The 54,558-nt window shown below is 61.3% G+C and carries 67 protein-coding genes and 2 tRNA genes (2 of these 69 running past the window's edge); 51 read left to right on the top strand and 18 right to left on the bottom strand.

Annotated features, from left to right (window positions below; genetic code table 11):
- The 26 genes from BLO97_RS22160 to nudC form a co-directional block, all read left to right on the top strand.
- Window positions 1-29: the final stretch of a methyltransferase gene (locus BLO97_RS22160; RefSeq protein ID WP_092224633.1), read on the top strand. Its footprint begins 1,012 nt before the window's first position; only the last 29 of its 1,041 coding nucleotides appear in the window; the start codon falls outside the window, past its left edge; it ends in the stop codon at window positions 27-29.
- Window positions 26-1,318 carry an MFS transporter gene (locus BLO97_RS22155; protein WP_092348173.1) on the top strand — a complete coding sequence of 431 codons (1,293 nt, stop codon included), beginning with the start codon at window positions 26-28 and terminating at the stop codon, window positions 1,316-1,318. Before BLO97_RS22160 ends, BLO97_RS22155 begins: the two co-directional genes overlap by 4 nt.
- 219 nt (window positions 1,319-1,537) lie before the next feature.
- Entirely contained in the window at window positions 1,538-1,663 is a 126-nt protein-coding gene (locus tag BLO97_RS32035) for a hypothetical protein (protein ID WP_256572213.1), read from the top strand.
- A 794-nt stretch (window positions 1,664-2,457) separates the two neighbouring features.
- Window positions 2,458-3,867, top strand: coding sequence for a circularly permuted type 2 ATP-grasp protein (locus tag BLO97_RS22145; protein WP_003201697.1), 1,410 nt, complete (start codon window positions 2,458-2,460; stop codon window positions 3,865-3,867).
- Between the two features lie 3 nt (window positions 3,868-3,870).
- A complete protein-coding gene (locus BLO97_RS22140; protein WP_003201699.1) occupies window positions 3,871-4,821 on the top strand; it encodes an alpha-E domain-containing protein in 951 nt (316 codons plus the stop codon).
- Window positions 4,818-5,615, top strand: a complete 798-nt coding sequence (locus tag BLO97_RS22135; protein ID WP_092143684.1) for a transglutaminase family protein — start codon at window positions 4,818-4,820, stop codon at window positions 5,613-5,615. Before BLO97_RS22140 ends, BLO97_RS22135 begins: the two co-directional genes overlap by 4 nt.
- A 462-nt stretch (window positions 5,616-6,077) precedes the next feature.
- Complete coding sequence (locus BLO97_RS32395) at window positions 6,078-6,680, top strand: transposase (protein WP_072347174.1); 603 nt, start codon at window positions 6,078-6,080, stop codon at window positions 6,678-6,680.
- A 68-nt stretch (window positions 6,681-6,748) separates the two neighbouring features.
- On the top strand, window positions 6,749-8,311 hold the full coding sequence (locus BLO97_RS22125) for a ShlB/FhaC/HecB family hemolysin secretion/activation protein (protein ID WP_371914656.1): 1,563 nt from the start codon (window positions 6,749-6,751) through the stop codon (window positions 8,309-8,311).
- Window positions 8,312-8,328: 17 nt separating this feature from the next.
- Window positions 8,329-10,128, top strand: a complete 1,800-nt coding sequence (locus tag BLO97_RS22120; protein WP_092348167.1) for a DUF2341 domain-containing protein — start codon at window positions 8,329-8,331, stop codon at window positions 10,126-10,128.
- A gap of 10 nt (window positions 10,129-10,138) precedes the next feature.
- The gene (locus BLO97_RS22115; protein ID WP_092348164.1) at window positions 10,139-10,564 is read left to right on the top strand and encodes an ExbD/TolR family protein; all 426 of its coding nucleotides are present in this window, start codon (window positions 10,139-10,141) and stop codon (window positions 10,562-10,564) included.
- Window positions 10,565-10,566: 2 nt separating this feature from the next.
- Window positions 10,567-11,271: an energy transducer TonB family protein gene (locus BLO97_RS22110; RefSeq protein ID WP_092348162.1), complete on the top strand. Its 705-nt coding sequence runs from the start codon at window positions 10,567-10,569 to the stop codon at window positions 11,269-11,271.
- A gap of 39 nt (window positions 11,272-11,310) precedes the next feature.
- Window positions 11,311-13,002, top strand: a complete 1,692-nt coding sequence (locus tag BLO97_RS22105; RefSeq protein ID WP_092348159.1) for a putative porin — start codon at window positions 11,311-11,313, stop codon at window positions 13,000-13,002.
- Between the two features lie 15 nt (window positions 13,003-13,017).
- Entirely contained in the window at window positions 13,018-13,665 is a 648-nt protein-coding gene (locus BLO97_RS22100; RefSeq protein ID WP_092143672.1) for a DNA repair protein, read from the top strand.
- Window positions 13,666-13,687: 22 nt separating this feature from the next.
- Window positions 13,688-14,167 carry a YbjN domain-containing protein gene (locus tag BLO97_RS22095; RefSeq protein ID WP_063321354.1) on the top strand — a complete coding sequence of 160 codons (480 nt, stop codon included), beginning with the start codon at window positions 13,688-13,690 and terminating at the stop codon, window positions 14,165-14,167.
- Complete coding sequence (locus BLO97_RS22090; RefSeq protein ID WP_092348157.1) at window positions 14,164-15,108, top strand: peptidylprolyl isomerase; 945 nt, start codon at window positions 14,164-14,166, stop codon at window positions 15,106-15,108. The genes BLO97_RS22095 and BLO97_RS22090 overlap by 4 nt, the downstream gene beginning before the upstream one ends.
- Before the next feature lie 200 nt (window positions 15,109-15,308).
- A complete protein-coding gene (locus BLO97_RS22085; RefSeq protein ID WP_092143666.1) occupies window positions 15,309-16,289 on the top strand; it encodes a LysR family transcriptional regulator in 981 nt (326 codons plus the stop codon).
- A gap of 143 nt (window positions 16,290-16,432) precedes the next feature.
- On the top strand, window positions 16,433-16,930 hold the full coding sequence (locus BLO97_RS22080) for a GNAT family N-acetyltransferase (RefSeq protein WP_063321351.1): 498 nt from the start codon (window positions 16,433-16,435) through the stop codon (window positions 16,928-16,930).
- Between the two features lie 99 nt (window positions 16,931-17,029).
- Window positions 17,030-17,524, top strand: coding sequence for a hypothetical protein (locus tag BLO97_RS22075; protein ID WP_063321350.1), 495 nt, complete (start codon window positions 17,030-17,032; stop codon window positions 17,522-17,524).
- A 92-nt stretch (window positions 17,525-17,616) separates the two neighbouring features.
- Entirely contained in the window at window positions 17,617-18,288 is a 672-nt protein-coding gene (locus BLO97_RS22070; protein ID WP_092348156.1) for a DUF3313 domain-containing protein, read from the top strand.
- A 127-nt stretch (window positions 18,289-18,415) separates the two neighbouring features.
- Entirely contained in the window at window positions 18,416-18,916 is a 501-nt protein-coding gene (gene tpx, locus BLO97_RS22065; protein WP_013693326.1) for a thiol peroxidase, read from the top strand.
- Window positions 18,917-19,093: 177 nt separating this feature from the next.
- Complete coding sequence (locus BLO97_RS22060; protein ID WP_092224609.1) at window positions 19,094-20,410, top strand: MdtA/MuxA family multidrug efflux RND transporter periplasmic adaptor subunit; 1,317 nt, start codon at window positions 19,094-19,096, stop codon at window positions 20,408-20,410.
- Window positions 20,407-23,502, top strand: coding sequence for an MdtB/MuxB family multidrug efflux RND transporter permease subunit (locus tag BLO97_RS22055; RefSeq protein WP_092348154.1), 3,096 nt, complete (start codon window positions 20,407-20,409; stop codon window positions 23,500-23,502). Before BLO97_RS22060 ends, BLO97_RS22055 begins: the two co-directional genes overlap by 4 nt.
- Before the next feature lie 175 nt (window positions 23,503-23,677).
- Window positions 23,678-26,782, top strand: a complete 3,105-nt coding sequence (locus BLO97_RS22045; protein WP_092348150.1) for an efflux RND transporter permease subunit — start codon at window positions 23,678-23,680, stop codon at window positions 26,780-26,782.
- Window positions 26,779-28,254, top strand: a complete 1,476-nt coding sequence (locus tag BLO97_RS22040) for an efflux transporter outer membrane subunit (protein ID WP_092143651.1) — start codon at window positions 26,779-26,781, stop codon at window positions 28,252-28,254. Before BLO97_RS22045 ends, BLO97_RS22040 begins: the two co-directional genes overlap by 4 nt.
- A 294-nt stretch (window positions 28,255-28,548) precedes the next feature.
- Complete coding sequence (locus BLO97_RS22035) at window positions 28,549-29,361, top strand: crotonase/enoyl-CoA hydratase family protein (RefSeq protein ID WP_092348149.1); 813 nt, start codon at window positions 28,549-28,551, stop codon at window positions 29,359-29,361.
- Between the two features lie 6 nt (window positions 29,362-29,367).
- Entirely contained in the window at window positions 29,368-30,198 is an 831-nt protein-coding gene (nudC, locus tag BLO97_RS22030; RefSeq protein WP_063321342.1) for an NAD(+) diphosphatase, read from the top strand.
- Here nudC and BLO97_RS22025 read toward each other — a convergent pair.
- Window positions 30,166-30,945 (bottom strand): TSUP family transporter, encoded by a 780-nt coding sequence (locus BLO97_RS22025; protein WP_092143641.1) that lies wholly within the window; start codon window positions 30,943-30,945, stop codon window positions 30,166-30,168. The genes nudC and BLO97_RS22025 overlap by 33 nt on opposite strands.
- A gap of 391 nt (window positions 30,946-31,336) precedes the next feature.
- Here BLO97_RS22025 and BLO97_RS22020 point away from each other — a divergent pair.
- The 3 genes from BLO97_RS22020 to BLO97_RS22010 all read left to right on the top strand — a co-directional run bounded on the left by BLO97_RS22020 (window position 31,337) and on the right by BLO97_RS22010 (window position 33,084).
- A tRNA-Cys gene (locus BLO97_RS22020) sits at window positions 31,337-31,410 on the top strand.
- Between the two features lie 193 nt (window positions 31,411-31,603).
- Window positions 31,604-31,690, top strand: a tRNA-Leu gene (locus BLO97_RS22015).
- 164 nt (window positions 31,691-31,854) lie between these two features.
- Window positions 31,855-33,084 carry a tyrosine-type recombinase/integrase gene (locus BLO97_RS22010; protein WP_092348148.1) on the top strand — a complete coding sequence of 410 codons (1,230 nt, stop codon included), beginning with the start codon at window positions 31,855-31,857 and terminating at the stop codon, window positions 33,082-33,084.
- Here the strand turns inward: BLO97_RS22010 and BLO97_RS22005 are convergent.
- The 17 genes from BLO97_RS22005 to BLO97_RS21930 all read right to left on the bottom strand — a co-directional run bounded on the left by BLO97_RS22005 (window position 33,054) and on the right by BLO97_RS21930 (window position 43,837).
- The gene (locus tag BLO97_RS22005) at window positions 33,054-33,299 is read right to left on the bottom strand and encodes a helix-turn-helix transcriptional regulator (RefSeq protein ID WP_256572211.1); all 246 of its coding nucleotides are present in this window, start codon (window positions 33,297-33,299) and stop codon (window positions 33,054-33,056) included. The genes BLO97_RS22010 and BLO97_RS22005 overlap by 31 nt on opposite strands.
- Window positions 33,300-33,302: 3 nt before the next feature.
- Window positions 33,303-34,271 (bottom strand): hypothetical protein, encoded by a 969-nt coding sequence (locus BLO97_RS22000; protein ID WP_092348131.1) that lies wholly within the window; start codon window positions 34,269-34,271, stop codon window positions 33,303-33,305.
- Complete coding sequence (locus BLO97_RS32025) at window positions 34,261-34,941, bottom strand: hypothetical protein (RefSeq protein ID WP_256572210.1); 681 nt, start codon at window positions 34,939-34,941, stop codon at window positions 34,261-34,263. Before BLO97_RS32025 ends, BLO97_RS22000 begins: the two co-directional genes overlap by 11 nt.
- Window positions 34,942-35,026: 85 nt before the next feature.
- Window positions 35,027-35,188 (bottom strand): hypothetical protein, encoded by a 162-nt coding sequence (locus tag BLO97_RS31705; protein ID WP_175489860.1) that lies wholly within the window; start codon window positions 35,186-35,188, stop codon window positions 35,027-35,029.
- A 184-nt stretch (window positions 35,189-35,372) separates the two neighbouring features.
- The gene (locus BLO97_RS21990) at window positions 35,373-35,966 is read right to left on the bottom strand and encodes a hypothetical protein (RefSeq protein WP_092348126.1); all 594 of its coding nucleotides are present in this window, start codon (window positions 35,964-35,966) and stop codon (window positions 35,373-35,375) included.
- A complete protein-coding gene (locus BLO97_RS21985) occupies window positions 35,963-36,181 on the bottom strand; it encodes an Arc family DNA-binding protein (RefSeq protein WP_092348123.1) in 219 nt (72 codons plus the stop codon). The genes BLO97_RS21990 and BLO97_RS21985 overlap by 4 nt, the downstream gene beginning before the upstream one ends.
- Entirely contained in the window at window positions 36,178-36,384 is a 207-nt protein-coding gene (locus BLO97_RS21980) for a hypothetical protein (RefSeq protein ID WP_092348104.1), read from the bottom strand. Before BLO97_RS21980 ends, BLO97_RS21985 begins: the two co-directional genes overlap by 4 nt.
- A 2-nt stretch (window positions 36,385-36,386) precedes the next feature.
- Complete coding sequence (locus BLO97_RS21975) at window positions 36,387-36,998, bottom strand: 3'-5' exonuclease (RefSeq protein ID WP_092348101.1); 612 nt, start codon at window positions 36,996-36,998, stop codon at window positions 36,387-36,389.
- 65 nt (window positions 36,999-37,063) lie between these two features.
- Entirely contained in the window at window positions 37,064-38,818 is a 1,755-nt protein-coding gene (locus BLO97_RS21970; protein WP_092348098.1) for an ATP-binding cassette domain-containing protein, read from the bottom strand.
- A 3-nt stretch (window positions 38,819-38,821) separates the two neighbouring features.
- Window positions 38,822-39,667, bottom strand: a complete 846-nt coding sequence (locus tag BLO97_RS21965) for a hypothetical protein (protein WP_092348095.1) — start codon at window positions 39,665-39,667, stop codon at window positions 38,822-38,824.
- Window positions 39,668-39,679: 12 nt separating this feature from the next.
- A complete protein-coding gene (locus BLO97_RS21960; protein WP_092348092.1) occupies window positions 39,680-39,880 on the bottom strand; it encodes a hypothetical protein in 201 nt (66 codons plus the stop codon).
- Window positions 39,881-39,885: 5 nt separating this feature from the next.
- Window positions 39,886-40,824: a recombinase family protein gene (locus BLO97_RS21955; RefSeq protein WP_092348089.1), complete on the bottom strand. Its 939-nt coding sequence runs from the start codon at window positions 40,822-40,824 to the stop codon at window positions 39,886-39,888.
- Between the two features lie 6 nt (window positions 40,825-40,830).
- Window positions 40,831-41,634 (bottom strand): PD-(D/E)XK nuclease family protein, encoded by an 804-nt coding sequence (locus BLO97_RS21950; RefSeq protein WP_092348086.1) that lies wholly within the window; start codon window positions 41,632-41,634, stop codon window positions 40,831-40,833.
- A complete protein-coding gene (locus BLO97_RS21945; protein WP_092348083.1) occupies window positions 41,631-41,861 on the bottom strand; it encodes a hypothetical protein in 231 nt (76 codons plus the stop codon). Before BLO97_RS21945 ends, BLO97_RS21950 begins: the two co-directional genes overlap by 4 nt.
- 608 nt (window positions 41,862-42,469) lie before the next feature.
- Window positions 42,470-42,712 carry a hypothetical protein gene (locus BLO97_RS21935; protein ID WP_092348081.1) on the bottom strand — a complete coding sequence of 81 codons (243 nt, stop codon included), beginning with the start codon at window positions 42,710-42,712 and terminating at the stop codon, window positions 42,470-42,472.
- A gap of 21 nt (window positions 42,713-42,733) precedes the next feature.
- The gene (locus BLO97_RS32020; RefSeq protein WP_256572207.1) at window positions 42,734-42,862 is read right to left on the bottom strand and encodes a hypothetical protein; all 129 of its coding nucleotides are present in this window, start codon (window positions 42,860-42,862) and stop codon (window positions 42,734-42,736) included.
- Window positions 42,863-43,183: 321 nt separating this feature from the next.
- Window positions 43,184-43,837, bottom strand: a complete 654-nt coding sequence (locus tag BLO97_RS21930; protein WP_092348080.1) for a LexA family protein — start codon at window positions 43,835-43,837, stop codon at window positions 43,184-43,186.
- 113 nt (window positions 43,838-43,950) lie between these two features.
- Here BLO97_RS21930 and BLO97_RS21925 point away from each other — a divergent pair, with 113 nt between their 5' ends.
- The 22 genes from BLO97_RS21925 to BLO97_RS21820 form a co-directional block, all read left to right on the top strand.
- On the top strand, window positions 43,951-44,190 hold the full coding sequence (locus BLO97_RS21925) for a helix-turn-helix domain-containing protein (protein ID WP_092348079.1): 240 nt from the start codon (window positions 43,951-43,953) through the stop codon (window positions 44,188-44,190).
- Window positions 44,191-44,192: 2 nt separating this feature from the next.
- The gene (locus BLO97_RS21920; protein ID WP_217505528.1) at window positions 44,193-44,498 is read left to right on the top strand and encodes a CII family transcriptional regulator; all 306 of its coding nucleotides are present in this window, start codon (window positions 44,193-44,195) and stop codon (window positions 44,496-44,498) included.
- 3 nt (window positions 44,499-44,501) lie between these two features.
- Window positions 44,502-45,299: a YdaU family protein gene (locus BLO97_RS21915; protein WP_092348077.1), complete on the top strand. Its 798-nt coding sequence runs from the start codon at window positions 44,502-44,504 to the stop codon at window positions 45,297-45,299.
- Window positions 45,296-46,015: a replication protein P gene (locus BLO97_RS21910; RefSeq protein ID WP_256572206.1), complete on the top strand. Its 720-nt coding sequence runs from the start codon at window positions 45,296-45,298 to the stop codon at window positions 46,013-46,015. Before BLO97_RS21915 ends, BLO97_RS21910 begins: the two co-directional genes overlap by 4 nt.
- Complete coding sequence (locus BLO97_RS21905; RefSeq protein WP_092348071.1) at window positions 46,008-46,223, top strand: hypothetical protein; 216 nt, start codon at window positions 46,008-46,010, stop codon at window positions 46,221-46,223. Before BLO97_RS21910 ends, BLO97_RS21905 begins: the two co-directional genes overlap by 8 nt.
- Window positions 46,220-46,663 (top strand): RusA family crossover junction endodeoxyribonuclease, encoded by a 444-nt coding sequence (locus tag BLO97_RS21900; protein WP_092348068.1) that lies wholly within the window; start codon window positions 46,220-46,222, stop codon window positions 46,661-46,663. The genes BLO97_RS21905 and BLO97_RS21900 overlap by 4 nt, the downstream gene beginning before the upstream one ends.
- Complete coding sequence (locus BLO97_RS21895) at window positions 46,660-46,953, top strand: hypothetical protein (protein WP_092348065.1); 294 nt, start codon at window positions 46,660-46,662, stop codon at window positions 46,951-46,953. The genes BLO97_RS21900 and BLO97_RS21895 overlap by 4 nt, the downstream gene beginning before the upstream one ends.
- A complete protein-coding gene (locus BLO97_RS21890) occupies window positions 46,938-47,174 on the top strand; it encodes a hypothetical protein (protein WP_139197717.1) in 237 nt (78 codons plus the stop codon). Before BLO97_RS21895 ends, BLO97_RS21890 begins: the two co-directional genes overlap by 16 nt.
- A gap of 2 nt (window positions 47,175-47,176) precedes the next feature.
- Complete coding sequence (locus BLO97_RS21885; protein WP_092348059.1) at window positions 47,177-47,437, top strand: hypothetical protein; 261 nt, start codon at window positions 47,177-47,179, stop codon at window positions 47,435-47,437.
- A 10-nt stretch (window positions 47,438-47,447) separates the two neighbouring features.
- Window positions 47,448-47,738, top strand: coding sequence for a hypothetical protein (locus BLO97_RS21880; protein WP_092348056.1), 291 nt, complete (start codon window positions 47,448-47,450; stop codon window positions 47,736-47,738).
- A gap of 118 nt (window positions 47,739-47,856) precedes the next feature.
- Window positions 47,857-48,108, top strand: coding sequence for a holin (locus BLO97_RS21875; RefSeq protein WP_092348185.1), 252 nt, complete (start codon window positions 47,857-47,859; stop codon window positions 48,106-48,108).
- Entirely contained in the window at window positions 48,105-48,614 is a 510-nt protein-coding gene (locus BLO97_RS21870; protein WP_092348053.1) for a glycoside hydrolase family protein, read from the top strand. The genes BLO97_RS21875 and BLO97_RS21870 overlap by 4 nt, the downstream gene beginning before the upstream one ends.
- A gap of 3 nt (window positions 48,615-48,617) precedes the next feature.
- Window positions 48,618-48,848, top strand: coding sequence for a hypothetical protein (locus BLO97_RS32015; RefSeq protein WP_092348051.1), 231 nt, complete (start codon window positions 48,618-48,620; stop codon window positions 48,846-48,848).
- A 25-nt stretch (window positions 48,849-48,873) separates the two neighbouring features.
- Window positions 48,874-49,188 (top strand): Gp49 family protein, encoded by a 315-nt coding sequence (locus tag BLO97_RS21860; protein WP_092348048.1) that lies wholly within the window; start codon window positions 48,874-48,876, stop codon window positions 49,186-49,188.
- A gap of 2 nt (window positions 49,189-49,190) precedes the next feature.
- On the top strand, window positions 49,191-49,643 hold the full coding sequence (locus tag BLO97_RS21855) for a lysis system i-spanin subunit Rz (RefSeq protein WP_092348046.1): 453 nt from the start codon (window positions 49,191-49,193) through the stop codon (window positions 49,641-49,643).
- Between the two features lie 69 nt (window positions 49,644-49,712).
- Window positions 49,713-50,126 (top strand): hypothetical protein, encoded by a 414-nt coding sequence (locus tag BLO97_RS21850; protein ID WP_092348043.1) that lies wholly within the window; start codon window positions 49,713-49,715, stop codon window positions 50,124-50,126.
- Between the two features lie 4 nt (window positions 50,127-50,130).
- Window positions 50,131-50,334 (top strand): hypothetical protein, encoded by a 204-nt coding sequence (locus BLO97_RS21845; protein ID WP_092348040.1) that lies wholly within the window; start codon window positions 50,131-50,133, stop codon window positions 50,332-50,334.
- Window positions 50,331-51,926, top strand: a complete 1,596-nt coding sequence (locus BLO97_RS21840; protein WP_092348037.1) for a portal protein — start codon at window positions 50,331-50,333, stop codon at window positions 51,924-51,926. The genes BLO97_RS21845 and BLO97_RS21840 overlap by 4 nt, the downstream gene beginning before the upstream one ends.
- On the top strand, window positions 51,923-52,177 hold the full coding sequence (locus BLO97_RS21835) for a Bbp19 family protein (RefSeq protein ID WP_092348034.1): 255 nt from the start codon (window positions 51,923-51,925) through the stop codon (window positions 52,175-52,177). The genes BLO97_RS21840 and BLO97_RS21835 overlap by 4 nt, the downstream gene beginning before the upstream one ends.
- Before the next feature lie 2 nt (window positions 52,178-52,179).
- Window positions 52,180-53,034, top strand: coding sequence for a hypothetical protein (locus BLO97_RS21830; RefSeq protein ID WP_092348031.1), 855 nt, complete (start codon window positions 52,180-52,182; stop codon window positions 53,032-53,034).
- Window positions 53,035-53,233: 199 nt separating this feature from the next.
- Window positions 53,234-54,097 (top strand): phage capsid protein, encoded by an 864-nt coding sequence (locus tag BLO97_RS21825; protein ID WP_175489859.1) that lies wholly within the window; start codon window positions 53,234-53,236, stop codon window positions 54,095-54,097.
- Window positions 54,098-54,142: 45 nt separating this feature from the next.
- Window positions 54,143-54,558, top strand: partial view of a hypothetical protein gene (locus BLO97_RS21820; protein ID WP_092348025.1) — the 5' portion only. The gene runs 109 nt beyond the window's last position; the window shows 416 of its 525 coding nt (coding positions 1-416); the start codon lies at window positions 54,143-54,145; its stop codon lies off the right edge, out of view.

Below are 54,558 nucleotides of genomic sequence, written 5' to 3'. Positions count from 1 at the left end.
TACAAGTGGCGCGTCGGAGCGGTTCATGAACGGCGCAAACAACGCCCGTATGTGGCGACTCCAATGGCTGTTCGGCTGGCTCCACTTCGTCCTCGCGGTTCCCGGCATCTACCTGCTGCTGGGGCTTCCGCTGGTCATGCGCGAGCACGGCTGGTCGGGTACCGACATCGGGTTGTTCCAGCTGACGGGGCTGCCAGCGGTGTTCAAGTTCCTGTTGGCATTGCCCGTACAGCGTTATCGGTCAGTCCAAGGACACTATCGACTTTGGGCATTGGTGCTGTGCCTGTTGTTGGCGCTGCTGCTGGTGCTGGTTAGCCAGCAGGCGATTACCGCCAATCGCCTGTTTCTCTTCGGCCTGGCTTTCGTCGCCGGCGTGCTGGCGACTTGGGCCGATATCCCGGTCAATGCCCTGGCCATCAAGTTATTGCCACAGACGCAACGGTCGCGCGCTGGGGGGATCCGTTCGGCCGCGCTGTTTCTCGCCGCCATCGTGGGCGCCGGCGTCATGTTGCTGGTGCAGGCGCGCTGGGGCTGGCAGGCGCCGTTTCTGTTGATGGCCGCCGGGCTGTTGGTGGCGCTGGTCTTCCTCGTGTTATTGCATGAGGGAGAGGTCAAGGACGATGGTCTTCAAGCACCCCGGCGGTCGTCGGTCGATTGGTCGGGTTTTTTCCGGCAGCCCGGCGCACATCTCTGGATCGGGTTGTTGCTCAGCGGTTTTCCGTTCCTGGGCGCCGCGTGGCTTTACCTCAAGCCGCTGTTGCTGGACCAGGGAATGCCCGTGCAAGAGGTGGCCTGGATCGCCGGGGTCGGCGGTGGAGTGGTCGGTGTCCTGGCGAGCGTACTGGGTGCAAGGGTGGTGCAACACCTGGGTCCGGCAAGGGCGACGCCGTGGTTCATGATCGGTGCCTTGTCAGCACTGCTGGCATTGACGAGCGCTGTCTGGCTCCAGGTCTCGACCCCATGGCTGGTGGCGGCGGCCTATCTATTGGCCACGGCCATGGGGGCGGTGTCGAGCCTGATGTTCGGCCTGATGATGTTTTTCTCCCGACGCCTCCAGCAGGCCCACGACTACGGTCTCCAGGCCAGCCTGTTTGTACTTACCCGTCTCCTCGTGCCGATTGGCGCCGGAGCGGTGCTCGACCGCAGTGGCCCGGCGGCAATGCTTGCCGGACTGTGCCTGGCGATGCTTGGCGTGTGTGTCCTGGCGATGGCTGCGCGAAGCTCGATTGCTCAGGCCACGACACACGCCGGTGGCCCTGTTGGCCAGACTGCCCGAGCCAGCGACAAATGCTCCCCTCACATAAGTTCGACCCAATAGGAATGGAGTCCATGAAGGCAACCTTAGGTATCTGTTTGGTTACCCAGACGCAGCCTCTGATCGAGGATGTGGCATTTGTCGTCGAGTATCTGCAGGCCTGCTTGCAGCCCCCGGCCAATAATCCCGACTGGTCGCCTCGGCGGCTGGACTGTTGTCGGTGGTTTTTTTGGACGGGTTCGCCGTGGGACCGCCGTTGTTCGGTCTGTTCCAGCGCGGGCCTTGAGTGCCACGCACCATCGCAGTCTGATCTTTCATTACGGCGCAGGGCTGGGCCGTTGCTTGCTGGATGACGTCTTGGCCGATGAGTTGGCGGAACAGGCCGTGCAGCAGTCAGGTTCGCCATGAAAACGGAAGTTGGCGTGCCGACGATAGGCCGGGCCTGGGCGATGCTTGGCCTGAGTGTCGGTGCTAGGCTGTAGGGTGTGCCTTACAGCCAGGACGCCATGCTAGCGTGTCAGTACTGGCAACGCAGTATGCCGGTGCACAACTGGCGGCAATTTATTCGCAGTGACAATTTTCGAGACGGCTGTTTCCTCGGTCACTGCTACCGGACCTCGTCCGCTGGGGAGCAGAAAGTGGAGACAGCCTGCGGCAGTTTTTTCTTGCTGACAGCTTTGCTGGCCTGGACCGGTGAGCTCGATCCAAGCGTTGTCTAGGAGGTTGCTTTGCGCGGCACCCCGCTCAGGCATCGAGCAGTGAGTATAAATTTCCCCTTTTCAGGGCATTGAATCCCTGACACCTAGCTTTTTGCACCTATTCGACCCGTTCCAGGGTTCGCTGGAGAAGGCTGAAATAAACGTTTCAGCCTTCCCGGGGCGTTTTGTCGTATAAATGAAAACAAATTTCGCTTTCAAACAACTTTGTAACGGTTTTTCCAGCGCAGTCTTGATGCATCGCGCTTAGGCACAGCCTTTGCTAGACCTCAACAGCGAAACCCACCGAACCGTTGGATTCAGTACAGGAGTGACCACGCAGATTTAATCAGGGGGCGCACGTCATCCAGACGCAAAGGCCAGATCAGAGACCACTGCTATCGAGGTATCACGGAGAAACAGGGTTCATTAAAACAAAGCAAGGCCAGACCATTGGAATGACGAAGTGATAAGAAATGCCGTGTAGAACGCGGCTGGGAGTTGGCTATGCCCCACGCTTTTTTTAATGAAATGTACGACGCAAAGGGTGACTGCCGCCCGCATTACCAAGCCTTCTCGCGCTGGCTGGCGGACACCCCGCTTGAACTGCTTGAACAACGCCGCCGCGAAGCCGACCTGCTGTTCCATCGAGCCGGTATCACCTTCACCCTCTATGGGGACGAGCAGGGCACCGAGCGCCTGATCCCCTTCGATATCATTCCCCGCAGCATCAAGGCCAGCGAATGGCAGATGGTCGAGCGTGGCTGCATTCAGCGGGTCCAGGCCCTGAACATGTTCCTGGCCGACATCTACCATGGGCAGCACATCCTCAAGGAAGGCATCATCCCGCCCGAGCAGGTGCTCGCCAACGAGGGTTATCAGATCGCGATGCAGGGCCTGAACCTGCACCGAGGCATCTACGCCCATATCGCCGGTGTCGACCTGGTTCGCGATGGTGACGGCAGCTATTACGTGCTGGAAGACAACCTGCGCACGCCCAGCGGTGTGAGCTACATGCTCGAAGACCGCAAGATGATGATGCGCCTGTTCCCCGAGCTCTTCGCCGCCCAGCGCGTGGCCCCCATCGATCATTACCCGAACCTGCTGCTCGACACCCTCAAGAGCTCAAGCCCCCTCGAGAACCCCACCGCCGTGGTGCTGACCCCGGGGCGCTTTAACAGTGCCTATTTCGAGCACGCGTTCCTGGCCCGTGAAATGGGCGTGGAACTGGTGGAGGGCGCAGACCTGTTCGTGCGTGACGACCATGTGTACATGCGCACCACCGCCGGCCCACGACAGGTGGACGTGATTTATCGTCGCCTTGACGATGCCTACCTCGACCCGCTGTCGTTCAACCCCGATTCGATGTTGGGCGTGCCCGGGCTGATCGCCGTGTACCGCGCGGGCAATGTGGTGCTGGCGAACGCGGTCGGCACCGGCGTGGCCGACGACAAGTCGATCTACCCCTACGTCGACGAAATGATCCGCTTCTACCTCACCGAAGAACCGATCCTGAAGAATGTGCCCACCTGGCAGTGTCGCAAGCCCCAGGACCTGTCCCATGTGCTGGCCAACCTGCCGGATCTGGTAGTCAAGGAAACCCAGGGCTCCGGCGGCTACGGCATGCTGGTCGGGCCGGCCGCCAGCGCGGCGGAGATCGAAGATTTCCGCGCGCGCCTCAAGGCTCGGCCTGAAGCCTACATCGCCCAGCCCACCTTGAGTCTGTCCACGTGTCCAACCTTCGTCGAGAGCGGCATCGCACCGCGCCACATCGACCTGCGTCCGTTCGTGCTGTCGGGCAAGGAAACGCGCCTGGTGCCTGGCGGGCTGACCCGCGTGGCGCTGCGCGAAGGCTCGCTGGTGGTGAACTCGTCCCAGGGCGGCGGCACCAAAGACACTTGGGTAGTGGAGGACTAAGACATGCTTTCAAGAACTGCTTCGGACCTCTATTGGATGTCCCGCTACCTGGAGCGCGCCGAGAACCTGGCGCGCATGCTCGAAGTCAGCTATTCGCTGTCGCTGATGCCCCAGGCCGGGCGCAGCGATGGCCATGCGGAACTGGCGATGTCGCTGCTGGCGGCCGGTACGCTGGACGACTACAACGCCCGTTATGACGCGCTCAACACCGAGCGCATGCTGCATTTCTTCGCCTTGGACGAAACCAACCCCGGCAGTATCTACAGCTGCCTGCGAGCTGCGCGGACCAATGCCCATGCCGTGCGCGGGCGCATCACCGCCGACATGTGGGAGAACATCAACGCCACCTGGCTGGAAATGCGCAACATCGCCAGCAACGGCCTGGGGCGCTACGGCATCAGCCATTTCTGCGAGTGGGTCAAGGAGCGTTCGCACCTGTTTCGTGGCGCGACGTCGGGCACCATCATGCGCAACGATGCCTACTGCTTCATTCGCCTGGGGACCTTTATCGAACGGGCCGACAACACGCTGCGGTTGCTGGACGCCCGCTATGAGATGTTCGGCGAGGAATCGGAGGAGGTCAGCGACAACTCGGCCCGTGGTTACTACCAGTGGAGTGCCTTGTTGCGCGCGTTGTCTTCGTTCGAGGCGTTCAACGAGATCTACCGCAATGCGCCCAATGCCGAGCAGGTTTCCGAGATGTTGCTGCTGCGCGCTGACGTCCCGCGCTCGCTGCATGCCTGCATCGAGGAACTGGACCACATTCTCGCCAGCCTGCCGGGCAACAACGGCCGGCCAGCGCAACGCCTGGCCGCCGAACTGAATGCACGCCTGCGTTATTCGGGGATCGATGAGATCCTGGCGTCGGGCCTGCATCAATGGCTGACCGACTTGATCGGGCAGATCCGCCACTTGGGCCAGACCGTCCATGAGTCTTACCTGGAGGTCGTATGAAACTGTCCATACGCCACGACACGACCTACAGCTACGCCGATGAAGTCTGCACCAGCATCCAGTTCCTGCGCCTGACGCCCCGGGACACTCAGCGCCAGCGTATCCTGCAATGGCATCTGGAACTGCCGCGACTGGTCCGCAGCCAGCTTGATCCCTATGGCAACATCTTGCATGTGATGACCATGGACGAGCCCCACGGTGCCTTGATCCTGACAGCTTATGGCGAGGTGGAAATCCATCAGTCCATCGCGATGGAACCGGACAACCAGTCGCCGCTACCTTTCCTGCGCACCAGTCGCCTGACCCAGGCGGATGAGACCCTCAGCGCCTTCGCCGTCGAGCAATGCGCCGGCCGGCGTGATCGTACGGCCTTGACCGATCTGATGAACGGTTTGGCGGCGCGGATGCCCTACAGCCCCGGCACGACGGCGGTCAACAGCACAGCCGCCGAGGCGTTTGCCGGTGGGACGGGGGTTTGCCAGGACCATACCCACGCGTTCCTGGCCTGCGCTCGCAGCCTGGGCATTCCTGCGCGCTATGTTTCCGGCTATTTGTGCACCGAGGATGAAAGCCACCTGGCGAGCCACGCCTGGGCGGAGGCCTGGCTGGATGATGGTTGGTACAGCTTCGACGTGACCAACCGCCTGACCCTTCCAGACCGCCACCTGAAACTGGCAGTCGGCCTGGACTACCTCGACGCCTGCCCGGTACGCGGCATGCGCCGGGGGGGCGGGGCGGAACAGATGCAGGCGCGGGTGCAGGTTAGTTCGATGGTGCAGGTGCAGCACCAATAACCCGCGGAACCTGGTGGCCTCATCGCGAGCAGGCTCGCTTCCACAGGAGATTGACGGTGGACGTCATTGTCGTGAACACCCGAGAATCTGTTGTGGAAGCGACCTGGTCGCGATAAGGCCGGTACTCATCGCCCCAGACCGTCTGTGGCGAGGGAGCTTGCTCCCGCTGGGCTGCGCAGCGGCCCCCAAGGTATTTTCCTGACACACCGAGTCGGCAGGTCCCGGGGCCGCTTCGCGCCCCAACGGGAGCAAGCTCCCTCGCCACAGGGTTCGGTGTCGCCCATCACTTGGTTGAACGCTCCCACAAGATCCCACCCCTCCTTGCCCTCCAAAATGAAGCTTTCATGACAAAAGTTCGGTAGCACATCGCCATTCCCGTCATGCCTGTGTGACGTGTTCAAGGGGACCTTTCAGGTCGTTTTGGAGCCGGGGCGCGAAGCCGGGAGTGAGGCGATGGGGACTATGGAACGTTATTCGAAAGTGGGCATGCAGGAGCTTGACCAGCGGCTGTCGAAGATCGTCGAGGCGGCGCGCAAGCAGCCGGTCTCGGTGTATCGCTACGGCGCGCCGTGGGTCTGGATTGTTTCCCAGGATGACTGGCAGGGCGCGCTCAAGGAAGTGTCCAGCTACATTCCGCAGGGCCATTCACTGGTTTTGCTACGCCCGCAGATCGACGACCTGCTGGATGACCATCGCGATGTGTTGCAGGGGCTGAATGCCAGCGCCCAGATGCTGATCGCACCGCAAACCGCCATGCATATCCTCCTGCTACAACTGCTCTATTCGGTGCCCAGCGAGCAGCAACTCTACGAGCAACTCAACTACAACCTGCTGTTTCGCTGGTTCGTCGGCCTGGACCTGAACCAGAAGGTCTGGAGCTTCAACGTCCTGAGCAAAGACCTCGCCACACTGCTGGGCGACGCGCGGGCAGTGCGGCTCATCCAGAAAATTATCGGTGAAGTGTTCTGTGGCGCCTTGCTGCAAATGCCGGAGTTCTCCTTGAACTTCGCGCTTTTGCACACCTGGCTGGCCCGGCACGCCACGACATCGACCGCAAGCAATTGAGCCGTACTTTGAATTCAGGGGGTGGTGTGGAGCATTTCTTCAAATCGCGGCCGGCGCTGTGGGGCTGGTTGCTGCTGGCGGTCGGGGGGCCGTCGGCAATCGCTGCAGAAGGAGGGCAGGAGGCCGAAGCGGCCCCGACGCGCCTGGTGGACGTGAACGAGTATTTCGTGCGGGGCAACACCGTGCTCGATGCCCGGGCCATCGAGGAAGCGGTGTACCCGTTCCTCGGCCCGCAAAAGGCCTTGAGCGACATCGAGGGCGCCCGGGAAGCCTTGCAGAAGGCCTATCAGGCCCGGGGTTATCAATCGGTGTTCGTCGAACTGCCAGAGCAGAAAGTCGAAGACGGCATCGTCTACCTGCAAGTCAGCGAGACCAAGATTGGCCGGGTGCGGGTGGTGGGGGCCAAGCATTATTCCCCCGTCGAAATTCGTGATGACGTGCCAGCGCTCAAGGAAGGCGAAGTGCCCGATTTCGCCCAGGTCCAGGCAGAACTGGCGCTGCTTAACAAAACCCCGGGGCGCCAGGTCATGCCGCTGGTGCGCGAAGGCCAGCGCCCCGGCACCATGGACGTGGATTTGCAAGTCGAAGACCAGGACCCCTGGCAGGCCAGCCTGGGGGTGAACAACGACTACAGCGCCGACACCGAGAAGCTGCGCACCGTCGCCAGCCTGGGCTACAACAACCTCTGGCAACTGGGCCACAGCGTTTCGCTTACCTTCTTCACCGCGCCCCAGGACACCGAGAATGCCAAGGTCTGGTCGGGCTCCTACACCGCGCCGTTGAGCGAACGCTGGAGCGTGCAGTTCTCGGGTTACCAATCCGACAGCAACGTGGCGACCGTCGGCGGTAGCAACGTATTGGGCAAAGGCCATTCCTATGGGGTGTCGGCGATCTACAGCCTGCCGTCCACGGGGGCATGGGCCAACAGCTTTTCGGTCGGGGTCGATTTCAAGGACTTCGAGGAAGAGCTGAACCTGGGCGGCGCCAGCGACAAGGCACCGCTCAAGTACGCGCCATTCACCTTCGCCTACAACGGCTTTCGCTACACCGAAACCAGCCAGTTGGGCCTTGGCCTGAGCCTGGTGGCGGGTACCCGCAGTCTGCTGGGCTACGGCAGCTCCGACGAAGAATTCGACTACAAGCGCTATCGCGCCAGCCCCAGCTTCGCCGTGCTCAAGGGCGACGGCAATTACACCTTTACCTTCGCCAATGATTGGCAGACTGCCTCCAAGGCCGCCTTCCAACTCGCCTCCGGGCCGCTGGTTTCCAACGAACAATTCTCGGCCGGTGGCGCCACCTCGGTGCGTGGCTATCTGGCCGCCGAGCGCACCGGTGATGACGGCTACCTGCTGTCCCAGGAGCTGCGCACCCCGTCCCTGGCCAAGTTTCTCGGCAGTTATGTCCAGGAGTGGCGCTTCTATGCCTTCGCCGAAGGCGCGCAGTTGTACCTGCGCGACGAACTGCCCGATCAGGAAGCCGACTACAGCCTCGCCAGCGTCGGCCTCGGCACCCGCGCGAGCCTGAGCAAATGGCTGTCCGGCAGCCTCGATTGGGGCTATCCGCTGCTCGAAGGGCCGAACACCTCGAAACAGGAATCGCGCCTGCACTTCAACCTGCAAGCGACGTTTTGAACCCAGGAGTCATGTCCATGCAACGCTTACTGTTATCCCTGTTTATCTGCCTGGGGCTGGTGCTTCCGGCGACCGCCAATGCCTGGTGGCAGGACGATTGGCACTATCGCAAACAGATTTCGGTGGACACCACCCCCCAGGGCGCCGCCATCGCCCAGGCTTTGGGACGCACGGCGTTGCTGGTGCGCCTGCACACCGGCAACTTCACCTTCGACGGGGTCAAGGAAGACGGCTCGGACCTGCGCTTCGTCAGTGCCGACGACAAGACCGTGCTCAATCACCAGATCGAAAGCTTCGACCCGCTGATGGGCATGGCGCTGATTTGGGTCGATGTGCCCAATGTGGAGGGCGGTCAGCGTCAGGACATGTGGATGTATTACGGCAACCAGAAGGCGCCAGCCACAGGCAGTGGCCAGTTGACCTTCGACCCGGATTACACCGCGTTGTATCACTTTGAAGGCGCCACCGGTGTACCGCCCCGGGATACCACGGCCTACGGCAACAATGCCCAGGGCGCAGTCGGTGTCAGCATCGACGGCGTGATCGGGCATGCCTTGCAGTTCAACGGCCAGCCGCTACTGTTGCCCGCCAGCCCTTCGTTGCAACACAGTGCCGGTGCGGCGTTCACCTTCAGTACCTGGCTGCGTCAGGACCAGGCCAGTGGCGAACAGATCATCCTGGCCCGTCGCGAAGCCACCACCAGCCTGTTGATTGGCGTGAACCAGGGTGTGCCGTTCGTTGCGATCAATGACCAGCGTGCGGTCTCGACTCAGCCGCTGAATCCTGGCCAGTGGCAGCACCTGGCGTTGACCGCCTCGGGCGACCGGGTCGTGCTCTACGTCAATGGGCGTGAAACCGCGAGCCTGGCGGTGGCGATGCCCGCGTTCAACTCGCCGATGGCCTTGGGCGCAGACGTTTCCGCCGGTGCCTTCGCGCCATTTGGTGGGGCCATGGACGAAGCGCGCCTGTCCAAGGTCGCCCGCCCGGCGCCACTGTTGTTGGCTGACGCCAATGCCCAGGGCGCCGAATCGAAACTGGTGGCCTACGGCGTCGATGAAGAGCAGTCCGGCTTCGGTTTCGGCAGCCTGGGGTTCCTGCTCAACGCCGTGCCGATGGACGCCTGGGTGATCATCGGGGTGCTGGTGCTGATGATGTTCCAGTCGTGGATCATCATGATCCGCAAGAACCGCATGGTCAGCCGTCTCAGCGCGGCCAACGAAGCCTTCCGTGAACAATTCGCCAGGATCGGCACGCGCCTGGAAATGTTCGCCGACGACCAGAACCTCGCCCAGCGCCTGCAACATTCATCGCTGTGGCGCTTGTACCTGGTGGCCGTCAAGGAAATCCGCACTCGCCGTGAGCAGGGCGCTGACACCTCGTCGGTGTCGGCGGCCACCATCGAAGCGATCCGCTGTTCCATGGACGGCGTGCGCACCCGGGAAAACCAGCAGCTCAGCTCGAAGCTCTCGACCCTGTCCAACGCCATTGCCGGCGGCCCGTACATCGGCCTGCTTGGCACCGTGCTGGGGATCATGGTGGTGTTCCTCGGCACGGCCATGGCCGGTGACGTGAACATCAACGCCATTGCCCCGGGCATGGCCGCGGCATTGCTCGCCACGGCGATGGGGCTGTTCGTCGCGATCCCTGCATTGTTTGGCTACAACCGCCTGATCACTCGCAACAAGGAAGTCAGCGCCGACATGCGGGTCTTCGTCGACGAGTTCATTACGCGCCTGGCGGAAATGCACGGCGAAGGCCAGTCCGGTGAAGCGGCGCATCGGCGCAATCATCACGCCCCATCGTCCGTACCGGCCTGAGGAAATTGCCATGGCTAGCGTAAACGCTTCACACGATGACGACGATGACGCGGCGGTCGACAGCATCAACATCACGCCGCTGGTGGACGTGCTCATGGTGGTGTTGGTGATGTTCATCCTCACTGCCACGGCCCAGGTGTCGGGTATCCAGATCAACCTGCCCAAGGCCAGTGCCTCGGTGTCGTTGTCCGAGGCCAAGACCAAGGCGATTTCGGTGAATGACGGCGGGCAGGTGTTCCTCGATGCCTACCCGGTGACCCTGGCCGAGCTGGAAGAGCGCCTGCGCATCGAGAAGGCCCAGAACCCGGACTTCCCGATCATCGTGCGCGGCGACGCGACGGTGCAGTACCAGAAAGTCATCGAAGTGCTGGATCTGTTGCGGCGTCTGGAGCTGTCCCAGGTCGGTCTGGTGACCGGCAAACCGAGCCAGGGCTGATCATGACCGCCAGACTCCCCATCGATCCGCCCCCGGCGAAAACTTCGCCGCTGCGCCTGCTCAAGTGGGCCGTTGGCCTGGTGCTCGTCGCCGTGGCGGCCTGGCTGCTGTGGCAGTGGGCCAACGACATGAGTGGCGTGCGCCGTGAAGCACCGAAGGTGCCGACCATCATCCCGTTGCCGCCTCCGCCCCCACCACCGCCGGAGAAACCCAAGGAGCCGGAGCCTCAGGTCGAGGAGAAGGTGGTCGAGCCAGAACCGACTCCGGAGCCTGAAGAGGTCAAGCCCGAGGAAGAGGCGCCGCCGTCGCCAGTCGATGACCTGGCGAATCCGATGCAGATGGACGGCGATGCCCAGTCCGGCAATGACGCCTTCAACATCGGTGCCGGCAAGGGCGGCGGCATGGCCGGGGCAGGGGGCGGACGCCTCGGCAATGGCACTTACAGCCAGTTCCTGGCGTTCACCTTCCAGCGCTTGCTGCGGGAAAACCCTGACCTGCGCAGTCTGGCGTTCTCGCTGCAGGCCGATGTCTGGCTCAGTGCCGTGGGCGAAATCACTCGGGTCGAGCTGGTCAAGTCCAGCGGCAACCCGCAGGTGGACGAACAAGTGATTTCCGCCCTGCGTGCCGCGCCCCATTTGAGTGAACGGCCACCGGCCTCCCTGACTTTGCCCGTGCGCCTGTCCTTGCAGGGACGGCGGCCGGGTTAACCGACTATTTGAAAGTTTGCCAACAGGAGTTGTGTGCAGATGATTTCCAATGTGAATCGATTGTCGTGGGCAGTCGGCCTGATCGTTCTGGGCCTGTCCGGGCACGCGTTGGCCGCCCCGGCGCCTTCGGAAAACGCCACGATCAATCTGATCCGCCTGCTGGTGCAGCAGGGCGTATTGAAGCAGGACCAGGCCGACGGCCTGATTGCCCAGGCCGAACGGGAAGCCGTGCAGGCCCGTCAGGCGGCCACGGCGGTTGCCGCAGCGCCGGCCGGTGCGCCGGGGGACGTGCGGGTGCAATACGTGCCGAACATCGTGCGTGAGCAGATCCGCGACCAGGTCAAGGCTGAAGTCATGGCCACCGCCAAGCAGGAAAACTGGGCCCAACCCAATACTTTCCCGGACTGGGTTTCGCGCATCAGTTTTGACGGCGACATTCGCCTGCGGGATGAGTCGCGCTATTACTCGGGCACCAACAGCAACGAAATCGTCGACTTCGCCCGGCTCAATGACAAGGGGCCCTACGACGTCAACCCCAACAGCAGCTCCAGCCTGCCGCCGTTGCTCAACACCCGTGAAGACCGCGAGAACCTGTTCCGCCTGCGCGCACGCCTGGGCATGAAGGCCGTGATTGCCCCGCAATGGACGGCGGGTATCCGCATCGGCACCGGCTCGGACAACAACCCGGTGTCCACCACTCAGACCCTCGGTGGTGGCTTTGGCAAGAAAGACATCTGGCTCGACCAGGGCTACCTGACCTGGAAGCCTTCGGACGAATTGACCCTCACCGGCGGGCGTTTCGCCAACCCGTTCTTCTCCACCGACCTGTTGTATTCCGGTGACCTGAACTTCGACGGTGTGGCGGCGAACTTCAACCACAAGCTCAATCAGGATTGGGGCGTGTTCGGTACTGTTGGCGCGTTCCCGGTGGAGTACACCAACGACACCAGCACCAGCAATGGCAGCGACAAGGAAGAGAGCGACAACAAGTGGCTGTACGGCGCGCAACTGGGGGCCAACTGGGCCATCAATGACAGCAACCGCATCAAGGGCGCGTTGGCCTATTACCGCTTCGACGACATCGAAGGCCAGCGCTCTTCGCCGTGCCAGCCTTGGGCCGGTGATCCAGGCTGCGACAGCGACGGTTCACGCGTTGCGTTCATGCAAAAGGGCAACACCGTGTTCCTGTTGCGTGACATCACGCCCAATCCCCTCAACCCGTCCACCACGCCACAGCCGCAATACGTCGGCCTGGCCTCGGAATTCAACCTGCTGGACCTGAATCTGGCCTTGGACACCGATCTTCCCGAAGACCTGAAACTGCGCAGCCAGGCCCACTACGTCCACAACCTGGGCTACGACGAAGGCGAGATGCGCAAGCGCTCCGAGGGGCAGTTCGCCAACAACCTGGACAGCAATGGCGAGGTGGAAAGCGGCGCCAACGCCTGGATGCTCCAGTTCACCCTTGGCAACTCCCTGGAGCTCAAGCGCGAGGGCGACTGGAACCTGTTCGCCGGCTACAAGTACATCCAGCCCGATGCCTTGCCGGACGGCTTCAACGATTCGTCATTCCATCTGGGTGGCACCAACGCCAAGGGTTATTTCCTGGGTGGCAACTATGGCCTGGCGAGCAACGTCTTCGCCACCGGTCGCTGGTTGAGTTCCGAAGCGGTGTACGGCGCGCCGTACGACATCGATGTCTTGCAGCTTGAAATCAACACGCGCTTCTAAGCGCAGGGAGGCCTCATGAAAAGGCGAGCCAAATACCCATGCCCGGCCGCGTTATTGGTGCTGGGCCTGCTGCTCAGTGGCGTGGCTCATGGCGAAGGCCTGGAAGAGCGGCTGCGGGCACAACTGCGCAGCACCACCGCCCAGTTGCAGGCCCTGCAAAGCGAGCAGGCCCAGGCCAGCGCCGCTCGCCAGGCTGCCGAGAGCCAGGCCAGAGAAGCCCAGGCGCAGATCAAGCAATTGACCGCACAACTGACCAAGGCCCAGGGCCTGAATGAGCAACTGGCTGGGCATCAGCAAAACCTGCAAAGCCAGGCCCAGGCCCAGGTGGCGGCCAGCAACGAGCAAATTGGCAAGTTCAAGAAAGCCTACGACGAGCTGCTGGTCCTGGCTCGCGGCAAAGAGGCCGAGCGCGCTCGCCTGGAGGCGCAATTGACCGAGCGTGACACACAAGTGCAGCAATGTTCGGTCAAGAATCAGCAAATGTACGAAGTCGCCAAGGCGCTGCTGCATGCCTACGAAACCATTGATGTGACCGACATCGTGAAGATCCGCCAGCCGTTCGCGGCCAAGGCCCGGGTACGTTTCGAAGAGCTGGCCCAGGGGTTTGGCGATGATCTCTACAAGAACCGTTTCGATGCCCCCCAGGCCTCGATCACTCACTGAACAGAACAAGGAAGAAGCGAACATGACCTCAATGATTGAATACGTTGGTGCAAAATCCCTGACCGAGTGGTTGCAGGCCGCGGGCTATCGGGTCAATGAAACCGAGCAGAACGGTATCGTGCAGCTGCTCAGTGCCAGCCAGGGCATCGGCTTCGCGGTGCGTTTGGGTAATCCTGCGCCGACAGCTGGCCAGTACCTGGACTTCACGTTCAGTTGTGCCTTGCGGGTACAGGGCGAGTTGCCAGTTGGGTTGGTGGCGTTGTGGAACGCCTCGCGCCGCTTTGCCCGGTTGTCGCTGCAAGGCGAATTCCTGGTGATGGAAATGGACGTCGTGGTTGCGGCGGGCGTGAGTGCCGATCATCTGCGCAGCCACCTGGAACTGTGGGACCGCCTGTTGCAGGAGTTCATTGTCTACCTGCGTGAGTACAGCCAGAACGCGGCGCACCTGCAAACCCCGGCCGAGCCAGTCGAAGCGCCATCGGAGGAGGCCGTCGCATCGTGAAAAAGCCGACCTTCGTCATCAGCGCCGCCGCACTGGGGCTGATTGCCGTGGCGCTGGTGCTGGGCCTGCGGCCAGGCAGCGATCCGGTCGCCGCGGTGCAGACCGCCAGCGTTGTTTCGGCAGACTCGCCGAGCTTGGCCCGACTGGGCAATCAGCAGGTCAGCCCCGAAGAGCTCAAGACCTTGCTGGCCGCACTGGCCCCGGAGGTTCGCCAGCAAATGCGTGGCAATCGCGCTGCACTGGAAGGCTGGATCCGTGCCCGCCTGGCGGAAAAGGCCGTGTTGGAGCAGGCCGACGCCCAGGGTTGGCGCGAGCGGCCCGAGGTGCAGCGGCAGACGCGAGCGGCGGCTGAGCAGATTGTGTTTCGCGACTACTTGCAGTCGGTCAGCCAGGTGCCAGCCGGGTATCCCAGTGAAGAAGAACTGAAGCAGGCTTACGACGCCGGGAAAGCCAACTGGACCGCACCGGCGTTGTACCGCGTCAGCCAGATTTTCCTGGCAGCCACCGAGCCGCAAACCGTAGAGGCGGTGCGCCGGCAAGCGTCGGAACTGAGTAAAAAGGCCCAGGCGTCACCTGTCGAGTTTGCCGCCCTGGCCAGCCGTTTCTCCCAGGACCGCACCAGTGCCGAACGCGGCGGTGACAGCGGTTACCAGCCGTTGCAGCAACTGGTCCCGCCGGTGCGTGAGGCGGTGGCGCGCTTGAAAGTCGGCGCGGTATCGGACCCGGTGCAGAGCCCGGCAGGGTTCCATGTCATCAAGCTCACCGATCAACAGCCGGCCCGGGAAGCGACCTTGGAGGAAGTCCGCGAACGCCTGACCCAGGCCTTGCGTGCCCAGCGCCAGGAACAGATCGCCAAGGCCTACCTGGACGGTATGCTCGACACGGCCACATTGAGCATCGATGGCGCGCAGTTGAGCAAGGTGCTGGAGGAGGGGCTTTAGACCAGTACTTTGTTTGATGTGAACACCTTTGTGGCAAGAGGATTTCTTTGTGGCGAGGGGATTTATCCCCGTTGGGCTGCGTAGCAGCCCCTATCAATATCCCAGTGTCAGACCTGATGGATTTCAAGCCAAGGGGGCCGCTTCGCGACCCACGGGGATAAATCCCCTCGCCACTTCGTACAACCGACAGGGAGTCACCCATGACCTTCACCGAGCCCGCAGGACGCCAGGCTGTCACCGCATACCGCACGCCGTTGCGTGTCCCCGATCCCTGGCTGACATTGGCCGGCGGTATTGAACCGCAGGTGGCGCAGTGTTTCCTGGTCAGTGCCCGTTGCGGCTGCTTCATGCAAGCGGCCCGTAGCCTCAACGTCAAGGCAACCTTTCTGCGCAAGCAGTTGGCGCAGTTGGAGACGCGGCTGCAACGCTCGTTGTTCAGCTTCCAGGGCAGCGCCTTGACCCTCACTCGCGAAGGCCGGCAGTTGCAGGCGCGATTGATTACTCTGGCCCACGAAAGCGCGCCACCGTTGAACGAACAACCCATGATTCGCCTCGCCGTGGCCGAGTCGATTCTGCATGACATCCTGGGACGCGACTTGATCTCGTTGCTACGGCGCAACGCCCGCGTGCGACTGCAGATCATCACCCTGGACAGTGACCTGGCACTGCAAGCCGTCAGCGCCGACCTGGTGCTGTGGTTGAGTGATGCCCACACGTTGGGGCAGGGACCGAGCTTCGCCACGTTGCCTGCGGATCGCCTGGCGCGGCTGGACTATGTGCCGCACATCGCCAAGCGCTACTCCCGATCGGCCACGCGCCCGGACTGCCTGGACGACCTGAACGATTACATGCTGGTGCAATGGCAGGCGGACCGACACGTGGACGGCTTCGCCCCGTGGAACGCCCTGATAGAACAACGCCGGGCCGGTGTGGTGCAGGTGCAATCCTACGAACTGATGCTGGAAATGATTCGCTGCAGCGCCTGCATCGGCCTGTTGCCGCAGTACATGAGCCGTTTCGACCGAGGCCTGGTGGCATTGCCGCAAGTGTTCGGCTTGTCGATGCAGCGGCACTTGTGGATGGCCGTCAGTGTCCAGGCCGAAGGCTCGCCAGAGGTGCAGATGCTTCGTGAGCTGATCCATCACACGCTGGATGAGCGCCGGGATTGGTTCCAGGCATAATCGAAAAAAGGTGTCTCGCCCTTGTGGGCGCGAGCTTGCTCGCGATAGCGGCGTCCAACTGAACCACCGCTCCCACAGGTTCCCCGTAGTGCCTGGTGCGGCTTATAGTGATCGGCCTTGTACCGTCTCCAGGGAGGAGCCGCATGTCCGAATCATCGATCACCCTCGTACGCTTCACTGAAACCCACATCGCCGGTGTCACCGCGCTCTACAACGATCCGGCGGTGACTCGCCAGGTGCTGCAGATGCCTTTCCAGTCCACCGAAGTCTGGCGCAAGCGCCTGGCAATGGACGACGAGCGTTTATTGAAACTGGTGGCCCTGCACGAGGGTGAAGTCATCGGCAACCTGGGGCTGGAGCAGTTTTCCCGCGTGCGTCGTGCCCATTGCGGCAGCCTCGGCATGGGCGTGGCGGTCGCCTGGCAGGGCAAGGGTGTGGGCTCGATGTTGCTGGCCGCCGCGTTGGATGTCGCGGACAACTGGATGAACCTGCGGCGGGTCGAGTTGACGGTGTACGCCGACAACGAAGCGGCCATCGGGCTGTACCGCAAGTTTGGCTTCGAAACCGAAGGCCTGATGCGCGACTACGCCGTGCGTGACGGACGCTGGGTGGACACCCTGGCCATGGCACGGTTGCGCTGAAAGGCCCAGCTCGCAGGCAAAGAGGGCTTTTACGTACGCCAACGTCTTGAACCTGTCATCATCGCTCTTCGCAGTACTCCCTTAATCGAGGACCGGCCCATGGACGATGTACAGCAATTGGGCGAGATGCTTCGTCACTACGCCGACAGCGAAGCGCACAAGAAACAATTGCACCAGGCCCAGTCGACGGTTTGGGCAGAGCAGATCAAGGCGTTGTATGGGCAAATCGAGCAATGGCTGGCGCCTGTCATGGCGCTCGGTCTGCTGGAACTGAGCCGTGAGACGTATGTGGCGCACGGGCCGAGTGAGCCGGTAGAGACGTCCGGTTTCAAGACTGAAAAACTGACCTTGACCATTACCGGTAGGCCGGTGGAATTCGTACCGGAGGTGATGGGCGTAGGTGGGTTGATTTCATTGTCGATCATTGGCCTGGCCGCGACCCGTCACGGCAGTATTTCCCTGGTTTGCCAACCTCCATCGGTGCAATGGCAATGGCGCCGGACCAACGGGTTGAAGGACCCCGACACGTTTGCCTTCGATGCCAACTTCCTCGCACAACAGTTGCAGAGCCTGATACCGCGCGAGCGCGGCTGAATCGCGCATTCTTTTCAGAGCAGGCAAAAACCTGTCCATTGGCTATACCTGTAGTTCCGGCCCCGCCTCGTGTGGCTTACAGGAGTGACAGCATGAAGTTTTCGTCGATGATCGGCACTGTGTGCATTGCCTCGCTCGCCTTGGCGGGTTGCTCCAGCAAAGTCACACAGCCGGATGAGTACTCCGGCTTCCTGGGGGATTACAGTCGGCTCAAGGAAGAAAAGTCGCCGTCGGGGGCCGAGGTGATGCGTTGGGTCGATCCGAAGATCGACCCGGGCAAGTACACCAGTCTCTATATCGAGCCGACACAGCTTTACCCCAAGCCGCAGCCGACCGTGAAGATCCCTCAGGCGACGCTGTCGGGTATCACCGCTTATTACGATCAGGCCCTCAAGCGGGAAGCAGGAAAATCCTTGCCCCTGGCGACAGCGCCTGGGCCGGGTGTATTGGTGATGCGGGCGGCCATCACGGCTGTCGGCAGCAAGACCGAAGGCTTGAAACCGTATGAGGTGATCCCGATTGCGCTGGTGGCGGCCGCTGTGAGCACGGCAAGCGGCATTCGCGACCAGGAAACCACCCTGGGCACCGAAGCGGTTTTTCTCGACGGTGGTAACAACGCGGTGGTCGCCCAGGTGGTACGCAAGGGCACGGGCAAGCCGTTGTCCAACGAGTCCCAGGTGATGAAGCCCGATGACGTCAAAGGGGTCATCGATGGCTGGGCGTCGGATTTGCATCAGTCGTTTCTGAAATTCAAGGCTGAATAGCCACTGCCACAACCTCACGTGCCGGCGTCCAAACCACGACTTTTTATGTCCAACCATAGGTCGCGCAAGCATTTCGTGGTTAACTCCGGCCTTCACCTTTTTCAAACCTGTCAGAAGGAATCCGTTCATGGCTCAAGTCACCCTCAAAGGCAACCCGGTCCAAGTCAACGGCCAGTTGCCACAAGCCGGTAGCAAGGCGCCAGCCTTTTCCCTGGTTGCCGGCAATCTGTCGGACGTTTCCCTGAAGGACTTCGCCGGCAAGCGTAAAGTGCTGAACATTTTCCCAAGTGTCGACACGCCGACCTGCGCCACCTCCGTGCGCAAGTTCAATGCCCAGGCCAACGGCCTGACCAACACTGTGGTGCTCTGCATCTCCGCCGATCTGCCGTTCGCCCAGGCGCGTTTCTGCGGCGCCGAAGGCCTGGAAAATGTCCAGAACCTGTCGACCCTGCGCGGTGCCGAGTTCATCCAGGACTACGGCGTGGCGATCGCCGATGGCCCGCTGAAAGGCCTGACCGCCCGTGCCGTGGTGGTGCTGGACGAAAACGACACCGTGCTGCACAGCGAGTTGGTCAAGGAAATCGGTGAAGAGCCGAACTACGACGCTGCGCTGGCCGTTCTGAAATAAAGTATTTATTACAATTGTTAACGGCCTGGCCCTGTCCAGGCCGTTTTCTTTTGTGCTTCAACGTCTTAGCTGACTATTCGAAAGGTAAGCCCAACGTAAATTGCCGGTAAAGGCGCTTTGCTAAACACCCGCCAGTGCTTATCGTTCAGCCTCCCGTAAAAGAAGTCCACGCGTCCAATGGTTGATCACTCCATGCAATCCTCTGTTTCCCGCAATTCCCGTCGCTGGCTGTTCGGCCTGTTCATCGTATTGGTCGTCGCGGCGCTGACCTGGAAGTTCTGGCCCAGTGGCTCGGCGCAGAAGCCTGGGGCAGGGGATAAGGCCGCGGCGGGGCACATGGGGCGCTCGGGTGGCATGCGACCAGGGTTCGGTGGGGCGACGGGGCCGATTCCGGTACGGGTGGCGCCGGCGGTGACCGGGGATTTCCCGCTGTACTTCAAGGCGCTGGGCACGGTCACCGCGCTCAATACCATCAACGTGCGCAGCCGCGTGGGGGGCGAACTGGTCAAGATCGCCTTCGAAGAGGGGCAGATGGTCAAGGCCGGGGACTTGTTGGCCGAGATCGACCCGCGTCCGTACCAGAACGCCTTGCTCCAGGCCGAAGGCACGTTGTTGCAGAACCAGGCCCAGCTGAAAAATGCCCAGGTAGACTTTGAGCGCTATCGCGGCCTGTACGCCGAAGACAGCATTGCCAAGCAAACCCTCGACACCGCCGCGGCGCTGGTGGGCCAGTACCAGGGCACGGTCAAGACCAACCAGGCGGCGGTCAACGACGCCAAGCTCAACCTCGAATTCACCAAGATCCGTGCGCCCATCTCCGGGCGGGTCGGTTTGCGGCAACTGGATATCGGCAACCTGGTGGCGGCCAACGACACCACGGCCCTGGCAGTCATCACCCAGACCCAACCCATCAGCGTCGTGTTCACCTTGCCGGAAAACAACCTCGACACCGTGCTCGCCCGTTATCGCAGCGGGGCGAAACTGCCCGTCGAGGCCTGGGACCGGGGCGATGTGAAGCTGCAGGCCAGCGGCGTGCTGCAAAGCCTGGACAACCAGATCGATGTCACCACTGGCACCTTGAAATTCAAAGCCCGCTACGAGAACCGCGACCAGTCGCTGTTTCCCAATCAGTTCGTCAATGTCCGCCTGCTGGCCGACACCCTCAAAGGCGTGACCCTGGCGCCGACGGCGGCCATCCAGTTCGGGACCAATGGCACCTTCGTCTATGCCCTGGATGGCGACAAGAAGGTCACCATCAAAAAGCTGAAGATCGGCGCCAGCGACGGAGCGAATACCGTGGTCACCGAAGGCCTGGCCGCCGGTGACCGGGTGGTGCTCGAAGGCACCGATCGCTTGAAGGAAGGCAGTGAAGTGGAAGTGGTCAGCGACAGCCAGGAAGTGCCCACCACGCCGACCGAGCACCTGCAGGGCAAGTCCGCAGCGGTGCCCGCAGAGCCGGTTGCGGCCGACAAGGCGAAAAAGGGCGGCGCATGAATCTCTCGCGGCTGTTCATCCTTCGCCCTGTCGCCACCACCCTGAGCATGCTGGCGATCATCCTGGCCGGCCTGATCGCCTATCGGCTGCTGCCGGTGTCGGCCTTGCCCCAGGTCGATTATCCGACCATCCGCGTGATGACCCTGTACCCGGGCGCCAGCCCCGATGTGATGACCAGCGCGGTGACCGCGCCCCTGGAGCGCCAGTTCGGGCAGATGCCGGGCCTGACGCAGATGGCCTCCACCAGTTCCGGTGGTGCGTCGGTGATTACCCTGCGCTTCAACCTCGACATCAACATGGACGTCGCCGAGCAGCAGGTGCAGGCCGCGATCAACGCGGCCACCAACCTGCTGCCCACGGACTTGCCGGCACCGCCGGTGTACAACAAGGTCAACCCGGCCGACACCCCGGTGCTAACCCTGGCGATCACCTCCAAGACCATGCTGCTGCCCAAGCTCAACGACTTGGTGGACACCCGCATGGCGCAGAAAATCGCCCAGATCAGCGGCGTCGGCATGGTCACCATCGCCGGCGGCCAACGCCAGGCCGTGCGGATCAAGGTCAACCCCGAGGCCCTGGCGGCCAACGGCCTGAACCTGGCGGATGTGCGCACGCTGATCGGTGCCTCCAACGTCAACCAGCCCAAGGGCAATTTCGACGGCCCGACCCGGGTCTCGATGCTTGACGCCAATGACCAGTTGACCTCGCCCAAGGATTACGCCGAGCTGATCCTGGCTTACGCCAATGGCGCGCCGTTGCGGCTCAAGGACGTGGCACAGATCGTCGACGGTGCCGAAAACGAACGCCTTGCCGCCTGGGCCAATGAAAACCAGGCCGTGCTGCTGAACATCCAGCGTCAGCCGGGGGCCAACGTCATCGAAGTGGTGGACCGGATCAAGGCCCTGCTGCCGAGCATCACCGACAACTTGCCGGCCGGCCTGGATGTCACCGTGCTAACCGACCGCACCCAGACCATCCGAGCTTCGGTCACCGACGTGCAGCATGAATTACTGATCGCCATCGCCCTGGTGGTCATGGTGACCTTCCTGTTCCTGCGTCGCGTCAGCGCCACGATCATTCCGTCGGTGGCCGTGCCGTTGTCGCTGATCGGCACCTTCGGCGTGATGTACCTGGCCGGTTTTTCCGTCAATAACCTGACCCTGATGGCCCTGACCATCGCCACCGGTTTCGTGGTGGACGATGCCATCGTCATGCTGGAGAACATCGCTCGTTTCATCGAGGAGGGCGACAGCCCGCTGCAGGCCGCGCTCAAGGGCGCGAAGCAGATCGGCTTCACGCTGATTTCCCTGACGCTGTCGCTGATCGCCGTGTTGATCCCGCTGCTGTTCATGGCCGACGTGGTCGGACGCTTGTTTCGCGAGTTCGCCATCACCCTGGCGGTGGCGATCCTGATTTCCCTGGTGGTCTCCCTGACCCTGACGCCGATGATGTGTGCCCGCTTGCTCAAGCGTGAGCCCGAGGAAGCAGAGCAGGGCCGTTTCTACCGCGCCAGCGGCGCCTGGATCGACTGGTTGATCGCCGCCTACGGACGCAAGTTGCAATGGGTGCTCAAGCACCAGCCGCTGACCCTGCTGGTGGCGGTGGGTAGCCTGGTACTGACGGTGGTGCTGTACCTGGCCGTGCCCAAGGGGTTCTTTCCGGTGCAGGACACCGGGGTGATCCAGGGCATTTCCGAGGCACCGCAATCGATCTCCTTTGCCGCCATGAGCGAGCGGCAGCAGCAACTGGCGAAAGTGATCCTGGCGGACCCGGCGGTGGAGAGTCTGTCATCCTACATCGGCGTGGACGGCGACAACGCCACGCTCAACAGCGGTCGCCTGCTGATCAACCTCAAGCCCCACAGTGAACGGGATGACAGTGCCACCGAGATCATTGCCCGCTTGCAGCCGCAATTGGATCGGCTGGTGGGCATTCGCCTGTTCATGCAGCCAGTGCAGGACCTGACCATCGAAGACCGGGTCAGCCGGACCCAGTACCAATTCAGCCTGTCGTCGCCGGACGCCGAATTGCTCAGCCTCTGGAGCGGGCGCCTGGTCGAAGCCCTGGCCCGACAGGCGGAGCTGACCGATGTGGCCAGCGACCTGCAGGACAAGGGTTTGCAGGTCTACCTGGTGATCGACCGCGACGCCGCCTCACGCCTGGGCGTCTCCGTGTCGAACATCACCGATGCGCTCTATGACGCCTTCGGCCAGCGGCAGATTTCCACCATCTACACCCAGGCCAGCCAGTACCGGGTGGTGTTGCAGGCCCAGGCCGGGGAACGGATCGGGCCCCAGGCGCTGGACCAGATTCACGTCAAGACCACCGACGGTGGGCAGGTACGGCTGTCGAGCCTGGCTCGGGTCGAAGAACGCCAGGCGCAACTGGCGATTGCCCACATTGGCCAGTTTCCGGCGGTGATGATGTCGTTCAACCTTGCGCCGGGCGTGGCCCTGGGGCATGCGGTGGACGTGATCGAAAAGGTCCAGCGCGACATCGGCATGCCGGTGGGCGTGCAGACCGAGTTCCAGGGCGCAGCCCAGGCATTCCAGGCGTCGCTGTCGAGTACCTTGCTGCTGATCCTGGCGGCGGTGGTGACCATGTATATCGTGCTGGGCGTGCTGTACGAAAGCTACATCCACCCGATCACCATCCTTTCCACCTTGCCCTCGGCGGCCATCGGCGCCTTGCTGGCCTTGATCCTCAGCGGCAATGACCTGGGCATGATCGCGATCATTGGCATCATCCTGCTGATCGGCATCGTCAAGAAAAACGCGATCATGATGATCGACTTCGCCCTCGACGCCGAACGCAACCAGGGCGTCGACCCGCAGACGGCGATCTATCAGGCTGCATTACTGCGCTTTCGCCCGATCCTGATGACCACCCTGGCGGCCTTGTTCGGCGCAATACCTCTGATGTTCGCCACCGGTTCCGGCGCTGAACTGCGCCAGCCCCTGGGCTTGGTGATGGTGGGCGGGTTGTTGGTGAGCCAGGTGCTGACGTTGTTCACCACGCCAGTGATCTACCTGTATTTCGATCGCCTCGGACGCCGCTTCGCCAAGCCAGAAGGGAAAGAGGTGCGGGCATGACGCTTAGCGTGGGCCGGACGCACACCCTGTGGCGAGGGAGCTTGCTCCCGCTGGGCTGCGCAGCAGACCTTTTTGTGAGTGCTGCGCACTCAAGCGGGAGCAAGCTCCCTCGCCACAAAAGTGCCTGCCACAAAAGTGTGTGCTGCATGACGCCTGATGGCTGGAGCGCTCACCCATGAATCTCTCCGGCCCCTTCATCCGCCGCCCCGTCGCGACCATGCTTCTGAGCTTCGCCATCACGTTGCTCGGCGGCGTGTGCTTCGGCCTGCTGCCGGTTTCACCGCTGCCACAGATGGACTTCCCGGTGATCGTGGTCCAGGCCAACTTGCCAGGGGCCAGCCCCGAGGTGATGGCTTCGACGGTGGCTACGCCCCTGGAGCGTTCCTTCGGCACCATCGCCGGGGTCAACACCATGAGCAGCCGTTCCAGCCAGGGTTCTACCCGGGTCATTCTGCAATTCGACCTGGACCGTGACATCAACGGTGCCGCCCGGGAAGTGCAGGCGGCCATCAATGCGTCGCGCAACCTGTTGCCCAGCGGCATGCGCAGTATGCCGACCTATAAGAAGGTCAACCCGTCCCAGGCGCCGATCATGGTGCTGTCGCTGACCTCGGATGTGTTGAAAAAAGGCCAGCTCTACGACCTGGCTTCGACCATCCTGTCCCAGAGCCTGTCCCAGGTATCGGGCGTCGGCGAGGTACAGATCGGCGGCAGCTCGTTGCCGGCGGTGCGCATCGAACTGGAACCGCATCTGCTCAACCAGTACGGCGTGGCCCTCGATGATGTGCGCACCGCCGTTGCCGATAGCAATGTGCGCCGACCCAAGGGCTCGGTGGAGGACGATCGGCGCATGTGGCAGGTCCAGGCCAACGATCAACTGGAGAAGGCCAAGGACTACGAAACGCTGATCATCCGTTATCAGGATGGCTCAGTACTGCGACTCAAGGACGTGGCGAAAGTCACCGACGGCGTCGAGGATCGCTACAACAGCGGTTTCTTCAACAACGATGCCGCCGTGTTGCTGGTGATCAACCGCCAGGCCGGGGCCAACATCATCGAGACGGTCAACGAAATCAAGGCCCAACTGCCGGCGTTACAGGCCGTGCTGCCGGCCAGCGTCAAGCTGAACCTGGCGATGGACCGCTCGCCGGTGATCAAGGCCACCCTGCATGAAGCGGAAATGACCTTGCTGATCGCCGTGGCCCTGGTGGTGCTGGTGGTGTTCCTGTTCCTCGGCAACTTCCGCGCCTCGTTGATCCCGACGCTGGCGGTTCCGGTGTCGCTGGTGGGTACGTTTGCGGTGATGTACCTGTACGGTTTCTCCCTGAACAACCTGTCCTTGATGGCGTTGATCCTCGCGACCGGGTTGGTGGTGGACGATGCCATCGTGGTGCTGGAGAACATTTCCCGGCATATCGACGAAGGCGTTCCCCCTATGACGGCGGCGTATAGGGGGGCCGAAGAGGTGGGTTTCACCTTGCTGTCGATGAACGTCTCGCTGGTGGCGGTGTTCCTGTCGATCCTGTTCATGGGCGGGATCATCGAGAGCCTGTTTCGCGAATTTTCCATTACCCTGGCGGCGTCCATCGTAGTCTCGCTGGTGGTCTCGCTGACCCTCACACCGATGCTCTGCGCCCGCTGGCTCAAGCCTCACGTGCCGGGGCAGGAGAATCGCTTGCAGCGCTGGAGCCTGCGGCTCAATGAGCGGATGGTCCGTGGTTATGCCACCAGCCTGGACTGGGTGCTGCGCCATCGGCGTCTGACCTTGCTGAGCCTGTTGGTGACCATCGGCGTGAACGTCGCGTTGTATGTGGTGGTGCCGAAAACCTTCATGCCGCAGCAGGACACTGGCCAGTTGATCGGTTTCGTGCGTGGCGATGACGGGCTGTCGTTCAACGTGATGCAGCCGAAGATGGAAATCTTCCGCCGCGCCGTACTCAAGGACGAGGCGGTGCAAAGCGTCGCCGGTTTCATCGGTGGCAACAACGGTACCAACAACGCCTTCATGCTGGTGCGCCTCAAGCCGATCAAGGAGCGTAATATTTCTGCACAGAAAGTCATCGAGCGCCTTCGTAAAGAAATGCCCAATGTCCCCGGCGCTCAGTTGATGTTGATGGCCGACCAGGACCTGCAGTTCGGTGGCGGTCGCGAGCAGACCACCTCGCAGTATTCCTACATCCTGCAAAGCGCCGACCTGGCGTCGCTGCGCGCGTGGTACCCCAAGGTCGTGGCGGCCTTCAGGGCCTTGCCGGAGCTGACCGCCATCGACGCTCGTGACGGCGGCGGGGCGCAGCAGGTGACGCTGGTGGTGGACCGCGACCAGGCCAAGCGCCTGGGCATCGACATGGACATGGTCACCGCGGTGCTCAATAACGCCTACAGCCAGCGGCAGATCTCGACCATCTACGACAGCCTCAACCAGTACCAGGTGGTGATGGAGGTCAATCCCAAGTATGCCCAGGACCCGAGTACCCTCGAGCAGGTCCAGGTGATCACCGCCGATGGCGCGCGCGTACCGCTGTCGGCCATTGCCCACTACGAGAACAGCCTGGAGGACGACCGGGTCAGCCATGAGGGTCAGTTCGCGTCCGAGGGCATTTCCTTCGACATGGCCGAAGGTGTCACGGTGGAGCAGGGCACCGCGGCCATCGAACGGGCACTTGCCAAGCTCGGGTTGCCCGAGGATGTCATCGTGAAAATGGCCGGCACCGCCGATGCGTTCGCCGCCACCCAGAAAAGCCAACCGTTCATGATCCTCGGGGCGTTGCTGGCGGTGTACCTGGTGTTGGGTGTGCTCTATGAAAGCTACATCCATCCGTTGACCATCCTGTCTACGTTGCCATCGGCCGGGGTCGGCGCGTTGCTGTCGATCTACGCGCTGGGTGGCGAGTTCAGCCTGATCTCGCTGTTGGGGCTGTTCCTGCTGATCGGCGTGGTGAAGAAAAACGCCATCCTGATGATCGATCTGGCGCTGCAACTCGAACGTGCCGGGCAGACGCCACTGGAGTCGATCCGCAGCGCTTGCCTGCTGCGGTTGCGGCCGATCCTGATGACCACGCTGGCGGCGATCCTTGGTGCCTTGCCGCTGTTGCTCGGCGCCGCCGAAGGCTCGGAAATGCGCCAGCCATTGGGCCTGACCATCATCGGTGGGTTGGTGTTCAGCCAGGTTCTGACGCTCTACACCACACCGGTGGTTTACCTTTATCTCGACAAGCTGCGCCATCGCTTCAATCGCTGGCGCGGTGTGCGCACTGATGCTGCCCTGGAAACTCCGCTATGACCGACCGTTCGCCTTTCAATCTTGCCGCAACGCTGGCCACCGCCCGTGGTTCGCGGGTGCTGAGCCTGGTGCTGTGCGTGGCGATGCTCAGTGCCTGCGCCGTCGGCCCGGATTATCAACGTCCCCAGGCTGCCGAGCCGGTGCAATACAAGGAGGCCCAAGGCTGGCGCCAGGCCAACCCCAGCGATGCGATGGCCAGGGGCGCCTGGTGGGAGCTGTACGGCGATGTGCAACTCAATGGTCTGGTGGACCAGCTCAATGCGTCCAACCAGACGGTGGCCCAGGCCGACGCCCAATACCGACAGGCCCGGGCGCTGGTGCGCAACGCCCGTGGCGCATTTTTTCCCACCGTGGACCTGACCGTCGGCAAGACCCGCTCCAGTCAGGGCACCGGTAGCAGCAGTTCGAGCCTGAGCAGTTCGTCCAGCGGCATTCGCGACACCTATAGCGCCCAGGCCGGTGTCAGCTGGGAGGCGGACGTATGGGGCAAGTTGCGCCGCACCCTGGAAGCCGACGAGGCAAGCGCCCAAGCCAGTTTTGCCGACCTGGCGGCGATGCGCCTGAGCCAGCAATCGGAACTGGTGCAGAACTACCTGCAGTTGCGGGTGATCGATGAACAGAAGCGCCTGTTGCAGACCACCGTCGACAACTACCAGCGCTCCCTGAAAATGACCGAAAACCAGTACCGCGCCGGGGTGTCCGGCAAGGACGCGGTGGCTCAGGCGCAAAACCAGCTCAAGACCACCCAGGGCGACCTGATCGACTTGATCTGGCAACGGGCCCAGTTTGAAAACGCCATTGCCGTACTGGTCGGCCTGCCGCCGGCCGAGTTCAACCTGGCCGAGACCCAGGACATCCCGTCGCTGCCGCAGATCCCGGTGGCGCTGCCGTCGCAACTGCTCGAACGCCGGCCGGATATCGCCTCGGCGGAACGTTCGGTGATGGCCGCCAACGCCAACATCGGGGTCGCCAAGGCCGCGTATTACCCGGACCTGACCCTGAGCCTCAGTGGCGGCTACAGCAGCAGTACCTACGACAACTGGGTGAGCGTGCCGAACCGGTTCTGGTCGGTAGGGCCACAACTGGCGATGACGCTGTTCGATGGCGGCCAGCGTTCGGCAGAGGTCGACCGTACTGTCGCGGCCTACGATCAGACCGTCGCCACCTATCGCCAGACCGTGCTCGACGGCTTGCGCGAGGTGGAAAATTACATGATCCAGCTCAAAGTGCTGGAAGACGAAGCCCGCGTGCGCCAGGAAGCCCTCGACGCCGCCCGCGAATCCCTGCGCTTGACGCAGAACCAGTACAAGGCCGGTTTGATTGCCTACCTCGATGTGGTGACCGTCCAGGCTACCGCCCTGAGCAACGAGCGCAGCGTGCTGAGCCTGCAACAGAGCCGCCTGATCGCCAGCGTGCAGTTGATTGCGGCGTTGGGGGGTGGTTGGGATGGGCAGCTAAAGACGGATGAGTAAGCCGTCGAGCCGATAATGCTGCACGGTATTAAGAGCCGAGATGCATTTGTGGCGAGGGAGCTTGCTCCCGCTGGGCTGCGCAGCAGCCCCTCTCAAGCTCACTCAATCAACCTGATCTACCGTGTCGCCGGGTTTTAGGGCCGCTGCGCGCCCCAGCGGGAGCAAGCTCCCTCGCCACGGGTCGATCTTCATGAAAGGCGAGCAGTCCCGCTTTTGGCCGATGCACTGCCTACGTCCTGTCGCGCTGGCTTGTTATAGTTCAAGCCTCTTTTCAGCCGGTAAAGGATCACTGCCATGTCGCAATACCAAGCGTTCAACGTCGAACTTGTAGACAACATTGCCCATGTGCAGATCAATCGCCCGGAAAAGATCAACTCGATGAACGCCGCGTTCTGGAGCGAGATCATCGAGATCTTCCAATGGATCGACGACACCGATGCCGTACGGGTGGTGGTGCTGAGCGGCGCCGGCAAGCATTTCTCCTCGGGGATAGACCTGATGATGCTGGCGGGCGTGGCCAACGAATTGGGCAAGGACGTAGGGCGCAATGCACGCCTGCTGCGGCGCAAGATCCTGCAACTGCAAGCCTCGTTCAACGCCGTGGACAACTGCCGCAAACCCGTGCTCGCCGCGATCCAGGGCTACTGCCTGGGCGGGGCCATCGACCTGATTGCCGCCTGCGACATGCGTTACGCGGCCGAGGACGCCCAATTCTCCATCAAGGAGATCGATATCGGCATGGCCGCCGATGTTGGCACACTGCAACGCTTGCCCCGGATCATCGGGGACGGCATGCTGCGTGAACTCGCTTATACGGGGCGCACCTTCGGAGCCGACGAAGCGCGCAGCATCGGCCTGGTCAATCGTGTCTACAGTGACACCGCCAGCCTGCTCGACGGTGTGATGGGCATCGCCCGGGAGATCGCCGCCAAGTCGCCGATTGCCGTGACCGGCACCAAGGAAATGATCAGCTACATGCGCGACCACCGCATCGACGACGGTTTGGAATACGTCGCCACCTGGAATGCCGCCATGTTGCAATCGACCGACCTGCGCGTGGCCATGGCCGCCCATATGAGCAAACAGAAACCTGAATTTCAGGATTGATTGACCATGATTTCACGCTGGACCACCGCAGTACTCGATACCGCTCTTGCTGGCGGCTGGGCCGTCGCCCGCAGCCCTGAGGGCTTTCTGTTCGATGACAACGGCGCGCTGTTTCCCCGCGAATGGCTCAAGCGCCAAGACCTGTCGGTCCTCGCCGAGCACGGCATCGGTCACCTGGATGGCGAGCCGGTCTACCTGCTGGAATTGCACAGCTCGCTGGACATCCCAGGCTGTAACTGGAAAGGCCTGCGGGCGTTCATGCTCGAGGATGACCACACGCTGTACAAAGTGTTGGGCTATGCCGCGCAGATCGGCACCTGGGCCCGCGAACATCGTTTCTGTGGCAGTTGCGGCAAGCGCATGGGTCAGATTCCGTTGGAACGAGCCATGTATTGCGATGCCTGTGAGCTGCGGCACTATCCGCGGATATCACCGAGCATGATCGTGTTGATTACTCGCGGCGATGAAGTCCTGCTGGCCCGTTCGCCGCGTTTCGTCCCGGGCGTCTACAGCACCCTGGCGGGGTTTGCCGAGCCTGGCGAATCGGCCGAGGATTGCCTGGTGCGCGAGGTTCGCGAGGAAGTCAGTATCGAGGTGAAGAACATCCAGTACATGGGCAGCCAGTGCTGGCCGTTCCCCCATTCGATGATGCTCGGTTTCCACGCTGAATATGCTGGTGGCGACATTGTGCCCCAGGAAGATGAAATCGAGGACGCCCAGTGGTTCAACGTCCATGACTTGCCACCATTGCCGGCCTCGCGCTCCATCGCCCGCTACCTGATCGATCTGTATGTGGCGCGGCGCTTAGGCCACGCTGAACCAGTGCTGCCAGGCTAGGCGCACGGTCAAGCCCAGCACCACGGTGATGAACACCGGTCGGATGAACTTCGCACCGCCGCTGATGGCGGTGCGAGCGCCGAAGAACGCGCCGATCATCACCGACAGGCCCATGCTCAGGCCGATGACCCAATCCACTTGCCCGGAAAAGATGAACACCGACAGTGCCGCGATGTTGCTGACGAAGTTCATGCTACGAGCCACGCCACTGGCCTTGACCAGGTCGATGGGGTAGAGCAGCAGGCTGCTCACAGTCCAGAACGCCCCCGTACCCGGCCCGGCCACACCGTCATAGAAACCCAGGCTGAAGCCCTGGGGCGACTGCCATGTCTTCTTGATCGGTGCATCGCTGTCCAGCGGTGCCTTGGGCGTGCCGCCGAACAACAGATACAGGCCGCAGGCGAAGACGATCACCGGCAGCATCTTGTTCAGCCACTCGGCGGGCAAGTAATGGGCGACGATGGCGCCGGTCAGGGCCCCGACCAGAGTGCCGACGAGGGCATGAGTCCACTGCCTTGGGTGGAACAGCTTGCGCTTGTAGAAGGTGAAGCTGGCCGTCGCCGAGCCGAAGGTCGAACTGAGTTTGTTGGTCCCCAGGACCAGATGAGGCGGCAAGCCTGCCGTCAGCAGGGCTGGCGTGGTCAGCAACCCACCGCCACCGGCAATGGCATCGATGAAACCGGCAATGAATGCGACAACAGCAAGAATAGCGAGGGTAGTGAGGTCAACGCTGAGTTCAAAAGGCATGGAATAGGCTTATTTAGCAGGTCGCAGAAGGGCTGCGGGGAAGGCCGGTATGTTACCCATAATGGTGCAGGGCTGCGACAACCGGTTGGGCGGTGCACCGTAGACCTCACAACCCCGCAAATCCCCGTAACGAGGGAGCCTGCTCACCCAGGGCTGTGCAGCAGCCCCAAAAGGCTTCTGATACTGCCTGGCACACCGAGACCGTTGGGCGATTTTTTTTTGAAATCAAGGGGTTGCCAGCCTAGGCAAATGAGTACATAATTGCGCCCATCGAACGCACTGAGACGTAAAAAATCTCAATGTTTTCAAGGAGATAGCGCTGAGTAGGTGGCTTGTTTCCTGATCAGTTTGTACTGCGGTTGATGTGGCAGCATCGCATCAAGCGTTCTGAGGCCGAATAGCAAAATGGTTATGCAGTGGATTGCAAATCCACCTACGCCGGTTCGATTCCGACTTCGGCCTCCACTTTTAAAAAGCTCTGTAGATCTATGATTTACGGAGCTTTTTTATTTCGAAGCATTGAAAGCTTTTGTATTGAAAAGGACATGAGCTACCTTGCTTCGCGGGGGAGGGATGTATATATTCCCCCCTCTTGCTGCACCAGCCAGAACATCGGCCATTGGATCTTGCCGATATTTCCATGGCTAACCGCGCTACCGCCCGAATGGCGAAACTGGTAGACGCATGGGACTTAAAATCCCCCGCTCGTAAGGGCGTGCCGGTTCGATTCCGGCTTCGGGCACCATTTATGCTTATCAGGTTTTATTAGCCCTTCTCATAAGGCCCGGCCCACAGCGATGTGGCCGGGCTTTTTACTTATCAACGCTTCACAACGCTTCTTACCACTTCTCAATATTTTTAGTACATCATTCAGCCCATCCCCAGTTCGAGTGATGAGGTGATGTACTAATGCCGCTGACTGATACCGCTGTACGCCAGGCCAAGCCGGGTGAGAAGGAATACTCCGTTACTGACGGCGACGGCCTGTCCCTCTACGTTGCGACGAACGGCACCAAGTCGTGGCACTTCCGCTTTTCATGGCACGGCAAGCAGCCACGCTTTTCTCTGGGCACGTACCCGGAAATCACCCTGAAGGAAGCCCGCGAGCTGCGCGACCAGGCACGGGCGCAGGTTGCCAAGGGGATAGACCCCAGGTCCAAGCGCCGGGAAGAGAAGCGGGCGGCCAGCACCAGCGCTATCAAAACGTTTGAGGTGGTCGCCGGCGAGTGGTACGCCTTCAAGCTGCCCCGGTGGGCCAAAGCGAAGAAGGGCGCGGCCAAGCAAGCCCAGCTCTACCTGGACAAGGACCTGATACCGGCGCTGGGGCGGATCCCGATTGCTGAGGTGAGGCGCGCCGACGTACTGGCGTGCCTGCGCGGGATCGAGAAGCGCGGGGCGCTCAACGTCGCCCGCAAGTGCCGCACCTGGCTGAACGAGATATTCCGCTTCGGCATCGCGTCCGATTATCTGGAGGTCAATCCGGCGGCAGACCTGGACATCGTGGCCGCCAAGGAGCCGCCCGAGAAACACAACCCCATGCTGCTGCAGCATGAATTAAAAGAGTTCCTGCGCGTGCTCAAGGTAGCCGACATCAAGGACTACACCCGGAGCGCGATCCGCATCCTGCTGTTGACCGCTGTCCGCACCGGAGAGCTGCGCAACGCAAGGTGGGACCAGTTCGACCTGGACAATGCGCTGTGGACGATTCCCCCTGAGGGGGTGAAGCAATTGCAGAAAGTAATTAGGGCAAAGGGAGGGGATAAGGTGCCGCCGTATCTGGTGCCGCTGTCGCGGCAGGCGGTGGAGGAAGTGCGCAAGGTGCACCAGATGACTGGCCGCTACAAGCTGCTGATCGCGGGTCGAAGTGACCCGAGCAAGCCAATCAGCGACGGCACAGTCAACGTGGCTTTGAGGCGCATGGGATACGAAGGCAGGCTTACCGGGCACGGGATCCGCGCCACGATTTCAACGGCCTTGAACGAAATGGATTACAACGAGGACTGGATCGAGGCTCAGCTATCGCACGCCAGTGGCAGCAAAGTGCGCCGGACATACAACCATGCTGAGTTTGTGGAGCAGAGGCGGGGGATGATGCAGGACTGGGCCGATTACTTGGATTTGCTGGAAGCGGAAGGCTGATCACGGGCCGCCGCCTTGCTGGCGGCCCATTGATCCACCTCGGCCTTTACCCAGGCGACAGCCGCAGCCCCCAGCTTGACCTGTTTCGGGAATTCCCCCTTGACCGCCATCCGGTAAATGGTCGCGGTGCTCAGGCCGCAGATCCGGCGAACCTCGGGGAGCTTGATGTACTGGATCGGCGATTCCTGCCGATCATCTGTGCGCATTGTGTTCATCGGTCATTCACCTTTCATGCATTTGAAGTAGTCGGGGGCCAGCGATGTGTCCTCGACGATTTTGAAGCCGAGCACCTTCGCGGCTGGCGCGGATTGGTGGGCGAGGAAGGTGCGGATGTCTTTCCAGATGGTGACATACGAAAAGCCGCCGCTATTTACGACGAACTCCAGCAACTCCCGCGCCTTGGTCAGCTCGGCTTGCAGGGCGTCCACACGCTCGCGCAAGTCGATTGCGTTCTGCGCGTAGGCTTCCTTGTCAGCATTGGAGCTGTTCAGCTTGTCCTGTAGCTGATCAATTTCGTTGTAGCATTGGGTCAATGCTTTTTCCACGTCGGTAACGTACTTGGCATATACCTCAAAACCATCGCCATCGCCTGGGATTACATCAAGCATGATGTTGGTTACGCTCAAGGCCTGTAGCCGCTCGACTTCAGATTTCAGGTCGTCGCGTTCGGCTTGAACCTTCCCGAAAAGGCTGCCGCGATACGCCATACCTTCTTTGATCCCCTTTAGCTCAGCCTTAAGCCGTGTGATGTGGGCGCGGTGGTTCTCAAGCGTTACAAGGCCGTGGTACTCATCGGCAGGCCGGTCGGGCTCATAAGCGTAAACCGCACCAAACGCGTCGGAGCTGCGCCATGCGACCACTTCCGGCTCCCCGCCAGCAGGCGGCACAGGGTCAACGCCTTTCATATCTGCGTAATCAGCACTCAAGCCTTTCAAGGCATGAGACGCTATGGCCCCTGTGCATAGGATGCGGGTGCGACCATCGACAATATCGAAGTGTTTGCCTTCAGCGTAGAAGCGCAGTGCTTCTTCTGGCGTCCAATCGAACTTATCACAGGCGGCGACAAAGTAGTCCGGGACTGGTTCGCCAGCAGGCGGCACAGGCTCAGCCAGGGCTGACAATTTCGCTTCCGCAGCCAAAGCCCTTCGTTTCCACAAAGAGATATGATCCATCGTGCTATTCGTCATGGCTTTCTTCCTCGGCGGTGGGGTTGAGGGCGGCTGTCATTCGCTCGGCGATTCTGTCTGCCTTGACTGTCATCAAGGTTTCCGAGCAGTTATTGCAGCCGAGAATTAACAAGCAGGTCACGTCATTGGTATTGAGCCGGTTGTGCTGGACCGTGCTGTGATTTTGGATATGCGAGTACCAGAACAGGTCATCGCTGCCGCATGCCTTGCAGAGCGCTACCTTGCCGACGAGGGAGATGCGAACCGCATCCAGCTCATCAACCCGCTGATCCTGCACTGTGAGGCGGGCTTGCAGGGCTTGGTTCTCGGCGGTCAATCGCTCAAACTCATTCATAGCCCTTGCAACCCCGCCAATTGTGATGACCGCCTCGACACCGGCGCATGCATCCATCAGTGCTTGGTCCGGGCCAGCGGTGCCGCCCGAGGTCCGGGCGCATATCACCAGCCCCTTCGACGCCTGGCCCAGTGCGGACAGTCCACTCTTGAAGATGACCAGATCGTCGCGCGCAATTTCAAGTTCTTCTTCCATCTGACGCTTGGCGCAAACCATAGCGCCGATGCGCCTTGCAGCCGCGTCATAGTCGGCGGACAGAACAACGTTCAGCCGCCCCAGGGCTTCACCCTCAACAAGCCCAGCATCGCCAACGTGGTAACGCTTCACGCTATCCATACAGCCTCCTGACGCTTCACGCTGAGCCAGTAGGCCAGCACCGGGGCGGCTGCGTTCAGCACCAGCACGCCGATAAGAAACCAAATCATGATTGATTCTCCCGCGCCTGCCGCTCTGCCATCAGGGCCTGGCGCTTCTTGCTGCATTTTTGGTGGTTGCCCCGGCTCCGGTTCTTCTGGCAGATGTCGCAGATGAGCGGGAAGTCGGGGCAGTTGGATTTCAGCTTGCCGGGGATGGGGGCGGTCATGGGGTTGGCTCCCGGCGAACGATATGGCCGCAGCGCTCGCAGACGTCGTGCACATAGGTTTGCTTCCGCCCAGGCTCCAAAAACCGGCACATGTCGCTTGGAGTTATTCGCCCCACCTGAAAATCGAGCATCGGCTCGCTGTCGTACCGCGCTCGGTACTTGTGACCCAGCCGTGACGTGCACTTCATGGCTGCTCATCCACGATTTCGAACTTTCTATAACTGGCGTCATACAGCGCCGCGCAGTCGATGCGGGTGCTATCGCTGCCGGGGTAGGGGCAGGCGCTGACCATGGCGTCAATGGCCTTTGCTCTGGCCTCGGCCTCGATCTGCTCGGGCGTGCGGATGGGGCGCAGGCAGACTTTGCTAATTGTCCCGGTGAAGTTTTCGTCGACGACGCAGACCACGCAGACGGGACCAGTGGCTCCGTTAAAGGTTGCATGCCCGCCGATTTCAATCCTGGTGCCAGCTTCGAACCAGTCCGACGCGTCCGAATCGGCAAGCAACACTCTTTCCGAAAGCTCGCACACCGTCCCAACAGGCGGCAGGCCTTCGCCGGTCCAGGGCTGCACAATCCGGCCCGGCCTGAATTCAACAACTTCAAAATCAGCACATGCCGTCTTATCGTTAAAGAAATGGCAACTGGCGTTTTTGCCCATCTTCACGTTGAAGTTGTATCCATCGCCATTTATCCAGGCGATTGACTGATCTCCGTTTGGATACGTTTTTTTGCCCAGCGCCTGCGCCCATTCCGGCGCCTTGCTCCAATCAATGTTCATGGCTGCTCTACCTTCTTCACAGCAGCAGCGGCTAGGGCGTTCAGCAGCAGTTCCTGGCGCTGCTGGTTGTCCAGGTACTGCCGCAGGGCCTGCACCACCAGGCTGTTCATGCTGCGATCTTCAACGCCGGCACGGGCCTCGACCATGCTGCGCATGCCATCGGGCATCCGGACTACGAATTTATCGGCCAGACGGGAATCGTGTTGTTGGTTCATGGGGTCACCTGCAAGAGTTTGATTACTTCTTTTATGCCTTCCGCGTAGCTGTACGGCTGCGCGGCGGCGTTGCGTTCCAGGTCGCCAACGATCTTGAGCGCCACCTTGGGGTTGCGGATCGACGCGCCGGCGTCCTGCGCCACGCCCAGGGCAAACCGCTTGCCCTCCAGGTACATGACGCGGTTTAGGGGTTGGGCGCTCATGGTCAAGCCACCTGAGCCGGCGGATTCATTGCCCAGTACACGCGGGCGCAGGCCTCAGTGTCGGGCCGGGCGCGGTGGCCGCCGACCAGTTCTTCGCCGGTGAAGTGCAGCAGGGCCTCGGCCACGGTTGGCGTCTTGAACGAGTTCTTGAAGTTGGTGGCCTTCATCTTCTCGGTGGGGGGCAAGCACAGAATGGGCTTGGAGTTGATCGCGGTGCAGTAGCTCGGTACGGCCTTGAACTCGTCAGCCGCCTGCTCGCTGACGAAACGCTTGATGGCGATGCGCAGGATCCGGTCATCGAAGCTGACGTTGTGGGCGACCCGCAGGCCGGCACGCTTGTAGAGGCGCAAGAAGTGGTCGAGCGCTTCGATTTCAGGGATGCCCTGGGCCATGGCAATTTCGGTGGTGATGCCGTGGATTACCGCCACTTCGTTCGGAATCTCCCAGCCATCGGGGCGCACCATGGCCTCGAAGGAATCGACCAGCTCACCCTGTGGCGTGAAGAGCAAGGCACAGATATCCACGATGTGGGGTTGCGACGGGTCGTCGCTGGGGATCTTCCAGTTAGGGAATCCGGTGGTTTCGGTATCAAACACGCAAATGAGATCGGACATGGTTGTTTTCCTCGAGGCGAAAAGAAGGCGCCCGTAGGCGCCTGTGGTGTTTTCGGTGGGTTGGGTTAACTGGCTTTCTGCAACTGGACGTCGCCGCCGGCGGTGCCGTTTTCGATCCAGATCGCGTTAAAGTCAGCGGGCAGGGTGGTGGGCTTCTCTTTCAGCGAGCCGCAGATAATCGACTGGATGCCGTTAGACTTCGCCACGCTGCGAAGCAAGGCCAAGAGCTGAGAGCGGGCTGCCGTGATCAGGACGTCAAAGCGATCCATAAGCACCAGGTTCAGTCCGGATGCGATGGCGATGGTCAGGGCGATCAGTGCATCACAGCGCCACCGCTCCGACTCCGACAGCAGGGTGTAGAGGCGTCCGTTGGCGGTGATCGCCATATCAGCGCCGATCTTCACCACCGGCCACCCGGCCGTTGCTGACAGCTTGACCAGGCTCGCGTTGATTGGCTCCAGAGCACCGGCCAGAATTTCGCCTGGGATGCCATCCGGGGCCAGGGCGTTGGTGATCAAGGTCCAGTCCTTAACGTCCTGGTGATGCTTGGCGGCTTCGGCGCCACGATTCTTGGCGTTGGCGATCAGGTCTAGGCGCTCAGCCATCAACTCGGCTTTGGCCTTGGCCTTGTCACGCAGGTTGCGTTGACCCTGAATTGCGGCTTCGGCCTCTGCAATCTTGGCGTCTGGCACGTCTTCACCTGCTGACTTAACCAGCGCTTCCAGATCGTTGCCGGCCCGGATAGATTCATCCACGGCCTTCTGGTCGTTGACCTGGGTGCGCGCCATCAGGTTGTACGCATCGTTCGCCTTCTTGAGTTCGGCCTGTGCTGCCACCAGCTTGGCCGCGTCGGCGCTCTTGCCTTTGAACAGCTCGATCACCTTGCCGACGATCTTCAGCTTCACGCCGCAGCTCGGGCACTCACAAGGGCTTTCGCCCGAGAATGCCTGAGCGTGTTGCTCGGCCTCGCTGACCTTGGCTCTCCACGCTTCCAGCTCTTTGTTGGTGGCTTCGAGTTTGTTCTTGCGGCGGTTGAATTCCAGATAGACCGGCTCAAGTTCCGCCTTTCGGGTAGCAACGTTGGTGATGGCTTCGCGCTTGGCGTTCAGGTTGCCCAGGTACTGGTTGCCCTTTTCGATTTCAGCGGCAGCCTTAGCCTGTTCCGCTTGGGCTTGGGCCAGATCATCCTGGGTAACCTCGGGCGTGCCCTCTGGCAAGGGGTCGATGCTGACAACCCAGCCTTCTGCCTTCTCGCTGCCGTAGGCCTCGCCGGTGATCGCCTTCCAGGCGCCGCGACTTTCGCTGGTGTAGGTCTTGGCCTGTTCCATCGCAGCAGGGAAGCCGCTCAACAGCAGCGGCTTGATTTTCTCGACCTTGGCAGCATCGCAACCGCGCGCCACCAGTTTTTCAACCACCACCGCTGGCTTGCCACTGGACTTGGTCAGGGCGAACAACAGCGAGCGCCGCGCTTTGTCATCCAAGTTGGCGAAAGCCTCCGGGTTAAGCACGTACGGCAAATATTCCTGACCGGCGATGTCGTTGCGCTCAAGCGTTCCCTTGGGCAGCGTGATGCTGCTGGCAACGCCATCATGGCCGATGATGATTTGGGCTTTCTTCTCGCCCTCTGTGATCAGCAGTTTGTAGTCGCCTTTCAGTTTTACCCGGGCGGCTTCGCCAAGGGCCAGGCCAATGGCTTCCTTCAGGCTGGACTTGCCGGCGCCGTTCAGACCACAAACCATGGTGATGGGCGCGGTGGTGAGGTCTAGGTTGGCGCTGCGCAGCCCCTGGAAGTTCTCGACGTAGATGGATTCGATACGCATGGCTTACTCCACACTTAAGTTGGGGCCGAGGTCGTCCAGAGAGGCGGTGACCGTATAGGTGTTGTCCATCGAGGTTTCGCCCTCAATGAGCAGCTCCACGACCTGGTTGTCGATAAGGCGCAGCAGCAGGGTTTCTGCCTGCTCGCTGCTGATGGCCAGGCGGCTTTGCATCCAATCGATACCGAAGCTTGGGGCCGCTTTGAGCACGACCAGTTGGGCCGCGTCTTCGTAGGTGAATTCGCCGAATTCCTTGCCTACTTCGGCAAATTCAGAGACTGGATGATCGCCGCCGGTTCTTTCGGCCAGTTCTTCGTCAGTGCCCAGCGGGTGTTCCTCGTCGTCCGGCTCGTCTGGTCCGGTAGGGCGGCGGTCGAACAGGCTGCCGGTGATGTCGCTCACATGCAGCGGCAAGTCCGGTTGGTCGCGGTCTGGCTGGATGAAGTCCAGGCCTTCGTCATAGTCAGTCGGGGCCAGCACCAGCAGACACATCTTGCCGGGCACCTTCGCCAGGGCTCCGCCGTTGGGGTCGTTGGCGTCGATATTGGCGGTGATCGTGATCGCCTTTTCCTTGAACTTGGCGTCAATTACTTTGACTTCCACGACCTCAACATTGCGCGAGCTGATGATGTTGATAGCCGTGTGAGCCGCCTCAATGACGCTCTTGGTTGCGCGCTCGATGACCTCCTGTTGGCAGCCCTCATTCAGCTTGCTCCAGGGGGAGTGAATGTTCTTCACCTCAAACAGGACCGTATTCACCAGATCGTGCACCAGCAGTTCATGCGCGATAACCGACGGCGGCATGTCTTCGCGCTGGGCGCGCTCAATGATTGCCTTGTGTTCCATCTTCATGGGGGCGTTTCCTCAGTGTTTTGCGATGCGTTCGAGCTTCGACTGCTGCGCCGGGCTCAGGTTGGTGTGGGCGCCGTAGCGCTTGAAGCTGGCCCGGATGTTCTCGACGAATTCCAGTTCCCATTCGCCGCTGGCATGCAGCTCAGCGGAGACGAGGATTGCGTTGAATTCTTCGATGCTGTCGTAGGCCTCAAGGACAGATTGGTTAGCCATGGGGGTTACTCGACGGAAAGGCCGTCAGTGTCGGCGGCTGTTACGGTTTCTTCGGCCTGGGTTGCGGTTTCGGCTTGGTCCGTTGCGGTTTCAGCCGTTTCTGTTGCAGATTCCGGCGAGCCTTCATCGTCGCCGTCGTCATTGATGATTGCTGGCGCCTCTGGCTCTTTGTTCCGCAAGTCGTTGACGTCCACAGTAAAATTGCCGGCGCCGTCTGGCGTGGCGTCGATGAAGTCGTGGACCTCTTCCTGCGTTTGCAGGCCCATCAGCAGCTCAGGCGCATACAGCCGACCGAAAAGGCTCGCAGCTCGGTAGCGCAGCATAATTTCGGGCATGGTCTGCCACTTGCTGCCGTTTTTCGTGAGCCAGCCCTCATCGATGGCCATCTGCATGGACACCGTTGGCCCATCGAGACGGTCGCCGGTTTCCTTCTCGATCACCCAAGCCCGGCAGGTGCGGTGCTGGATCGTGGTTTCTCGCTGCTCTTCGGTCTTTTTGTCGTTCTTCCAGACCACAGCTTTGTACTTCACCACCTCGTCCTTGCCGGGGTCGCTAATGTCGAAGCGCAACGGGCTGAAACGACCGCAACTGTTGATCGCGGCGATGATGAACTGGCTTGACCAGCTCGGGCGGCCCTCGATGACGTAGAGGTTCTGCATCACCATCAAAGGATCGGCGCCCATGCGCATCGCCATGTTCAGCGCAACAACGCAGTTCGGCAGGCCGGCGGGGTTCGGCGTGTGGCCGGTGACCTTGCCGTATGATTTCACCTCGGTGAAGGCGCGGTACTGAGCCGGCACCAGGGTGGAGGAGCACAGAGCCTTGGCAACTCGCTGCAGTTGGTCGAAGCCAGAGCCAGTCAACAGGGACATGGGGGCGTCGGTTTTGGGGGCGGCTACAGCACTGGTCTGCATTGCCGCCAGAGAGGTGGTTTGCTGGGTCATAGTCATTTACTCGTGGTAGGGACAAACGGACCAGCGCGGGCAGTACTTCGCGCTGCATAGGAAACTCTGTGGGTTGGGTGGGAACAGGCCGGTGCGGAACATTTCGGCGCCAATCTGAATCAGGCCGGGGAATTCTTCGGTGCCGACCATCATCTGTTTGGCGTTGCGAATTTCTCCGATACCGGTTTCTGGCTTGCCCCGGGTCTTGAGCCCGATGATGTGGGCCGGGGCGGTGCAGGGCTCGCCGGTGGTGTGCTCTTCAAGAATTTCGTAGGTGCCGATCTGCGCGGCGTGGCCTTTCGTTTTCGCCACACCATCTACGACGGCGGCGCCGCCCGTCTTCACGTCAGCAATGCCCTTGCCGTCGCCGGTCTTGCAGATCCGTGCCCGGTCGAGTTGGCCCGTGAGGCGGACGATGATTCCGCTCCCACAGTCGATATCCAGCGGCGTGGCCGTGCGTTCGACTGCCGCATATTCGTAACGCGGGCTAATTTCGTTGCAGTACTTCGTATGCAGGGGCAGGGCGATTCGCTCGGCTTCCTGCACGGTCAGCTTGTCGGCGGCCCAATTCACCTCCCGCTCAGGGTTGCGCAACGTGTGAATCAGCAGCTCGGCGGTGTCGTAGGCCGTGAGGTTGCTGCCGTTCATGCGTGCCACGTCGAAAGCCGCGGTGCTGGCGTGGATCGATGTCCCGAGGTGGGCGCGCCCGCTGCTGGGTGACCGGTGCCCGAGAATATGAATCCACTCCCACTTGAAGGCGCAGTCGAACAGCGAGCCCCAGGACGAGGCCCGGACAGTGGTCACGCTCATGATTCACCCCGGGCCGCCAGCATGGCGTCGGCCATGTGGAAAGCAGCATTCGAGGTTCTGGCGCCGTCTTCGACAGTGATAGGTAGGCTGCTAGTAATCATTGCCTGCATGGCCTTGGCCGCGAAGTAATCCCGCAGCGTCATGCCAGAGCCGCCGGAGCCGTTCGTGCGCACATCGTTGTCAGGCGTGACCGGGAAGGCCGGCCCGCCACCTTTCTGTTGGTCCATGGGGTTACCTATTGAGTGATGAGGCCCGCGATTGCCGGGCCCAGGAAGATGGTGAGGATGAACACGACCCCGGTGATGGCCGAGGCCAGGCGGATGGCGCGCCGGCGGGAGCGCTGGGTGGTGGTCATGAGGCGGCCCGTCTGAGGTGGCCGGCGTCATACAATCGCTCGATCAAGATCCGCTTGGATATGTTGCTTATACCTAGAGTGTATGTGGCCTCCATGGCAGCCATGATTGAGGCTTCGCGCTCTTCCATCGCGATCTGCTCTGGCGTGCGGACCATGTCAGCAACAAAGCAGCAGCACACAGCTTCGGCCTGGTGTTCAACCGCGACCATAAGCGTATCGCCAGTCATGAACACAGCACACAGGGTGCAGTCGGCGCCTAAGAACCTCTCAGCCTCAGGCCAAATCCGCAGGCCAATGCTTACGATTCGAACGGTTGAGCCCAATGGGGGCAGGGTATGAATCATGGAAACCTCACAACAATCATTCCCCGCCGAATCTCGATGCGGGTGTTAGGTGGCAGGTCGGCCACAAAAACAAAACCCTGCTTTTGCAGGGCTTCGGCCAGTTGTTTGCAGGTTCGGGCGATGATCGTTCTACTGTTCATACCCGCGCCATCCGATCATCACGGCAGAGCCGCGTAACCCGGTTGCTGCGCACTGCGTTCACCCGGTGGTGCAGCAGGGCGGCGGCAGTGTGGTCAACGTCACCACACATCAGGGCATACGAAATCATCCCCGCCGCGTAGCAAAGCTCAGACTCGGAGCCGACCAGGTCATTGGCGGGCAGGTTTCGAGCCTTATCGAGGCGTTCCTCGAAAATCGTTCGCGCTGTCTTGTTGAACATGGTCGCCTCCAAGGCGGTGATTTAGATGCGGTGACCGCAGGCCTTGGCCTGTTTAGCCAGGTTGTGCCACACGACTGCTTGAAGTTTGTCGCCGGCCGCCAGGCTCTTGCGCGCCTTTGCCAGCAGTTGTTGCACGAGAGGTTTATTCATGGCTGTTGCTCCGGTTGTTTTCCCAATGCACCCGGTTGCCCAGGTGCATCAGTGAAAATTTCCGTTGTGTTGCACGCCGACTTACCGAGGTCTATACGGCGCATCAGGGTGGGAGTCGCCCACGCCCGATGCGTCAAAGCCTTTCCCGGCCGACGCTTTGTAGCTGCATGCTGTTAAAGAGCGGTATGAATCTGCGCCAATCGCAGAACATGGCTTGCATTATGCGCAGATAATATTCTGCGTCAAGCGCAGATTTATAAATTCAGGACGAAAAAAAGCCCGCACGCGGCGGGCTCTTATGGGAAGGGGTGATATGTGTTGCTATAGACCGGTCATTTTCGTGTCGATAACTCGACCGATCACCTTGAAGTCACCGTCTACCTGGATGGTTCGATAGGCGCTGTTGAGTGGCCGCAGGTACTTGACGCCGGCGTCCTCAACGTACTGCTTGAAGGTGCTTTCGCCCGTATCCAGCTTGATGACGTAGTACTTGCCGCTGACCAAATCAGCTTCAGGCTGCACCAGGATGCGAGAGCCCTCGGGGAAGCTGGGGTTGCCGTTGCAGGTCATTGAGTCGCCACGGACATCGAGCCAGAAGCCGTTTTCCCCGGCGTTCTCGGTTGACGATATCCAGGTTTCCGCATCGCCTGGCGTGAAGTTATCGCACGACTCGGCCCATTCCCCGGCAATTACCCAACTGATCAAAGGGTATTCCTTAGGCCCGCGAGTAGGTTGCAGGGCCATCTGCACATTCGACATTCCAGCATCTTGTTGTATCCCGGTGGCCGGGCTTTGCTGGGCCAATTTTATGTCCAGAATGGACATGATCTGTTTGAGCTTCTCCGGCGTCGTGCTCTGCAACCCACGCTCCAGGCGCGAAAGGTTGCCAGTGTCCGATCCGACCTGGTTGGCGAGTTCCTCGAGCGAAAGCTTTTTGGCTTTGCGCGCAGTTCTGATGATTTGTCCGATATCCATTGGGCAATTTTCCGGTCTTGCTGCGTTACGCGCAAAGCGATAGGCGCAGAATTTGATTGCATTAAATCTGCGCTAATCGCAGAATCACCCTGAAATCAACTCAGGGCCTTGCCATGACTCCCCTAAAACGTGCTCGTCTAGAAAAGAAATGGACTCTTGCCGATGTCTCGGCGCGTCTCGTTCAGATCGGTGACGCCATTGATTCCGGAAACCTCTCCCGCATTGAGCGCGGCGTGCAGCGTGCGTCCGCACCGCTCGCGGAAAGCCTCAGCAAGGTTTTCGGTGGCGAAATCACCGAGATCCACATCCTTTACCCGGAGCGCTTCCCAGACTCCGGAGAAGAGGCGGCCTGATCATGTCGAGCCCATTGAACCAAGAGCAGACCGTAAGGGCCCGCAAGAACTACGCCGTCTTGATGCAAAAGCTTGCGTCGATTGGCAACGCACCCGTGGCGCTTGCAGTGGGTTGCGATGAAGCGACGATCAGTCGCATGAAGCCGGAGAAGTTTCAGCAGTTCGCCGAGATTCTTGCCGTACTCGGCCTAAAGATCGTTCCCGAGGAAATGCGCTGCTTTAACGAGCAAGACATCGCGATGTTCATCCACGGCTCAAAGCGTTGGATGGAGCACATCCAGGGCGTTGACCAACTGGCGGAGGGTTGACCCGTGGCCGCCCTCCCATACATGCAGCTGTACGTCGCTGACTACCTCGCCGACACCATGCATTTGACCACCGAAGAGCACGGCGCCTATCTGCTGCTGATCTTCAACTACTGGCAGACCGGAAAGCCCATCCCAGTGTCCCGACTCGCCCGGATTACAAGGCTTTCGAACGAGCGTTGGACGGACGTTGAGCGGTCGTTGGGGGAATTCTTCAACGAGCGTGGTAACGAGTGGGTTCATGAGCGAATTGAGCGCGATTTAGAAGCGGTCAATGCAACGCAAGAACAGCGAATTGCAGCCGGAAAGGCGTCTGCCGAGGCTCGCAAGCAGGCCGCAAAAGCCCGTGCTAAAGCCATGCGCAACGACCGTTCAACGACCGTTCAACGAAACGCCAACGAAACGCCAACGAATATAGAAGAGAAGAGAAGAGAAGATATAGATCAAAAGCAAACACCCCCTTTATCCCCCCTTACCGAAATTCCGGCACCGGTAGCTCCAGCAGCGACCGAACCAAAGCCCAAGCGCAAAGCCCGGTTACCCGAACCGTTCAACGTCTCCGCCGACATGCGCAGATGGGCAGCGGACCGCGCCCCAGCCGTGCACCTGATCAACGAAACCGAGAAGTTCGTGAACTACTGGCGCGGCAACGGCGGAACCAAGGCCGACTGGATCGCCACATGGCGCAACTGGCTGCTCAAGGCCCAGGAAGACGCCAATCGCCGCATGACCGCACCGATACGCACCAGTCAACAGCCGTTGAACATGTCCAGCACTGACTGGGCCAAGGAGCCGATCCTGTGAAGCACGTGACCGACATCACCAAGACGCTAAACCCGCAGCAAGCGCTCGCAGGCGTTCCAGTCGCCCAACCGATCAAGGTCGATCAGCGCACCGCCGAAATCGTCAACACCGTCTTCGACAAGCTCCAGGGCATTTTCCCGGCATGGCGCCAGGCCTGGGCCGATGACAAGGCGCTGTACAACGCCAAGCGCGAGTGGATCGCAGGTTTCGTGCAGGGCGGCATCAACTCCGATGAACAACTGGCCTTCGGTTTCCAGCAGGCCCGCAAGTCCTCGAGCCCGTTCCTGCCCAACGTCGGCCAGTTCGTTGCCTGGTGCAAGCCAACAGCCGAACAGATGGGTTTGCCGCATGAGGCGGACGCTTGGATTCAGGCGCTCGAAGGCAAGTACTCCCACGACGCCGTGCGTATCGCCGCCGAAGCCACGAGCACGTTCGACCTGCGCACCGCCAGGGCCGACGACAAGCCACTGCGCCAACGCTTCGAACGCAATTACGCCATCGTCATGCGCCGCGCACAGACCGGCCAGCCGCTCGAAGGGCGAATCGCCAAGGGCATCAGCAGCGACAGCATGCGACCGCGTGAGCAGGTGCAGCTCGAGCACAGCCGCAAGGAGGCCGACCGCATCGTCGAAGTCCTCGAAATCCCAAAAGACCCGAAAGCCTGCCGCGCCATGCTGCTGGCCAAGATGGGCATCAGGAGAAACGCCAATGTCTAACCAAACGACGGCAGTTCGCACATATCTCATCAGCTACGTGATTACGGCTCCCTACGGGGTAGGTCGATTCTTCAACGACCGCGACACAGACACAGCGCCGAGTCGTGAAGACATTGAGAGCATGGAGGCCAAGCTTTCCGTGGATCACAGCGCCAAGGTGATGATCACCAGCGTTTCACGTATCGAAGCTGGTGAGGTAAAGCTATGACTGACCTCAAATCTGTGTCGTTCCGGGTGCCAGGCGAGCCCATCGGAAAGGGCCGGCCAAAGATCGGTCGCGTCGGCGGCCATGCCCGCATGTTCACGCCGACCAAAACCGCCAATTACGAATCCCTGATCGCCGTGGTCGCCCACGAAGCCATGCAAGGGCGTGAGCTGATCGCCGGCCCCGTGCTGCTGGAAATGAAAATCTTCGTGGCCGTAGCCGCCTCCTGGTCGAAGAAGAAAACCACCGAGGCCCTGCAAGGCCTGGTCATGCCAACCAAGAAGCCCGACGCCGACAACGTGCTCAAGGCCATCTGTGACGGCATCAACGGCATCGTTTTCAAGGACGACGTCCAGGTCGTCAACGTCTCGCTAAGCAAGCGATTCAGTGAAACCCCTGGCGTCTCCGTTCGTGTCGTGCCGCTGGAGGGGAAAAGCTCATGACCACACCCAAGATGATTTGGACCACTCACAAGCTCGCTGACGGCTGGGTCCTGCTCTGCGTCGATGTCAACCTCGAACAGCCAGGCCAGCCCGAAGCCCTGTTGGGATTCCGCAAGGCTGTGCATCCGTTTCACTTCGATGAAATGGTAGATCCGGTTATGAGCTTCACGGCAATTATCGCTGAAATGACTAACGCGGTGACGTGGGGAATGAAGGGGGCGGAGTGCGCCCAATCGCTGATTGCTTCGCGCGCGGGCGCGTTTGGGGGTGACCTGTGCACGACATCGTGAGGCGGATTCGGGATGCCATTTACCGACGCCAGGAAGATCACCTTGAGCCAATCGGAGAGGCGGTAATCTACTTGGGGCGCAGCGAGTTCTACGACTTGCTGCTCAGCATGCGCGACTGGACACCCGTGCATATCGAGTACGTGGACGATGTCCGGCGAGTGACGTTCCATGGCCTTGAGGTTATCGAGGTCTGCCTGCCGAAATACCTGCGAGTGGCCTAACCATGCTTTCCCTGGTCGAGCAGCGTGTTGACTGGTTTGCGGTCATCACCGTGCTGTCACGCTCCGGCTACTCCCCGCAGTCGGTTGCGGATGCCATCGGCGTGGCTCGTACCACGCTGCTGGGTTGGAAGCAGGGCGCTGAACCTCGCTACACGGAGGGGGAGCGCCTTGTGTCGTTCTGGTGCCAGATCACCGGGAATGACCGTACAAGACTGCCCATGGTCGCCGTTGGTGACTGGTGGGCTTATCACTCCAAAGCTTGAGGGAAACACAATGCTTACTTCTGACCAACACAACACAATCGTCCTGCTATCCGATGCTGCTGGGCGTGCGGCTGCCAGCGGGCTACAGGCGCTGGCGGACAAGCTCGTTGCCGAGGCTGAGAATCTGTTGAACGATGGCCAAGGCCAATCGTTTCAGGACTTTGGCACAAGCCGTGGGCTGAACATGGAGCGACTGCACGGCCAAGATCAGTACTTCGCCAGCAAGCACACACAGGAGCTGTTTGAGTGTTGGTTGACTGCTCGCGGCCAGAAGGTGTGGGCGCCACCGCCCGCGAAATAGTCGGGATCCCGACACCCTGACCCGCTGATCCTTGCCGTCATCGCTGCCCCGCCATCGTGTGGGGCTTTTTTTTGACTCTGGAGGCCCGACCATGAAGGCGCCAGTCAGGAGTACGAACATGGCACACCCTGCACCGGAAGGGATCGTTGAGGCTGTAGGGGCGTCGGTTGCCAGCAAGGGCATGATGGTCGGCGCGGCCACAGGCGTTGCTGGTTGGCTTTCCCAGGTCAATTGGATAGGGATCACTGGCGTTGGCATAGCCGTGCTGGGTTTCCTGGTCAACACATACTTCCAGATCCGCCGGGATCGCCGGGAAGACGCCGAGAGCATCGAGCGCATCAAGGCCTTGCGCGAGCAGTGCCGGCCATGAACAACCGCAGCCGCGTTGCCGTGACCCTGCTCAGCATCAGCGCCGCCGGCTTCGGCGCCTGGCAGGCGAACGAAGGCTTCACCGACCACGCTGTCATCCCCACCAAGGGCGACGTGCCCACCATCGGCCACGGCTCGACTCGCTACGAAGATGGCCGGCCAGTCCAGATGGGCGACACCATCACCCGCCAGCGTGCCGAAGTGCTGGCCCGCAACCTCAACACCCAGGCCGAGAAAGAGTTCGCCGCCAGCCTGCCGGGCGTGAAGCTCTACCAGGAAGAGTTCGATCTCTACATGGATTTCGTAGGCCAGTACGGCATGGGCACCTGGCGCGCCGGCTCCCCACGTCGCAGCCTGCTGGCCGGCGACTACGTCCAGGCCTGCGCCTCCCTGCTCAAATACCGATTCGCCGCTGGTTACGACTGCTCGACACCCGGGAACAAGCGCTGCCCGGGCGTGTGGTCGCGTCAGCTCAAGCGCTACAGCCAGTGCATGGGGGCGCAGTAAGCCATGGCCGGCCGCAAGCAGCCTTACACGCCCTGCAAGCTATACGTCGATGGTGCTGAAGGCATTGCAGTCGGCGACTACATCACCACTGCTGCCGGGTCTGCGTACCTGGTACAGACGCTTCGCGTGAGTCGAACCAGGCCCGAGCGTAAGCACATGCAGTGCCTGCGCTGGCCTATCGCCGAGGTGCCGCACGATGCGCGGTGCTTCACGATGACTTGGTACGCACGATAAATCCCACCACCACTGAGAAAACTCAATGAACGATCAAGCGATTGAACAGGAAATCCAAGCCAAGGGCCTGACCGCGCCGCGTGTCAGCTTCGCACAATTGCAAGCCAACATTGCCCATACGGAAATCGTCAAACACGTTTCTCCCTCTGGCCAGGTCCTTCGCTGGGCTGTGCTGACCACGGTTAATGGATTCGCAGTGACCGGGCGCCCATCCGCCAGCGCGTCGTCGGCAAATGACAATGCTGAGATCGGCGAGAAGATCGCCATCGAGAATGCAACCCAGGAACTGTGGCCGCTGATGGGCTACGCGCTCAAGCAGCAGTTGCACACCGAGGCCTGACCATGGGCGCCATAACTCGCTACCTCATCGCTGGGCTGGTTGTGGCGCTCATCCTAGCCGGCTGGCGCCTTGACCATGTCAGCACCAGGCTGAGCACCGCAACGGAGCGCGTGAGCACGCTGGAGGCCGCCGCAGAGTCCCGACGCAACACGCAGAAGATCCTGCGCCAGCTCGACACCGAAAACACGAAGGTACTCACCAATGCTCAAGCATCCAACAAGGCTCTTCTTGCTCGCCTCGGCTCTGGCGGTCAGCGCCTGTCAGTCCCAGCCCGTTGCCCCGTCGTGCGAGCCAGCACAAGCCCCGGCAGCGTGGATGATGCAGAAGCGCGAACCGAACTTGACCCAGCGCATGGTCAACGAATTGTCGCCATCACCAACGACGGGGACGAAGCCATCATTGCCCTGAACGCGCTGATCGACCACGTCAACGCCAGTTGCCTCCCTCGCAAATAGTCGGGAACCCGACAGCCCGCCACCACGATGCTGGGGCCTCTTTGATGATCTATCACCGAGGCCCATCCCATGCCAGCACCAGACCTTACCCCGCAGACCCCCGGCGAACCCCTCGCCACCATGTCGCCGATTGCTCCAGCCAGCGGCAATCCAGACGCCAACGAGTCCAGCACCGCCACAGCTCAGCCACCGCTGTACGTCGCTAAGCACAGCGCCGGCGGTCGGTGGCACGTCGTGACCAATGACGCCCAGGCCACCCGCGTGGGTGATTTCGTTGGCGACAAGGTATCGATCATCGCCGAGGTCGAGCGCATGAACGCCGGCGGCGAACCCCTCGTCCTCGATGCCCAGCGCAATGGCGACCGGGAAGCGCTGGAAACACCAAAGCCCGCGGCTGCCGGTGCCGTGGACCCAACCACCCTCAAACAGGCAGTCATGACCCCCGATGGTTGGCTGTGCCCTGAACCAAAGGTCAAGGAGTAACGACATGGGAAGTAGACCAAAGAGGCCAAAGGTTGTTGCCGCGCCTGACCCGCAGGTCGAAGCGCAGAAGGCCGCCGACCTGGCAGCGCAGAAGGCCAACGCCGAAACCGCAACCCGCAAGAAGCGCAAGCAGGAAAGCAGCCTGCTGTCATCCGCCGGCGCCGCCGGCAGTGTGCTGGAGCAAGGTAAGAGGACTCTCGGCTCATGAACGCAGACCAGATCGCCAAAACGCTGAGCACCCTGAAGTCTCTTCGCTCGCCGCATGAGACGGTCTGGCGCGATTGCTTTGACCACAGCTACCCAATCCGGGGCAGTGGCTTTTGCACTGAGCAGATCACGGCCATGGAAGCGCAGATGCGTAAGGCCAGGATGATCGACGGGACCACCACGGACGCGGCCCGCATCCTATCGTCCGGCATCATGTCGGGCCTGACCCCGGCGAACTCCCTGTGGTTTGGCATGGACGTTGGCCAGGAAACCGACGAGGAACGCCGGTGGCTGGACGGCTCCGCCGACATCCTCTGGCAGAACATCCACGCATCCAACTTCGACGCAGCCGCCTTTGAGGGGCTTATCGACGTTGTGTGCGCTGGGTGGTTTGCCCTGTACATCGATCAGGACATGGAGAAGGGCGGCTTTACGTTCGATCTGTGGCCTATCGCGAGCGTGTACGCCTCGGCGTCCAAGGCCGGCGGCAAGATCGATACCGTGTATCGGGAGTACAAGCTCACGGCAGAGCAGGCGGTAAACGAGTTCGGCGAAGACAACCTCAGCGAGAACACCCGCAAGCTGGCGAAGGACAAGCCGCAGGAACTGGTGCAGTTCGTTCACGCCATCTACCCGCGCACCACGTACATGGTCGGCGCCAAGCTGGCCAAGAACATGCCTATCGCATCCTGCAAGGTCGAGGTGGAAGCCAAGCACCTGGTCAGCGAGTCGGGCTATCACGAAATGCCGGTGGTGGTGCCGCGCTGGATGATGATCCCAAACAGCGTGTATGCGGTGGGCCCGGTGTTCGATGCACTGCCCGACGCTCGCACCCTGAACGAACTCTGCAGGATGGACCTGGCAGCCGGAGACCTGGCTATCGCCGGGATGTGGATTGCCGAGGATGACGGCGTTCTCAACCCTCGAACTGTCAAGGTCGGGCCGCGCAAGATCATCGTTGCCAACAGCGTTGACAGCATGAAGCCCCTGCAAAGCGGCTCGAACTTCCAGTATGCGGAAACCAAGATCGCCCGCTTGCAGGCTTCCATCCGCAAGATCCTGATGGCCGACCAGCTCCAGGCCCAGGACGGCCCGGCAATGACGGCAACCGAGGTGCACGTGCGGGTGAACCTGATCCGCCAGTTGCTGGGGCCGGTCTATGGCCGTCTCCAGACCGAGTATCTGCAACCCCTGGTAGAGCGGTGCTTTGGCATCGCCTACCGCGCTGGTGTGCTGGGCGCTGCGCCTGAGTCGCTGGCCGGGCGCAACTTCACCGTGCGTTACCTGTCGCCGCTCGCCCGGTCGCAGAAGCTTGAGGAAGTCACGGCGATTGACCAGTTCATTCAGGGCGCGCTGATCGTTGCTCAGGCCGACCCGACTGTCATGGACAACATCGATATGGACGAGGCCCAGCGCTTCAAGGGCGAGGCCCTGGGCGTGCCGTCGTCTGTCATCCGCAGCAAGGCAGACCGCGACAAGCTCCGCGAGGATCGAGCCGCAGCCATCCAGGCCCAGCAAGAGCAAGCCCAACAGCAAATGATGCAGCAGCAGGCCGGTGAGGCCGCGCTCAAGCAGCAAGGGGCAGCAGCATGAACCTGACACCTGAGCAGATCGACGCGATGTTCAAGCGGGTGTTCGAGGATCACCACGAAGGTCGGGTCGTGTTGGAGCTGCTGATTCAGCGCTTCGCCCGCAACGCCTGCACCATCGGCGGCATCGACGCCATTCTCAAGACCTACCAGCAATCCGGGCACCGCGAGGTGCTCGATCACATTGTTTTGCGGATCAACCGCGCCAACGGCGTGCAAGAAGACGCCAACGATAACGACGAACAAGGGGAATAACGATGCGCTTCAAGAACGGCTTCATTCGCTTTATGGGCTTTGCACTGATGGCCGAGGCTGGCGAGAGTGGCGATCCATCCACAGTGACCACACCGCCGGCCACTCCGGCACCGCCTGCCGCTTCTGTGCTGGGCAGCGGCGCAACCGTTGACTTTATCCCCGAGAAGTACCGGACCAACAAAGAGGACGGCAGCCTTGACCTGGAAGCATCGTCGCGCAAGGTTGCCGAAGCGTACAAGCACCTAGAGACCCGCATGGGGTCCGGTGATGTACCGCCCAAGACCGCCGACGAATACGCGGTCAAGCTGGAGGGCGTCGAAGGCTTCAACTGGGACGAGTTCAAGGCCGACGAGAATACCCAATCATTCCTCAAGGGGGCCCACGCCAAGGGCCTGACCAATGATCAGGTGCAGTACGTCATCGGCGAGTACATGAAGGCGGCGCCAGGCCTGATCGAGGGTGGTGTGCAGTTGTCCACCCAGGACTGTACTGCCGCCCTCAAGGCCGTGTGGACCGATGATGCGGCCATGAAAGCCAACGTGACCGCGTCCTATCGCGCTGCCGAGACCTTCGCCAGCGAGGCCGGCAAGCCGGGCAACTTCCAGGCGCTGATGAGCAAGTATGGCAACGACCCCGACTTCATCGCCTTCACCGCCAACATTGGCAAGGAACTCAAGGAGGACACGCCCATCAACGGTGGTGGAGTGGTTAACGACGGTGACTTCGCAGTCAAGACTGCCGAGTTGCGCGCCCAGCTCGAAGCACTGCCGCAGCATGATCCGAAGCGCGCCGGCGTCAAGGCCCAGCTCGATGCCATGTACGACCAGCGATTCAACAAGACCAAATCCCGCTTCTGATCCCCGCCGCAAATAGTCGGGAAACCGACACCTCCCATGCACAAACATCGCAGGCATCCCAGCAATGGGCCGGCCTGCGATGGCACGCAGATACCCGGAAAGCCCCGAGGCGCAGCAAAGCCGATGCACGCCAGGAACCCCGGCCCGCGAATGCGGATACCCGGCAGGCAACCCATTTATCTGCATTGGAGTGCATCGTATGTCCTTTCAAATCACCGAAGCCTTCGTCCAGCAGTTCGGCGACAACTTCCGCCACCTGGCGCAGCAAATGACCTCGCGGCTTGAAACCCGCGTTACCGTCGAGCCAAACATCGTCGGCATGTCCAAGTCCATCAACCGCCTGGGCCAGCGTACCGCCAAGCGCCGCACCACTCGCCACGGCGACACCCCGATCAACGACCAACCACACAGCACGCGCTTTGTGGACCTGTTCGACTGGGAAGATGGCGACATGCTCGACGACCAAGACAAGATCCGTATGTTGGTTGATCCAACCTCGGACTACGTCAAGGCCATGGTTGCCTCGCTCAACCGCGCCAAGGACGACGTAATCATCGCGTCCATGGGCGGCAACTCCCGCGCCACCACCGGCAACATCATCTTGCCGACCGCGCAGAAGATCGCCGTAGGCGGCACCGGCCTGACCAAGGCCAAGATCATCCAGGCCCGCAAGCTGTTCCGTCGCAACGAGGCGGACAACCACAACGGCGAAGAGCTGTACATCACCTACAGCGCTTCTGCTGCTGCCGACATCCTGGCCGACCCGACCTTGACCAGTGCCGACTACATGGCTGGCAAGTTCCTCGAGGATGGCGACGTTGAAGGCAAGTGGATGGGCTTCACCTGGATTCCGACCGAGCGTACCCCATTGTCCGGCAGCACCCGCTTGCTCTACGCCTGGGCCAAGTCCGGCGTAACGCTGGGCAAAGGCGCCGACATCACCACCAAGGTGGGCGAGGATCCGGGCAAGGGCTTCAACGTCCGTATCTACGGCAAGATGTCCATCGGCTCCGTGCGGGTGGAAGAAGAAAAGGTTGTGGAAATAGCAGCCCTTGAGTCGTAAGGCTCAGGCGCTGCCTTCCCTCCATCTGATCAGGAGCAATGAACCATGGCTGTAGTAACCACCAAATCCACCGCCGTCACCAATGCTGACGCGCTCCCACAAACCCTGTCGCCGCAGCGTATCGACGGTGGCCGCATTCGTGAGCGCGTTGGCGTGATCGAGGCTGGCGCCGCGGACTCCATCGGTTCGGTGTATCGCCTGATGCGCATCAACTCCGTGGACCGTGTGTCCCGGCTGCTGCTGTCCTGCGATGCGATCACCACTGCTGTCGGTGACATCGGCATCTACGACGTTTCGGCTGTCAATGCCGGCGCCGTTGTGGACGTTGACTTCTTCGCCTCGGCCCAGGCCCTTACCGCTGCGCTGGTCAACGTGGACGTTGGGCACGAAGCCGACGCTGCCGACGCTGGCGCTGGCTTCGGCCTGGCCGACGTCGAGAAACCCCTGTGGCAGGCCCTGGG

The organism is Pseudomonas sp. NFACC05-1 (assembly GCF_900100135.1).
GTDB classification, from domain to species: domain Bacteria; phylum Pseudomonadota; class Gammaproteobacteria; order Pseudomonadales; family Pseudomonadaceae; genus Aquipseudomonas; species Aquipseudomonas fluorescens_Q.
Note: the sequence above shows the minus strand (reverse complement) of the source record. Positions and strands in the feature narration are given on the sequence as shown.

Bases quoted from the DNA above. Each gene is read 5' to 3' on its own strand.
- BLO97_RS22120 (WP_092348167.1), top strand. From the start codon at position 8,329: ATGCAACGCTTACTGTTATCCCTGTTTATCTGCCTGGGGCTGGTGCTT.
- BLO97_RS21860 (WP_092348048.1), top strand. From the start codon at position 48,874: ATGAACGATCAAGCGATTGAACAGGAAATCCAAGCCAAGGGCCTGACC.
- BLO97_RS22035 (WP_092348149.1), top strand. From the start codon at position 28,549: ATGTCGCAATACCAAGCGTTCAACGTCGAACTTGTAGACAACATTGCC.
- BLO97_RS21875 (WP_092348185.1), top strand. From the start codon at position 47,857: ATGGCACACCCTGCACCGGAAGGGATCGTTGAGGCTGTAGGGGCGTCG.
- BLO97_RS22045 (WP_092348150.1), top strand. From the start codon at position 23,678: ATGAATCTCTCCGGCCCCTTCATCCGCCGCCCCGTCGCGACCATGCTT.
- BLO97_RS22135 (WP_092143684.1), top strand. From the start codon at position 4,818: ATGAAACTGTCCATACGCCACGACACGACCTACAGCTACGCCGATGAA.
- BLO97_RS22110 (WP_092348162.1), top strand. From the start codon at position 10,567: ATGACCGCCAGACTCCCCATCGATCCGCCCCCGGCGAAAACTTCGCCG.
- BLO97_RS21920 (WP_217505528.1), top strand. From the start codon at position 44,193: ATGTCGAGCCCATTGAACCAAGAGCAGACCGTAAGGGCCCGCAAGAAC.
- BLO97_RS21855 (WP_092348046.1), top strand. From the start codon at position 49,191: ATGGGCGCCATAACTCGCTACCTCATCGCTGGGCTGGTTGTGGCGCTC.
- BLO97_RS22070 (WP_092348156.1), top strand. From the start codon at position 17,617: ATGAAGTTTTCGTCGATGATCGGCACTGTGTGCATTGCCTCGCTCGCC.
- BLO97_RS22025 (WP_092143641.1), bottom strand. From the start codon at position 30,945: ATGCCTTTTGAACTCAGCGTTGACCTCACTACCCTCGCTATTCTTGCT.
- BLO97_RS22140 (WP_003201699.1), top strand. From the start codon at position 3,871: ATGCTTTCAAGAACTGCTTCGGACCTCTATTGGATGTCCCGCTACCTG.
- BLO97_RS32025 (WP_256572210.1), bottom strand. From the start codon at position 34,941: ATGGATAGCGTGAAGCGTTACCACGTTGGCGATGCTGGGCTTGTTGAG.
- BLO97_RS21950 (WP_092348086.1), bottom strand. From the start codon at position 41,634: ATGAGCGTGACCACTGTCCGGGCCTCGTCCTGGGGCTCGCTGTTCGAC.
- BLO97_RS21850 (WP_092348043.1), top strand. From the start codon at position 49,713: ATGCCAGCACCAGACCTTACCCCGCAGACCCCCGGCGAACCCCTCGCC.
- BLO97_RS21935 (WP_092348081.1), bottom strand. From the start codon at position 42,712: ATGTTCAACAAGACAGCGCGAACGATTTTCGAGGAACGCCTCGATAAG.
- BLO97_RS21880 (WP_092348056.1), top strand. From the start codon at position 47,448: ATGCTTACTTCTGACCAACACAACACAATCGTCCTGCTATCCGATGCT.
- BLO97_RS21975 (WP_092348101.1), bottom strand. From the start codon at position 36,998: ATGTCCGATCTCATTTGCGTGTTTGATACCGAAACCACCGGATTCCCT.
- BLO97_RS21900 (WP_092348068.1), top strand. From the start codon at position 46,220: ATGACTGACCTCAAATCTGTGTCGTTCCGGGTGCCAGGCGAGCCCATC.
- tpx (WP_013693326.1), top strand. From the start codon at position 18,416: ATGGCTCAAGTCACCCTCAAAGGCAACCCGGTCCAAGTCAACGGCCAG.
- BLO97_RS22145 (WP_003201697.1), top strand. From the start codon at position 2,458: ATGCCCCACGCTTTTTTTAATGAAATGTACGACGCAAAGGGTGACTGC.
- BLO97_RS22000 (WP_092348131.1), bottom strand. From the start codon at position 34,271: ATGACGAATAGCACGATGGATCATATCTCTTTGTGGAAACGAAGGGCT.
- BLO97_RS21960 (WP_092348092.1), bottom strand. From the start codon at position 39,880: ATGGCTAACCAATCTGTCCTTGAGGCCTACGACAGCATCGAAGAATTC.
- nudC (WP_063321342.1), top strand. From the start codon at position 29,368: ATGATTTCACGCTGGACCACCGCAGTACTCGATACCGCTCTTGCTGGC.
- BLO97_RS21955 (WP_092348089.1), bottom strand. From the start codon at position 40,824: ATGACCCAGCAAACCACCTCTCTGGCGGCAATGCAGACCAGTGCTGTA.
- BLO97_RS22005 (WP_256572211.1), bottom strand. From the start codon at position 33,299: ATGAACACAATGCGCACAGATGATCGGCAGGAATCGCCGATCCAGTAC.
- BLO97_RS22060 (WP_092224609.1), top strand. From the start codon at position 19,094: ATGGTTGATCACTCCATGCAATCCTCTGTTTCCCGCAATTCCCGTCGC.
- BLO97_RS22100 (WP_092143672.1), top strand. From the start codon at position 13,018: ATGAAAAGGCGAGCCAAATACCCATGCCCGGCCGCGTTATTGGTGCTG.
- BLO97_RS32395 (WP_072347174.1), top strand. From the start codon at position 6,078: ATGGAACGTTATTCGAAAGTGGGCATGCAGGAGCTTGACCAGCGGCTG.
- BLO97_RS21870 (WP_092348053.1), top strand. From the start codon at position 48,105: ATGAACAACCGCAGCCGCGTTGCCGTGACCCTGCTCAGCATCAGCGCC.
- BLO97_RS22075 (WP_063321350.1), top strand. From the start codon at position 17,030: ATGGACGATGTACAGCAATTGGGCGAGATGCTTCGTCACTACGCCGAC.
- BLO97_RS21970 (WP_092348098.1), bottom strand. From the start codon at position 38,818: ATGCGTATCGAATCCATCTACGTCGAGAACTTCCAGGGGCTGCGCAGC.
- BLO97_RS21825 (WP_175489859.1), top strand. From the start codon at position 53,234: ATGTCCTTTCAAATCACCGAAGCCTTCGTCCAGCAGTTCGGCGACAAC.
- BLO97_RS22040 (WP_092143651.1), top strand. From the start codon at position 26,779: ATGACCGACCGTTCGCCTTTCAATCTTGCCGCAACGCTGGCCACCGCC.
- BLO97_RS32020 (WP_256572207.1), bottom strand. From the start codon at position 42,862: ATGAATAAACCTCTCGTGCAACAACTGCTGGCAAAGGCGCGCAAGAGC.
- BLO97_RS21930 (WP_092348080.1), bottom strand. From the start codon at position 43,837: ATGGATATCGGACAAATCATCAGAACTGCGCGCAAAGCCAAAAAGCTT.
- BLO97_RS22155 (WP_092348173.1), top strand. From the start codon at position 26: ATGAACGGCGCAAACAACGCCCGTATGTGGCGACTCCAATGGCTGTTC.
- BLO97_RS21965 (WP_092348095.1), bottom strand. From the start codon at position 39,667: ATGAAGATGGAACACAAGGCAATCATTGAGCGCGCCCAGCGCGAAGAC.
- BLO97_RS21845 (WP_092348040.1), top strand. From the start codon at position 50,131: ATGGGAAGTAGACCAAAGAGGCCAAAGGTTGTTGCCGCGCCTGACCCG.
- BLO97_RS21990 (WP_092348126.1), bottom strand. From the start codon at position 35,966: ATGAACATTGATTGGAGCAAGGCGCCGGAATGGGCGCAGGCGCTGGGC.
- BLO97_RS22010 (WP_092348148.1), top strand. From the start codon at position 31,855: ATGCCGCTGACTGATACCGCTGTACGCCAGGCCAAGCCGGGTGAGAAG.
- BLO97_RS22115 (WP_092348164.1), top strand. From the start codon at position 10,139: ATGGCTAGCGTAAACGCTTCACACGATGACGACGATGACGCGGCGGTC.
- BLO97_RS21945 (WP_092348083.1), bottom strand. From the start codon at position 41,861: ATGGACCAACAGAAAGGTGGCGGGCCGGCCTTCCCGGTCACGCCTGAC.
- BLO97_RS21885 (WP_092348059.1), top strand. From the start codon at position 47,177: ATGCTTTCCCTGGTCGAGCAGCGTGTTGACTGGTTTGCGGTCATCACC.
- BLO97_RS22055 (WP_092348154.1), top strand. From the start codon at position 20,407: ATGAATCTCTCGCGGCTGTTCATCCTTCGCCCTGTCGCCACCACCCTG.
- BLO97_RS22095 (WP_063321354.1), top strand. From the start codon at position 13,688: ATGACCTCAATGATTGAATACGTTGGTGCAAAATCCCTGACCGAGTGG.
- BLO97_RS21830 (WP_092348031.1), top strand. From the start codon at position 52,180: ATGCGCTTCAAGAACGGCTTCATTCGCTTTATGGGCTTTGCACTGATG.
- BLO97_RS21980 (WP_092348104.1), bottom strand. From the start codon at position 36,384: ATGAGCGCCCAACCCCTAAACCGCGTCATGTACCTGGAGGGCAAGCGG.
- BLO97_RS22105 (WP_092348159.1), top strand. From the start codon at position 11,311: ATGATTTCCAATGTGAATCGATTGTCGTGGGCAGTCGGCCTGATCGTT.
- BLO97_RS31705 (WP_175489860.1), bottom strand. From the start codon at position 35,188: ATGACCGCCCCCATCCCCGGCAAGCTGAAATCCAACTGCCCCGACTTC.
- BLO97_RS21840 (WP_092348037.1), top strand. From the start codon at position 50,331: ATGAACGCAGACCAGATCGCCAAAACGCTGAGCACCCTGAAGTCTCTT.
- BLO97_RS21905 (WP_092348071.1), top strand. From the start codon at position 46,008: ATGTCTAACCAAACGACGGCAGTTCGCACATATCTCATCAGCTACGTG.
- BLO97_RS32015 (WP_092348051.1), top strand. From the start codon at position 48,618: ATGGCCGGCCGCAAGCAGCCTTACACGCCCTGCAAGCTATACGTCGAT.
- BLO97_RS21895 (WP_092348065.1), top strand. From the start codon at position 46,660: ATGACCACACCCAAGATGATTTGGACCACTCACAAGCTCGCTGACGGC.
- BLO97_RS22080 (WP_063321351.1), top strand. From the start codon at position 16,433: ATGTCCGAATCATCGATCACCCTCGTACGCTTCACTGAAACCCACATC.
- BLO97_RS21835 (WP_092348034.1), top strand. From the start codon at position 51,923: ATGAACCTGACACCTGAGCAGATCGACGCGATGTTCAAGCGGGTGTTC.
- BLO97_RS21985 (WP_092348123.1), bottom strand. From the start codon at position 36,181: ATGAACCAACAACACGATTCCCGTCTGGCCGATAAATTCGTAGTCCGG.
- BLO97_RS21925 (WP_092348079.1), top strand. From the start codon at position 43,951: ATGACTCCCCTAAAACGTGCTCGTCTAGAAAAGAAATGGACTCTTGCC.
- BLO97_RS22085 (WP_092143666.1), top strand. From the start codon at position 15,309: ATGACCTTCACCGAGCCCGCAGGACGCCAGGCTGTCACCGCATACCGC.